General features: G+C 68.1%; 39 protein-coding genes. 10 read left to right on the top strand and 29 right to left on the bottom strand.

Translation table 11 applies throughout. The annotated features are described in order from the left end of the window. Both VI480_RS05235 and VI480_RS05230 read left to right on the top strand, forming a co-directional pair. A partial coding sequence (locus tag VI480_RS05235) for a histidine kinase N-terminal domain-containing protein (RefSeq protein ID WP_323671766.1) occupies positions 1 to 988 on the top strand: 988 nt, incomplete at its 5' end. Next, positions 981 to 1163: a hypothetical protein gene (locus tag VI480_RS05230; protein ID WP_323671765.1), complete on the top strand. Its 183-nt coding sequence runs from the start codon at positions 981 to 983 to the stop codon at positions 1161 to 1163. The genes VI480_RS05235 and VI480_RS05230, both read left to right, overlap by 8 nt. Positions 1164 to 1202: 39 nt before the next feature. Here the strand turns inward: VI480_RS05230 and VI480_RS05225 are convergent, their stop codons facing one another. The 11 genes from VI480_RS05225 to VI480_RS05175 form a co-directional block, all read right to left on the bottom strand. Next, complete coding sequence (locus VI480_RS05225; protein WP_323671764.1) at positions 1203 to 2837, bottom strand: protein adenylyltransferase SelO; 1635 nt, start codon at positions 2835 to 2837, stop codon at positions 1203 to 1205. Continuing rightward, entirely contained in the window at positions 2834 to 4018 is a 1185-nt protein-coding gene (locus VI480_RS05220; protein WP_323671763.1) for a P-loop NTPase, read from the bottom strand. Before VI480_RS05220 ends, VI480_RS05225 begins: the two co-directional genes overlap by 4 nt. Positions 4019 to 4177: 159 nt before the next feature. Further along, positions 4178 to 5398: a cytochrome c-type biogenesis protein CcmH gene (locus tag VI480_RS05215; protein ID WP_323671762.1), complete on the bottom strand. Its 1221-nt coding sequence runs from the start codon at positions 5396 to 5398 to the stop codon at positions 4178 to 4180. 7 nt (positions 5399 to 5405) lie between these two features. Beyond that, complete coding sequence (locus VI480_RS05210; protein ID WP_323671761.1) at positions 5406 to 6080, bottom strand: TlpA disulfide reductase family protein; 675 nt, start codon at positions 6078 to 6080, stop codon at positions 5406 to 5408. Further along, positions 6077 to 8017: a heme lyase CcmF/NrfE family subunit gene (locus tag VI480_RS05205; protein WP_323671760.1), complete on the bottom strand. Its 1941-nt coding sequence runs from the start codon at positions 8015 to 8017 to the stop codon at positions 6077 to 6079. Before VI480_RS05205 ends, VI480_RS05210 begins: the two co-directional genes overlap by 4 nt. Then, the gene (locus VI480_RS05200; protein WP_323671759.1) at positions 8014 to 8577 is read right to left on the bottom strand and encodes a cytochrome c maturation protein CcmE; all 564 of its coding nucleotides are present in this window, start codon (positions 8575 to 8577) and stop codon (positions 8014 to 8016) included. The genes VI480_RS05205 and VI480_RS05200 overlap by 4 nt, the downstream gene beginning before the upstream one ends. After that, positions 8570 to 8737, bottom strand: a complete 168-nt coding sequence (locus VI480_RS05195) for a hypothetical protein (protein WP_323671758.1) — start codon at positions 8735 to 8737, stop codon at positions 8570 to 8572. The genes VI480_RS05200 and VI480_RS05195 overlap by 8 nt, the downstream gene beginning before the upstream one ends. Further along, the gene (ccsA, locus tag VI480_RS05190; protein WP_323671757.1) at positions 8734 to 9561 is read right to left on the bottom strand and encodes a cytochrome c biogenesis protein CcsA; all 828 of its coding nucleotides are present in this window, start codon (positions 9559 to 9561) and stop codon (positions 8734 to 8736) included. The genes VI480_RS05195 and ccsA overlap by 4 nt, the downstream gene beginning before the upstream one ends. Before the next feature lie 8 nt (positions 9562 to 9569). Next, positions 9570 to 10238 (bottom strand): heme exporter protein CcmB, encoded by a 669-nt coding sequence (locus tag VI480_RS05185; RefSeq protein ID WP_323671756.1) that lies wholly within the window; start codon positions 10236 to 10238, stop codon positions 9570 to 9572. Continuing rightward, positions 10228 to 10908: an ABC transporter ATP-binding protein gene (locus VI480_RS05180; RefSeq protein WP_323671755.1), complete on the bottom strand. Its 681-nt coding sequence runs from the start codon at positions 10906 to 10908 to the stop codon at positions 10228 to 10230. The genes VI480_RS05185 and VI480_RS05180 overlap by 11 nt, the downstream gene beginning before the upstream one ends. Positions 10909 to 10938: 30 nt before the next feature. Further along, the gene (locus VI480_RS05175) at positions 10939 to 11157 is read right to left on the bottom strand and encodes a biotin/lipoyl-binding carrier protein (protein WP_323671754.1); all 219 of its coding nucleotides are present in this window, start codon (positions 11155 to 11157) and stop codon (positions 10939 to 10941) included. A 175-nt stretch (positions 11158 to 11332) separates the two neighbouring features. On the opposite strand from VI480_RS05175, the gene VI480_RS05170 reads away from it, so the two are divergent. From VI480_RS05170 to VI480_RS05160, 3 genes are read left to right on the top strand one after another with little or no spacing between them, the layout of a single operon-like run. Beyond that, positions 11333 to 12244 carry a DUF5317 family protein gene (locus tag VI480_RS05170; RefSeq protein WP_323671753.1) on the top strand — a complete coding sequence of 304 codons (912 nt, stop codon included), beginning with the start codon at positions 11333 to 11335 and terminating at the stop codon, positions 12242 to 12244. Between the two features lie 29 nt (positions 12245 to 12273). Then, positions 12274 to 12537 (top strand): hypothetical protein, encoded by a 264-nt coding sequence (locus tag VI480_RS05165; protein WP_323671752.1) that lies wholly within the window; start codon positions 12274 to 12276, stop codon positions 12535 to 12537. Between the two features lie 12 nt (positions 12538 to 12549). Beyond that, positions 12550 to 13788 (top strand): CoA transferase, encoded by a 1239-nt coding sequence (locus VI480_RS05160; RefSeq protein WP_323671751.1) that lies wholly within the window; start codon positions 12550 to 12552, stop codon positions 13786 to 13788. Here the strand turns inward: VI480_RS05160 and VI480_RS05155 are convergent, their stop codons facing one another. Next, on the bottom strand, positions 13789 to 14136 hold the full coding sequence (locus tag VI480_RS05155) for a hypothetical protein (RefSeq protein WP_323671750.1): 348 nt from the start codon (positions 14134 to 14136) through the stop codon (positions 13789 to 13791). It abuts the gene before it with no gap. 201 nt (positions 14137 to 14337) lie between these two features. On the opposite strand from VI480_RS05155, the gene valS reads away from it, so the two are divergent. Then, positions 14338 to 16980 (top strand): valine--tRNA ligase, encoded by a 2643-nt coding sequence (gene valS, locus VI480_RS05150; protein ID WP_323671749.1) that lies wholly within the window; start codon positions 14338 to 14340, stop codon positions 16978 to 16980. 13 nt (positions 16981 to 16993) lie between these two features. On the opposite strand, the gene VI480_RS05145 is transcribed toward valS, so the two are convergent. Beyond that, positions 16994 to 18160 (bottom strand): mechanosensitive ion channel family protein, encoded by a 1167-nt coding sequence (locus tag VI480_RS05145; RefSeq protein ID WP_323671748.1) that lies wholly within the window; start codon positions 18158 to 18160, stop codon positions 16994 to 16996. Between the two features lie 134 nt (positions 18161 to 18294). Here VI480_RS05145 and VI480_RS05140 point away from each other — a divergent pair, with 134 nt between their 5' ends. Beyond that, positions 18295 to 19122 (top strand): enoyl-CoA hydratase/isomerase family protein, encoded by an 828-nt coding sequence (locus tag VI480_RS05140; RefSeq protein WP_323671747.1) that lies wholly within the window; start codon positions 18295 to 18297, stop codon positions 19120 to 19122. After that, positions 19061 to 19888 carry an enoyl-CoA hydratase gene (locus tag VI480_RS05135; protein WP_323671767.1) on the top strand — a complete coding sequence of 276 codons (828 nt, stop codon included), beginning with the start codon at positions 19061 to 19063 and terminating at the stop codon, positions 19886 to 19888. Before VI480_RS05140 ends, VI480_RS05135 begins: the two co-directional genes overlap by 62 nt. Before the next feature lie 33 nt (positions 19889 to 19921). Here VI480_RS05135 and rsgA read toward each other — a convergent pair whose 3' ends face one another. Continuing rightward, on the bottom strand, positions 19922 to 21052 hold the full coding sequence (gene rsgA, locus VI480_RS05130; RefSeq protein WP_323671746.1) for a ribosome small subunit-dependent GTPase A: 1131 nt from the start codon (positions 21050 to 21052) through the stop codon (positions 19922 to 19924). Next, the gene (locus VI480_RS05125; RefSeq protein WP_323671745.1) at positions 21045 to 22772 is read right to left on the bottom strand and encodes an ABC transporter substrate-binding protein; all 1728 of its coding nucleotides are present in this window, start codon (positions 22770 to 22772) and stop codon (positions 21045 to 21047) included. Before VI480_RS05125 ends, rsgA begins: the two co-directional genes overlap by 8 nt. Before the next feature lie 189 nt (positions 22773 to 22961). On the opposite strand from VI480_RS05125, the gene rmuC reads away from it, so the two are divergent. Further along, the gene (gene rmuC / locus VI480_RS05120) at positions 22962 to 24248 is read left to right on the top strand and encodes a DNA recombination protein RmuC (protein WP_323671744.1); all 1287 of its coding nucleotides are present in this window, start codon (positions 22962 to 22964) and stop codon (positions 24246 to 24248) included. Positions 24249 to 24277: 29 nt separating this feature from the next. On the opposite strand, the gene VI480_RS05115 is transcribed toward rmuC, so the two are convergent. The 14 genes from VI480_RS05115 to VI480_RS05050 all read right to left on the bottom strand — a co-directional run bounded on the left by VI480_RS05115 (position 24278) and on the right by VI480_RS05050 (position 39586). Beyond that, positions 24278 to 26614 (bottom strand): xanthine dehydrogenase family protein molybdopterin-binding subunit, encoded by a 2337-nt coding sequence (locus VI480_RS05115; protein ID WP_323671743.1) that lies wholly within the window; start codon positions 26612 to 26614, stop codon positions 24278 to 24280. Between the two features lie 122 nt (positions 26615 to 26736). Beyond that, positions 26737 to 27510 (bottom strand): 1,2-phenylacetyl-CoA epoxidase subunit PaaC, encoded by a 774-nt coding sequence (paaC, locus tag VI480_RS05110; RefSeq protein ID WP_323671742.1) that lies wholly within the window; start codon positions 27508 to 27510, stop codon positions 26737 to 26739. Further along, entirely contained in the window at positions 27507 to 27779 is a 273-nt protein-coding gene (gene paaB / locus VI480_RS05105) for a hypothetical protein (RefSeq protein WP_323671741.1), read from the bottom strand. Before paaB ends, paaC begins: the two co-directional genes overlap by 4 nt. Then, on the bottom strand, positions 27776 to 28312 hold the full coding sequence (locus tag VI480_RS05100; protein ID WP_323671740.1) for an iron-sulfur cluster assembly protein: 537 nt from the start codon (positions 28310 to 28312) through the stop codon (positions 27776 to 27778). The genes paaB and VI480_RS05100 overlap by 4 nt, the downstream gene beginning before the upstream one ends. Next, positions 28309 to 29229, bottom strand: a complete 921-nt coding sequence (gene paaA, locus VI480_RS05095) for a 1,2-phenylacetyl-CoA epoxidase subunit PaaA (RefSeq protein ID WP_323671739.1) — start codon at positions 29227 to 29229, stop codon at positions 28309 to 28311. The genes VI480_RS05100 and paaA overlap by 4 nt, the downstream gene beginning before the upstream one ends. A 78-nt stretch (positions 29230 to 29307) precedes the next feature. Continuing rightward, positions 29308 to 30672 (bottom strand): amidase, encoded by a 1365-nt coding sequence (locus VI480_RS05090; RefSeq protein ID WP_323671738.1) that lies wholly within the window; start codon positions 30670 to 30672, stop codon positions 29308 to 29310. Between the two features lie 74 nt (positions 30673 to 30746). Next, positions 30747 to 31433, bottom strand: coding sequence for an ATP-binding cassette domain-containing protein (locus VI480_RS05085; protein WP_323671737.1), 687 nt, complete (start codon positions 31431 to 31433; stop codon positions 30747 to 30749). After that, on the bottom strand, positions 31433 to 33202 hold the full coding sequence (locus VI480_RS05080) for a branched-chain amino acid ABC transporter ATP-binding protein/permease (RefSeq protein ID WP_323671736.1): 1770 nt from the start codon (positions 33200 to 33202) through the stop codon (positions 31433 to 31435). The genes VI480_RS05085 and VI480_RS05080 overlap by 1 nt, the downstream gene beginning before the upstream one ends. Beyond that, positions 33199 to 34053, bottom strand: coding sequence for a branched-chain amino acid ABC transporter permease (locus VI480_RS05075; protein ID WP_323671735.1), 855 nt, complete (start codon positions 34051 to 34053; stop codon positions 33199 to 33201). The genes VI480_RS05080 and VI480_RS05075 overlap by 4 nt, the downstream gene beginning before the upstream one ends. A 25-nt stretch (positions 34054 to 34078) precedes the next feature. Beyond that, complete coding sequence (locus VI480_RS05070; protein ID WP_323671734.1) at positions 34079 to 35365, bottom strand: substrate-binding protein; 1287 nt, start codon at positions 35363 to 35365, stop codon at positions 34079 to 34081. A 184-nt stretch (positions 35366 to 35549) separates the two neighbouring features. Further along, complete coding sequence (locus tag VI480_RS05065) at positions 35550 to 36986, bottom strand: substrate-binding protein (RefSeq protein ID WP_323671733.1); 1437 nt, start codon at positions 36984 to 36986, stop codon at positions 35550 to 35552. A gap of 9 nt (positions 36987 to 36995) precedes the next feature. Beyond that, entirely contained in the window at positions 36996 to 37364 is a 369-nt protein-coding gene (locus tag VI480_RS05060; protein ID WP_323671732.1) for a metalloregulator ArsR/SmtB family transcription factor, read from the bottom strand. Positions 37365 to 37445: 81 nt separating this feature from the next. Continuing rightward, entirely contained in the window at positions 37446 to 38243 is a 798-nt protein-coding gene (locus tag VI480_RS05055) for an S-methyl-5'-thioinosine phosphorylase (protein WP_323671731.1), read from the bottom strand. Then, complete coding sequence (locus VI480_RS05050; RefSeq protein WP_323671730.1) at positions 38240 to 39586, bottom strand: amidohydrolase; 1347 nt, start codon at positions 39584 to 39586, stop codon at positions 38240 to 38242. The genes VI480_RS05055 and VI480_RS05050 overlap by 4 nt, the downstream gene beginning before the upstream one ends. 103 nt (positions 39587 to 39689) lie before the next feature. Here VI480_RS05050 and VI480_RS05045 point away from each other — a divergent pair. Then, a partial coding sequence (locus VI480_RS05045) for an ATP-binding protein (RefSeq protein ID WP_323671729.1) occupies positions 39690 to 40444 on the top strand: 755 nt, incomplete at its 3' end.

Genomic DNA, 40444 nt, shown 5'->3' with positions numbered 1-40444 from the left:
GCCCCGGCCCTGGCGCCGGCTCGGTCCCGAGACCCCGCTCACCGTGATCGGCCAGATCCGGCCGACGACCGGCCGCACGCTGTACCGCGACGACCACATCGGGCTGTGCGTTGCCGCCGGTGAACGGCCATTGGTGTCAGAGGCCTTCGCCCGCGGCGTCATCGTCACCGGCGAGGGCCTGCGCGTGCCAGGCGACCGGCGTGCGCGCATCACCGCCGTGCCGGTGACGTTCGACGGCGTGACGATCGCGGTGATGAGCAGCGAAGTAACGCCGCGCTTCACCGACATCCGCGATCCCGGCGAGCTCGAACGGACCTATATCGCGACATTCGGACGCCTCGCCCGCATGGTCGCGGCCGGTCTGTTCCCGTACCGCAGCGCCGAGGTCGCCGACGAGGAGGCCCCACGGGTGGGCGACGGGCTGTTCCTCACCGACGAGACGACGCGCATCGGCTTTGCGTCGCCAAATGCCGTCAGCGCACTGCACCGCATCGGCGTCGGCGGCAACGTGCAGGGGCGCCGGGTGCGAGATCTCGACCTGGGACCCGACGTGGTGGGGCGTGCCATCAGCGGCGGCATTCCTGTGGTGGGCGAGGTCGAGCACCAGTCGGTGACGGTGCAACTGCAGGCGCTGCCGCTCACCGACACCCCTGTGCGCAACGCCCTGGTGATGCTGCGCGACGTGACCGAGCTGCGTCGCCGCGACCGGCTGCTCATCTCGAAGGACGCCACCATCCGAGAGATTCACCACCGGGTCACCAACAACCTGCAGACGGTCTCGTCGCTGCTGCGCATCCAGGCCCGTCGCTTGGAGTCGCGCGAGGCGAACCGGGCGCTCGACGAGGCAGTGCGACGCATCCGCGCCATCGCGCTGGTGCACCAGACGCTGTCGACCGAGACCACCGACGATGTCGACTTCTGCGATGTGGCCGAGACGCTCACCGAGACGATGCGCCAGAGCATCACTGCTGTCGATGGTCGTGCGTGATGACGGTGTGGGCATCCCGGCCGACTACGACTCGCAGCGATCAGGCGGGCTTGGCACCTCGATCGTCCGAGCGCTGTGCGGGTCAGATCTCGGCGGCACCTTCGAGGTTCGGCGCAGGACGCCCCCTCCGGGCTCCGAAGCCGTGGTGCAGATCCCCCTGCGCACCATCGCCTGACGGCTGCGCTGGGCGTCGGGTCTGCTTGGCAGTGACCCGCTAGGAGCTGCAGGAGAGCTGGCTGCAGCCGACTCGGGTGCGGGCCCAGTCGGGGCGGAGAACTGCGTAGGACTCGCGGTCGGGTTGCTCGTCGTAGGGGCGCCGCATCACTTCGAGCAGCTCGCCGATGGCCTCGGGGCGGCCGGCGGCGGCGGCGTCGATGGCCAGTTGGGCCAGGTAGTTCCGCAGCACGAACTTGGGATTCGTCCGGTTCATCGCCTCGACCCGCGCGGCGTCCGCGATGCCGAGTGCTCGCAGCCGCGCCGCATAGCGCTCGACGAACTCGCTCGTGGCTGAGCGGTGCTCGTCGGCGACCTCCGAGGGCTGGTAGTACGCGTCCGCCAGCGGGGCAATGCGCTCGGCAGGATCGATGCCTTCGGCGGTGTCCACCGTGGCAAGCCGGCGCCAGAAGACCGTCATGTCTGTCTCAACCAGCCGGAGCACTTCCAGCACGCCGTTCGCCAGCTCGCGGTCGGCTTCGGTTTCCAGCGCCGGCAGTCCGAGCTTGGCGGCCATCATCACCGACCATTGCTCCTCGAAGTAAGGCACGTAGCCGTCGAGGGCTGCCTGCAGCGGCTCGGCTTCGCCCACCAGCGGGTACAGCGCATTGGCGAGCTGCATGAGATTCCACTGCGCGACCGCCGGCTGCGTGCCGAAGCGGTAGCGCCGGTGGGCGGCGTCGGTGGTGTTCGGGGTCCAGTCGGGGTCGTAGTTGTCGAGCCAGCCGTAGGGGCCGTAGTCGATCGTGAGGCCCAGGATCGACATGTTGTCGGTGTTCATCACCCCGTGGACGAAGCCGACCCGCAGCCACTCGCACACCATGTCCGCCGTGCGCCGCACCACCTCGTCGAAGAACTTCGCATATCGCTCCGCCGGCGGGTTGCCCGACGCAGCACCGGCGATCAGGTCAGGGAAGTCGGTGTCGATGACGAAGTCAGTCAGGGTGCGCAGCGTGTCGATGTCGCCGCGGGAAGCGAAGATCTCGAAGTTCCCGAACCGCACGAACGACGGCGCCACCCGGCAGACCACCGCCCCGGGCTCTAGCTCGGGATGGCCGTCGTAGAGCATGTCGCGCATCACCATGCCGCCCGTCGCCACCAGGCTGAGCGCCCGGGTGGTCGGCACGCCGAGGTGCGCCATGGCCTCGCTGCACAGGAACTCGCGCACCGAGCTGCGCAGCACAGCCAAGCCGTCGGCGGTGCGGGAATACGGCGTGGGGCCGGCGCCCTTGAGCTGCAGGGTTTGGTGCTGGCCGTTGCGGTCAACCACTTCGCCGAGCGCGATCGCACGGCCGTCGCCGAGCTGACCGGCCCAGTTGCCGAACTGGTGGCCGCCGTAGCAGTGGGCATGCGGATCCATGCCGTCGAGCAGCGTGCTGCCGCCGAACACCGCGGCGAACTCCGGATCGCTCGCCAGTTCGGCGTCGAAGCCGAGCAGGTCGAACATCTCCGCGCTGTGCGCCAGCAAGTGCGGTGCGGGCACCGGTGTCGGCTCGACCCTCGAGTAGCACGCGCCCACCACCTGCCGACGGGTGTTGCCGAAGTCGGGGTCGGCGGGGAGCGCGGCAGTGAAGCGGTTGTCGAAGCTGAGCTCGTCGAGCGAGCCGATCGGCGTCGGTGCTGTCGTGATGCTCACAGCAGCTTCAGCCCCTCGTTGTAGCGACGGGTCGGCAGATGCTCCTCGCAGAGCAAGCGCGCCATGTCTTGAAACACACCGGCCGTCTCGCTGTCGGGGTCTGCCGCGGCGATCGGCATGCCCTCATCGCCGCCCGCGCGCAACTGCGGCACCAGGGGCACCTGGCCCAGCAACGGCACCTCCAACTCGTCAGCGAGTGCTTGGCCGCCTCCGGAGCCGAAGAGTTCGTAGCGCTTGCCGTCGTCGCCCGTGAACCAGCTCATGTTCTCGATCACGGCCCGCACCTGCAGGTTGACACGCCCTGCCATCTGGGCAGCGCGCTGGGCAACCTTCTGCGCTGCTGGCTGCGGCGTGGTCACCACCAGCATCTCCGAGCGGGGCAGGAACTGTGCCAGCGAGAGCGAAATGTCGCCGGTGCCGGGCGGCAGATCGATGAGCAGATGGTCTGGTTCGTCCCAGAAGACATCGGTGAGGAATTGCTCGAGCGCCTTGTGCAGCATCGGGCCGCGCCAGATCACCGGCTGGTCTTCGCGGGCGAAGAAGCCCATCGACATGCAGCGCACACCGTGCGCTTCGGTGGGCACGACCATCTGGTCGATCACGGTGGGAGGGCGAGCAACGCCGAGCATCCGGGGAATGGAGAAGCCCCACACATCGGCGTCGATGACGGCGGTGCGGGTGCCGCGCTGGGCCAGCGCTATCGCAAGGTTGACGGTCACGCTGGATTTGCCGACGCCGCCCTTGCCGCTGGCCACCAGCAGCACGCGTGTCTTGTTGCCAGCTTGGGCGAATGGCACTTCACGGCCCTCGGCGTGTCCATGGCCGGCCTGGGTGCCCGCGGTGGCTGCCGGGTCGCCGATGAGCTGGGCCCGCAACGTCGACTGCTCGGCCTCGTCCATCACCGTGAATTCCACGACGACATCGTCGATGCCGTCGAGGGCGCGTCCCGCCTCGCTCACGGCGTGCGAAACGTGGCCCGCGGCCGGCCAGTCGTTCGACGGCAAGGCCACTAGCACCTGTGCAGCGCGCCCGGCGACTGCAGCGGCTCGCAGCATGCCCATCTGGCCGATGGGCCGGCGCAACTCTGGATCGATCACGTCAGCCACGGCAGCGGCCAGCTGCTGATCAGTGACGCTGGCTGGTCCGCCGTTGGCGGCTGACCCTCGACGCTTGCCCTTCACTGGGTGCCCCTGACCGGTTGCGATCGCTTGCCGCGTGGTGCCTGCACCGGCGTTGCAGCCGCACCTGCCGTTCGCCAAGCACGCTACTGCCGCAACCATCGCCGCCCGCAGCGCATCGAACTGGCTCCGCCCAGCGCCCCGCGGGCGTTCTGCGGTCGGCTATTCGAGTTCGGCTTGCATCTCGGCGATTGCGGCTTCGAGGGCGGCGGCCATTGCGGGAGGCGGGTTGCGTTGCAGCGCTGCGCCGTAGTAGCCGATGGCAGCTTCGAGGTCGCGCTCGATGAAGCGGGCGGTGTAGCCGCGGAAGACCCACGGATCGAACTCGCTGGGGTCGAGCGCGACGGCGGCGTCGAGCGACGCTATTCCGGCGACGATGAGCTCGCGGTCGGGGATGCGCACCAGCAGCCAGCCGCGCAACGCCAGTGCCTCGGTGTCGCTGGGGTCGTCAGCTAGGACTCGGTCCAGATCCACGAGGGCCGACTGCAGATCGCAGCCGGCCGCGGGAGCATCGGTTGCTTCGCCTGCGCCGGACGGGTCCTGCGATGACGCGGATTCGCAGTGACGCAGGTGCAGGCGGGCTGACAGTACGAGCGCGCCGCGCAGATCAGGGTCGAGCCGGAAGATCTCCCCCAGCGTGGCGCGGGATTCATCGAGCTGGTTCGCAGCGAACTGGCGCTGTGCATCGACGAGCAACGAGCGGGCCGAGCGGTCGATGTCGCCCGTCAGGGTCTCGCCCGACAGGCGTAGCCCTGCCGAGCGAGCCACCAGTACTCCAGCCACCGCGCCCACGAGCACCAGTCCGCTGACCGTGACGACAGTCGCGCTGCGCCAGCCGCCTCGGCGCACTCGGATGTCCGCGGGATCCAAATCGGCGGCTGCGTCTGCGCCGGCGTCATCCGTGGTCTCATCGGCTGCGCCGGCCCGAGCCTTCCAGCGACGGGTCGCAGCCCACAGCCCTGCTGCGGCCGCGGCGAAGGCGGCCACTGGCAACGCCCACACCAGCGTGCCCACCCCCTCCCCCGGCGGCAGCGCATTCACGTCGTCGCCGTAGGCGGCAGCAAGGTCGGCCCTGACTTCGGCATCGCTGCGGCCGGCATCCACCCACGCATCGATCTGCCGGCGCATGGCTGCCGCCGCTGGTGCATTCGACTCGAGGACGCTCTGGCCGTCGCAGACCGGGCAGAGCGTCGCTTCCTTCAGCTCATACGCACGCTCGGCCTCTGTCGCTGGCGGCCGGGACGATGTCGCGGCCAGGACCGCGGCGATGATGGCCACAGCGGCCACGGCAAGCCAGCCGATGCGCCGCATCCCAGCACCACCGCGGATCGACGGAGTCGGCGGAGTCGGATCAGCAGGCTGGGTCGCCTCCGAGACGCTCATGGTCGGCTCATGAGTCGGGCTGCGCCTCGGCGTCGCTGCCAGCGGTGCCCAGCAGCAACGCGATCACCTCGTCAGGATCGTCTGCGCTGATCTGTCCCTGCCACCGAGCTGCCACGATGCCGTCGGGTGTGATCAGGAACGATTCGGGCGGCCGCAGTACGCCGAACTCGACCGCCCAGCGGGAATCGGGATCGTCGACGACCGACCAGTCGCCGCCGAGACGTTCGTAGAACGCAATCGCGTCGGACGTCCGATCGCCGAATGGCACAGCCACGAGGACACCGTCGCGGGAATGACGAGCCGCCCACGTCGCGAGCGCGGGATGTTCACGCTCACAGGGCACACACCACGACGCGAAGAAATTGACGAGCACCCACCGCGGATTTGATGACAGCGGGCCAACCGCGTCGATGTCGAAGCGCGCTACATCATCGGGACCGATCCGCGCCCCCGGCAGGGCTTGTGCGCCACCGGCGTCGAGGAACGAATCGGGCGGCCAGATGAGCTCGCCACGCAATGGCGGGACCAACTCGCCGATGAGCGGGCTCGCGGCACGGATGCCGCCGCCGTCGGAGTCCCGAGTCGCCAGCAGCGCGATCAGTCCGGCGGCCACCAGACCCACGAGCACTGCCGCAACCCGCACCCACGAACGGCCACGGAGCGCGGCCGGGTTGCTGCTCATGCGGATACTCCACTGCGGCGCGGGACGCGGTCGCGTGCGCCGATGCGGGTCGGCACCAGGGCGGCGGCAATGCCCAGCACGAGCACGGCACCGCCCAGCCACATCCATGCCACGAGCGGTTTGATGAGCACACGCAGCGCTACGTCACTGTCTCCTTCTTCGGGGATGGTGGCCAGCGACAGATACACATCGTCGATCAGGCTCGTGGCCACTGACGGCGTCGAGATCGGCTGGCCGAATTCGGCGAAACGTGTCACCGCCGGCTCGAAGATGCCCCGATCTTCGACGTCCACTCGCACCCGCACGACCCGGTTGCCGTTCTCTATTTCATCGGTGAGCCCCAAGTAGGTGACCTGGTGGCCCGCGACCACGCCGGACTCCCCCGGCGACAGCGTGAACTCGCCTTCGGATCCGTATGCGCTCGACGCGATGAACCCGAAGGCGATCACGGCGACCCCGATATGGGCGATCATGCCGCCGCCGGTGCGTCCCAGCAGTCCGCGCCAGCCATTGCGCCGCACGCCCAGCCACAGCAGCCGCGCAGCGCTGCCGATGACGAAACCGCCCAAGCCCAGCGCCAGCACCTGCCACAGTCCATGTGCTCCGGCCCACACCGACAGCACCATGGTCAGCGCCCCTGCCGCGGCAGGCCACACGAGCCGCTTCGAGCGAAGCTCAGCCGGGGTGTCGCGCCAATTGAGCGCCGGCGACAGCGCCATGAGGCCGAGCAACGCAATGCCGACCGGTGCGAGCATCCGGTCGAAATAGGGCCGCCCCACCGCCAGACGCTCGGACGCGACCGCCTCGGCCAAGAGCGGGAACACCGTGCCGAGCATCACCACGAATGCTGCGACGGCGAAGAGCAGGTTGTTGCCGAGGAACGACCCTTCCCGGGACCAGATCGAACCCAGGCTGGCCGGCTTTCGCAGCGCCTCGCCGCGCCAGGCCACCAGCACCACGCCGCTCACCACGATCACCGCGAAGAACGCCAGCAAGATCGGTCCCAGCGATGACTCGCTGAACTCGTGCACCGACTCGAGCACGCCCGAGCGCGTGAGGAACGTGCCGAAGATCGTCAACGCGAACGTCACGATGAGCAGCGAGAGATTCCACACCCGCAGCATCTGGCGTCGTTGCTGGGTGATGAGCGAATGCACGAATGCGGTGGCGGTCAGCCACGGCAGCAGCGAGGCGTTCTCGACGGGATCCCATGCCCAGTAGCCGCCCCAGCCCAAGACCTCGTAGGACCACCAGGCGCCCAGCATGATCCCTGCGCCCAGGCTTCCCCAGGCCATCAGCGTCCAGCGGCGGGTATCGGCCAGCCAGCGGCTGTCGAACTGGCCGGTGATGAGCGCAGCGACCGCGAACCCGAACGGCACGGTGAACCCGACGTACCCCAGGTACAGCATGACGGGGTGAATCGCCATCAGCGGGTGGTTGCGCAGCAGCGGATTCAAGCCGCCGCCGTCCGCTGGCGGATCGGCGAGCGTGCCGAACGGGTTCGCCGGACCGGCAAGGAGTGCGAAGAAGAAGATGCACACACCCAGCATCACCGCAAGCGCCCAGGCAACCGTTGGTTCCGATGTCCGGGCACGGAAGCGCCATGCCGCGGCGCCCACATAGCCGCACAGCACCAGCGCCCACAGCAGGATGGATCCTTCGAGCGCGCCCCAGAGCGTGGCGATCTTGTAGATGAGCGGTGTGGCGATGGTGGAGTTGCGCGCCACGTACGCGAGCGAGAAGTCGTCGCTGAGCAGGGCGAACTCCATCGCTCCCACAGCCAGCACGCAGCCGCCGGCCATGGCCGCGATCCATGCCAGCGCCTGGCGGCACCGCTCGGGCTCGCCGAGCGCTCTGGCTGCAACCAGCGTTGCGGCACCGCCGAGCGCGCTGACGAGGCCGACGGCCACGCCGAGCGTGCCCAGCACGGCGATCACAGCCGGGGCACCTCGAATGGGCAGTCGTCGAGGAAGCCCTCGGGCGGCTCGTCGGGATCACCGATGCGATCCGCGTTGGCTGCTGCGTACTCGTTGGTGTGCTTCACGAGCATGTTGTCGCTTGAGAAGAAGTGCGTATCGCGCCCAGCGACCGTCGCGACCTCTCCGGGCACCCAGCGCCCTTCCAGCACCACCGGTATCCACGGCGACTCGAACAGGTCCGGAGGATCGACCGAGTGGCGCACCGCGACCGAGGCGCAGTTGTGAATCACTTCGAACGTGGTCACACCGCCGTCGACGGCCACCGACGCGGGTACCACCCGTCCCTGCAGGCGAAAGCGCCGATCGCCCAGCTCGACCCGCTCCGCGATCGCCTCGTCGGCATTGCGGAAGAACAGTGTGGCGTTGCGCAGGCCGGCGATTGTCGCCGCCCCGCCAGCGATGAGCAGCAACAGCACGAAGGCGCCGATCACGGCCTTGCGGCGACGACCCATCTGCCGGCGCACCGCCGCGCGGTCACCTGACGCCTCCAGTGGGTGCCGGGGGCTGAGGTCAGTCACGGGGACGGGACTCGTCGGCGACGTCGGAAACGGGGCCTCGCGCGCCGATCCCCAGGTGCCGACCGAGCGTGCGTCCACGGTGAATCACCCACACGACATAGGCGGCCGTCGCGACGGCTGCCAGCACGTAGCCCGAGAACACGTTTGCCGCGTGCGTCATCGGCCCGCCGCCTGCTCGTCACGACGCTGGGCGAGGAGTTCTTCCAGCGATGCCTCTTCGGCAAGTTCCTCGAGGCGCAGCACCCGGTAGCGGTGAATGCCGATCCACAGCGCCACCACAGTGAAAGTGGCCCACGAATACAGCAGCGTCCAGTACATCTCACCGGTGATGTTGCGGTCGCCCCCCGGTTCGAGGTTCAGGCTGGCCTCTTGATGCAGCGTGCGCCACCAGTCCACCGAGTAGTGGACGATGGGCAGGTTGACGACCGCGATGAGCGCCATCACCGCCGACCTGCGGGCCCGCGCACGCGACTCGGCCGGGAGCCGGCGCAGCGCCAAGTACCCCAAATAGGTCACGAACAGCAGCACGGTCGTGGTGAGCCTGGCGTCCCACTGCCAGTAGGTGCCCCAGGTCACCTTTCCCCAGAGCGAACCGGTTACCAGCGTGAGAGCCGTGAACAGCACACCGAGCTCGGCCGCCGCACCGGCGACGCGGTCCCACCGCCGGGCCTGCCGATCAGCGATGACGCCGTAGGTGCCGCCGGCGCCGCTGCGAGTGCGCCACAGCACCCTGGCACTGGCGAATGCGGTGAGCACGAAACCTCCATAGGCGACCCAGATGGAAGGCACGTGGACGTACATGAGGCGCACCGCATCGCCTTGGACCGCATCGGCGGGCGAGATCCACAGCGCCAGCAGCGCCATCACACCCACAGCGGCGATCGCGACCACGCCGAGCAGCCGGGTGGCGACGCTGCCGGTCATCGACAGGGAACCGGCTCGCTGCGCCTGCTCGCGAAGGTCGGGCTCAGGTGTCTCGATCATCGGGCGACTCAGGCGTCCTCCAGCAGCGGGCCGGCTGCGGCCCAGCCCACTGCGACATAAGTGACGAGCACCACTGCGAGCAGTGCTGTCCAGCTCCAGCCTTGGTCGGCGCTGGTCCCGAGCGCCACGTCGAACGCCCGGGTTCCGGCCAAGAGCACCGGTGCTGCCACCGGGATCAGCAGCAGCGGGAGCAGGGTATCTGCGGACCGCAGACCTACCGTCATCGCCCCGTACAGCGTCCCGCAGATGGCGAACGCAGCCATACCGCACAGTCCTGCAACCACGATCAAGAACCAGTCGTGGACGGTCACTGAGTAGAGCACCAGCAGGCCCGCCGCGGCGAAAACGCCGACGAGCACGAGCTGCAGGGCCAGCGCCGCCGCCTTGCCCCAGAGGATGGCCGCAGGCACGAGCCCTCCGAGACGTAGAGCATCGAGGTTCCCGCCTTCGGCTTCGATGTCGAAGCTGCGCTTCGCCCCGAGCACTGTCCCGAAGAGCACAGCCACCCAGAACAGGCCGCCCGCTCCCGCACCCAGCAGCGACGGGTTTGCGTCAAGAGCGAATGCGAAGACGACCAGCACCAGCAGCACGGTCGGGACGATCTGGACGAGGGTGACGCGAGCCCGCCACTCGATGATCATGTCCTTGCGGCAGACAAGCCAGATCTCACGCCACATCGGTCGGGCCATTGGTCTGTGACATGGGTGCAGACGGCTCGACGCGGCCGCCGGCCAGCATCACTTGGCGAGCGGCCGCAACGCGGGAGCGGCCCGTCTCGTGCGTTGCGAACATCACGGTGGCGCCTGCCTCCACGGCATCGGCCAGCAGCTCGTCGAGCGCGTCCCGGCTCACGGTGTCAAGCCCGGCATGGGGCTCATCCAGCAGCCACAGCCGCGGCCGCGCGATGGTCAGGCACGCCAGCGCCACCCGCCGTTGCTGGCCTTCCGAGAGCCGTCGAATGGCAACCTCGCCGAGACGGCCGCCGAGTGCAAAGCGCTCGATCGCGGCTGAGACTTCAGGTACTCCGGCGCGGTGCACGTCAGCGCAGTGGCGCAACTGGTCGTCGATCCGCAGATCGCCGTACAGGGGTGACCGATGCCCCAGCAATCCCACGTGAGGCCGGACCGAGCGACGCTGCGCTTTCAGGTCAAAGCCGAGCACCTCGGCGCGCTCGCCCCGCACGGGCACGAACCCCGCACAGGCCCGCAGCAACGTGCTCTTGCCTGCTCCGTTGGGTCCTCTCAGGCACACCATCTCGCCGGCTTGCACGCTGAGATCCACACCCGCCAATGCGGGAAAGCGGTCCAGCAGGGCAACGACGCCCTCAAAGGCAACGGCAGCGCCCACGGAACGTCAAGGCTACGGCCGCGCCGGAGGTCAGGACGTGGCGACCACCGCAAGCACATCGCCTTCGGCGACGGAGTCGCCTTCGGCCACATGCATCTCCGCGAGCGTGCCGCTCTCGGGTGCAGTGACCGGGATCTCCATCTTCATGGACTCGAGGATGAGCAAATCGTCGCCGGCAGCTACGGCGGTGCCCACCTCGGCGACCACCTTCCACACGGTCGCAGTCAACTCAGCTCGAACGTCCAGCACGTTGTCTCTCCTCGACGGGCCCGGGGCGAAGGGCCGGCGCAAAGCTAACCGAGCGGCAGCCGTGCCGCCCCTGCTGTGCGCATTCGACGATCCACCAGCGCGCTGCGGAGATTGGATGGCCGCCTGCTGCCGCATCCCCGAACGCTCGCGCGCTACTCGGTATCTTCAGAACGCGGTGTCCTTCATCACGCTCCTGGCCCTCATCGGACTCGGCGTCGGCTTTGCTGTCGCTCTGGTCACCGGCGGCACACCCTCCGGAATTCTCAGCGGGATCCGAGGGGTGCGAATCAACCACTGGCCGGTGTTGGTGCTCGGAGCTGTCCTGTCGCTCGCCGTCGGGCTGGACACCAACATGCTCGCCGGCCGGTTCGCCCTCGGCATCTCGCTGGCGCTGCTGCTCGCGGGGTGCCTGCTCAACCGGCACATCGCCGGCGCAACCATCGCCGCAATCGGCATGGCCGCGAATCTCGGTGTGCTCCTGGTGAACGGCTACGTGCCGGTGAGCGAAGGTGCCGTCGTGGCCGCGGGCATCATCGACTACGACGGGATCGACCGGGTGCTGCTGGGTGCGGCACGCCGGTGGTCGGACGACGCAACGATCGCTGCTTGGCTGGGCGGTGCGATCCCGCTCGCGCCGCTGAGAGATGTCATCACGCTCGGCGACCTGGTGACTGCCGCCGGCTTGGCGAATGTCGGATTCCGGCTGATGTGGCCGGGTGCCCGGGAGCTGCAACGACTGGCGGCGGTGTCGCACAGCGACTTCGACGACTACGACGAGGTTTCGGTCGTGCTGAGGCCCGCAGGACAGCGCACGACGCTGGAGCATCCCCCACTGATCGGCTCAACCGCAGCGGCAACTCCCGCAGCGCCCGCACCCGTCGCTGCCCCGTCCGAACCCAGCCCGGTGCCCATACCCAGCGAGCCGGCCTGGGCCTCGAGGGTCGAACCGGCACCGTGGCCGGCCCCCGCTCCGTGGCCTCATGAGCCGCAGGCCGAGGAGCCCATCGGCAATCAGGCGGGGGAATACGACCGCGTCTCGGGCGACGAGCCGACAGGGAGCCACGATCCCCAGCTCTTCGGAGCCTGAACGCCGCAGCGTGCCGAGATAATGGGACCGTGGACGATGTTCTCGCTCGGCGAGCCCGGCTGAAGCGGATCACCAGCCTGGGGCAACGGACCGGATACGGCCTCTATGCCGCTTCGCTCATCTGCGGGGCCGTCGGCATCCGCTGGGGCTACACGCCGCTGCTCAGCACGCTGATCGCCGTGGCGCTCGTGGTGGGCTCGATGCTGCTCGCGCCCACCATCGTCATGAGCCACGGCATCAAGGCCGCCGAGCGCGAGGAGCGTCAAGCCGCTGCAGCCGGATCGACTGAGTAAGCGGAGGCTCCCATGCCAGACACTGCAGGCATCGCCGCCGCGGCCAGCCACGAATCGGCCGGAGCCCTCGATGGAATACGCGTAGTCGATCTCACCACCGTGCTCATGGGGCCCATGGCCTGCCGAATGCTGGGAGATCACGGCGCCGATGTGATCAGGGTGGAATCGCTGGACGGAGACTCAACCCGCAACGGTCTGCCTGCCCGGTCCGCTGGCATGTCAGGCTTCAGCCTCAACATCCAGCGCAACAAGCGCTCGCTGGCGCTGGACCTCAAATCGGATGCCGGGCGTGCAGCCATGCAGCGGCTGCTTGCGAGCTCCGACGTGCTGATCACCAACATGCGGGCCGCAGCACTCGAACGTCTCGGCCTCGACGCCGAGTCCCTGCGAGCACAGCATCCGCAGCTCATCTGCTGCCGTGCGAACGGCTACGGCAGCGGGGGCCCGTACCGCGATAAAGCGGCGTACGACGACGCCATCCAAGCCGCATCCGGCCTGTCGGACCTGATCGGTCGCATCGCAGGCGAGCCCGGCTTCGTCCCCTCGGTGATCGCCGACAAGGTCAGCGGGCTGCATGTGGTGGAGGCTGTGCTCGCGGCCTTGTTCCATCGGGAACGGACCGGCGCAGCACAGGCCATCGAGGTGCCCATGTTCGAGACGATGGTGGCCTTCAACCTGGTGGAGCACTACCGCGGCGCCGTCTTCGAGCCGCCCGAGGGACCATTCGGCTATGACCGGCTGCTCACGCCGCACCGGCGGCCCTATCCCACCTCCGACGGCTGGGTGTGCCTGCTGCCCTACAACGATACGCAGTACCGAGCCTTCTTCGCGTTCGTCGAACGACCTGAGCTGGCCGACGATCCGCGCTTCGCCGACCACAACTCGCGGATCGCGCACATCGACGAGCTGTACGCACTGTTCGGGGAGCTCTCGGTGCGTCGCACCACCGACGAGTGGATCGCCTACTGCGACACCCACTCGATCCCGGCCGCGAGGGTCATGGACTTGGCAGACCTCGACGCAGATCCTCAGCTCGCCGCAGTGGGCCTCGTGAGCATCTCGGAGCACCCCACCGAAGGGGCGTACCGCTATGTAGCCGATCCGGTGATCTACTCAGCGACGCCGACGCGGTTGCGGCGCCACGCCCCGCTGCTGGGCGAGCACGCGGTCGAGATCCTCAGCGAGCTGGGCTACGGCGACGACGAGATTGACGCGCTGCGCGACCAGGGCGTCATCGTGCTGCCGGATTGATCAGTCGCCCCGACCGCCGATGCCCTTCTTCAAGGCGCTGATTGCAGCGTCTCGAACCGGGATGAAGGCAACGAGAACGATGGCTGTCGCTACGTCCATGCCGAAGCGGCCGAGCGACAGCAGTTCCATGTTCGTTCCGAATCCCAGATTGAGCACATCGTTCGCGCCGTTGATCTGAGAAATCAGCACGAACAAGTACGCCCAGATCAGGTTCAGATTGCCTCCGACAATCGGAATCGACTTCAGCGTGTCGTTCACTTTGATCGTGTCAAGGACGCTGTCTACGACCACCATCGCACCCTGGAACACCATGCCCAGGATGATCAGCGTCAGAATTGTCGCCATCATGCCAATCGACCCCCTTTGGTCGGCAATACGGCTGAAGTTGCCGACCGCCCCCGCAGGCGGCAACCAACGCACACATTAGTCAATGTCATTGCACTTCTGTGACAATTTCATGACAGCTTTTGACGTACCCGCGAGACATCGCGCAACTGGCCGGTGCCCAAGAGCGGCCTGCGGTGGGGCACGCCGGTAGCTTTGCGGCGCATGACGCAGGTGCCCGACAGGCCCACCGTCGACGGGCTCGAAGCGAAGTGGTCGCAGCGCTGGGAAGCCGACGGCGTGTACCGCTTCGATCGCAGTGCCACCCGCGAGCAGGTATTCAGCATCGACACCCCGCCGCCGACCGTGAGCGGCTCGCTGCACATGGGGCACGTGTTCAGCTACACCCACACCGACAACATCGCCCGTTACCGGCGCATGGCGGGCTACGAGGTCTTCTACCCGATGGGCTGGGACGACAACGGCCTGCCCACCGAGCGGCGCGTCCAGAACTACTTCGGGGTGCGCTGCGACCCCTCGCTGCCCTACGACGAGAACTTCGAGCCGCCTGCTGACGGCGGCGACGCCAAGGCCGTGGAGGCCCGCGGCGAACTGGCGATCTCGCGCCGGAACTTCATCGAGCTGTGCCACGTGCTCACTGCCGAAGACGAGCACGCCTTCGAGGCCTTGTGGCGCCAGCTCGGGCTGAGCGTGGACTGGTCGATGACCTACGCCACCATCGACGAGCGTTGCCAGCGGATCGCACAGCGTGCATTCCTCGGGAATCTCGAACGCGGCGAGGCGTACCAGATCGAAGCGCCCTCGCTGTGGGACGTCACCTTCGGCACTGCTGTGGCCCAGGCTGAGCTCGAAGACCGCGAGCGGCCCGGCGCCTACCACCGCATTGCGTTCCACCGCACCGGTCCGCCCCGATCGCACAACGGCCCATCAGCAGGCAGCACAGTCGAGATCGAGACCACCCGACCGGAATTGCTGGCTGCATGCGTGGCGCTCGTGGCCCACCCCGACGACGAGCGCTACCAGCCGCTATTCGGTTCGACGGTGCTGACTCCGCTGTTCGGCGTGGAAGTGCCGGTGGTGGCACACAAGCTCGCCGAGCCCGACAAGGGCACCGGCATCGCCATGATCTGCACATTCGGCGACACCGCCGACGTCACGTGGTGGCGCGAGCTGGACCTGCCGGTGCGGGCAATCGTGGACCGCCGGGGCCGCATCACCCCCGACCCGCCGCACGGCATCGAAGGAGCCGCAGGCCGCGAGGCATACGAACGCCTGGCGGGCCGCACGGTGGGCGGCGCCCGCACCGCAACGGTCGAGTTGCTGCGAGACTCCGGCGATCTCATCGGCGAGCCCCGCCCGATCACTCATGCCGTGAAGTTCTTCGAGAAGGGCGACCGGCCGCTGGAGATCGTGTCGAGCCGCCAGTGGTACATCCGCAACGGCGGGCGCGACGCCGAGCTGCGCGACGCGCTGATCGCCCGCGGCTCGGAGATGACCTGGCATCCGCCGTACATGCAGGGCCGGTACACGAATTGGATCGAGGGCCTGAGCGGCGACTGGCTGATCAGCCGCCAGCGCTACTTCGGGGTGCCGATCCCGCTGTGGTACCCGCTCGACGACGCCGGCGAGCCGGTCTGGGAACAGCCGCTGGTGCCGGACGGCAGCGTGCTGCCGGTCGACCCCTCCAGCGACGTGCCGGCTGGCTACGACGAATCACAACGGGGACAGCCGGGCGGTTTCGTCGGCGATCACGACGTGATGGACACGTGGGCCACGTCGTCGCTGACTCCGCAGATCGCATGCGGGTGGAGCGAGGATCCGGACCTGTGGGAACGCACCTACCCAATGGACATGCGCCCCCAGGGCCACGACATCATCCGCACCTGGCTGTTCTCGACGGCGGTGCGGAGCCATCTCGGGCATGACTGTGCCCCCTGGCACCACTGCGCCCTGTCGGGCTGGATCCTCGATCCGGACCGCAAGAAGATGTCCAAGTCCAAGGGCAACGTGGTGACGCCGGTCGACCTGCTCGACACCTACGGGGCCGACGCCGTGCGCTACTGGGCCGCCAACGGCCGTCCTGGCACCGACACGGCCTTCGACGAAGGGCAGATGAAGATCGGGCGCCGGCTGGCGATCAAGCTGCTGAACGCAGCGAAATTCGCTCTGACGCTGACCCGTGGCGCGACTCCCGTGGCGACCACAGGCGCCGGTCCAGACGGTCGTGCCAGCCGGGTGCACAACGCACTGGATGCAGCGCTGCTGGCTGAGCTCGCCGGGCTGGTACGAGCCGCTACTGACGCCTTCGAGGACTTCGACTACGCGCGAGCGCTCGAGCGGTCGGAACAGTTCTTCTGGCGATTCACCGATGACTACGTGGAGCTGGCCAAGGGCCGGGCCTATGGCGGGCAGGGCGACGAGGCAGCGGCTGACGCGCATCTCACCCTCACGACGGCGCTCGACGTGCTGCTGAGACTGTTCGCGCCGTTCCTGCCCTTCGTCACCGAGGAGATCTGGTCGTGGTGGCGAGGCGGTTCAGTGCACCAGTCGACGTGGCCCGATGCAGGAGAGATCGACGCGCTTGTTCCGGACCATCCCTCGGGCGCTTTCGAGCTCACCGCCTCGGTGCTCAGCGAGGTTCGCCGGGCCAAGACAGAGGCCAGGCGCAGCCTTCGCGTGCCCGCAGAGCAGGTGACGGTGGGCGCCGCGGATGCGCACATCGCGACGCTGGAGCAGACGCGGGCCGACTTGATCGATGCCGGACGCATTGAGAGCCTGACGTTCGTGGCAGACGGCTCGCTCGCTCACCCCGAAGTCAGCGTGACGCTCGCGCCAGCCGACGCCTGAATCGCCGCAGCAGCTACAGGTCGCTGTCGGCGCCGTCGGTGTCGGGGTCTTCGGCCTCCATCGGCGACGCCACGGTCTCGAAAGCGCTGACACGCCGCTCGCCGTTCTCGCCGTCGGGCTCGCCGCTGCGCACCCAGACCGTCCGCTGCGGGAACGGGATCTCGATGCCAGCCTCGTCGAATGCGGCCTTGATGCGCCTGCGCATCAGGCGCGCCGTTGCCCACTGCTCAGATGGCTCGGTCTTGAGCATGACCCGGATGGTGACGGCATCGGCACCGAAGGCCTGCACTCCCGACAGGGTGGGTTCTTCGAGCACTGTGGTGCTCTCGCCTTGCTCCTGCCACACCTCGTCCGCGACTCGTTTGATGATCGCCATGGCCTCGTCGAGGTCGGTGTCGTAGGCCACGTCGAGGTCGAGCGGCACCCGGGCCCACAGCTGCGACATGTTGCCCACCCGGGCGATGGCGCCGTTGGGCACATGCCAGACCGTGCCGGCGATGTCGCGCAGGCGTGTGGTGCGCAGCCCGACCGACTCGACCGTTCCGACCGCATCGCCGAGGTCGACCACGTCGCCGACGCCGTACTGATCCTCGATCAGCATGAACACGCCAGTCAGCAAGTCGCGCACAATCGACTGCGCGCCGAAGCCGACGGCGACACCGATGATGCCGGCGCCTGCGATGAGCGGCCCGAGATTCACGTCGAATTCGCCGAGCAGCATCATGAGCGCGACGGCCCAGATGATGGTGGTGGCGATGCTCTTGAACAGCGTGCCCAGCGTCGTGGCCCGCTGGCTGGCGCGCTCGGTGCGCTCGCGCAGCTGCTTCATCTTGTCGGCGAGCCGCTCGGGGTCCCAGGTTCGGCCCTCCTCGGCGGTGCGGGCGGCTTCGTCTTCTTCGGCGTGCTTCTTGTCCGAAGCGATGCGCTCCACCATGTGATCGATGGCCCGTCGCACGACCCGGCGGGCGATGATGGCCAGCAGCAGGATGATCAGCACCGTGAGCGGCTTGTCCACGATCCACACCGAGGCCGACGCGAAGCCCTCGCTGCCCGTCCAGTCGTAGATGCGCTCGCAGACCCAACTGGGTTCGGGGCCGCACACTTCGTTGACGCGACTGACTTCCAGCAACGCGTTGACCGCGTCGGTCGCCGATTCGGCCTGTGCAAGAAGTCCGGTCATCTGAGGGAGCCTAGGAGTCGCTCGCCGGCCGCTCGGGCCACGGCTTCGCCCTGCGGTTCCCGCTCCAGCTCGCTTCGCTCGCGGGCCGCTCGGGGCACGGCTTGGCCTCTGGCCCAGCCTCTAGCATCGCCGCGATGTCAGAGGACCTTGCAGGCGACGGCACCGACAATCGCACGCCGATAGACGACCCCGATGCGGCTGTGCTCTACGAGGTCGCAGGCGGGGTGGCAACGATCACGCTGAATCGGCCCGACTACCGCAACGCGCTCAGCGTCGAGATCGTGAACGGCGTCGGCGATCACTTCGAAGCGGCACTGGCCGATCCTGGGGTGCGAGCGATCCTGTTCACCCACGTGGGCAACACGTTCTGCGCTGGTGCGGACCTGCGCGCCGCCCAGCCCGGTGTGCCCCAGCCGACGCTGCGCCACAACTTTGTGGAGATCCTCGAGAAGATCATGGCCTGCGACAAGCCTGTGGTGGGCCGGCTGGCAGGTCATGTCACCGCCGGCGGCGTGGGTCTGGCTGCGGCGATGGACATCTCGATTGCCGCCGACGACGCCATCATCGGCTTCACCGAGGTCCGCATCGGCGTGGCACCTGCGGTGATCTCGGTGGTGTGCCTGCCGAAGCTGCGCCGTGCCGATGCCAGCGAGCTGTTCCTGGAGGGCGAGCGCGTGCCCGCCCCCCGGGCGGCCGCGGCCGGGCTGATCAATCGAGCGGTGCCGCGGTCCGAGCTGGACGACGAGGTATCGCAGACGCTGCGTCGCCTCGTGCGCGGAGGCCCCAACGCGCTGGCCAACACGAAGCAACTCGTCGCGAGGGTGCCCCAGATGCCCCGCGAGGAGGCGTGGGAATGGACCGCCGAACTCAGTCAGCGGCTGTTCCAGAGCGACGAGGCGGCTGAGGGCATCGCGGCCTTCCGCGAGCGTCGCGACGCGAGCTGGGTCCCGCCTGAGTCCTGAGCACTACCGGCACGGCTGCGGGTCGGGCGGTAGCGTCAGCCGCCGTGAGCGGGCAGGTACCAGCGCGCAGATGTGGAACGGCATCACCGACGCCGCGATCGAGCTGGAGAACGACCGCGAGATCCGGGTGGTGGTGATCCGCGGCGCCGGTGAGCGCGCATTCGCGGCGGGTGCCGACATCAGCCAATTCGGCGAGCAGCGATCAGACGCAAGCGGCAACCGTGACTACGACGACACGACGTCGAGAGCGCATGCCTCGCTGCTGGGACTGTCCAAGCCGCTCATCGCTGCCATCCACGGCTACTGCATCGGCGGCGGTCTCGCGGTGGCCCTGACAGCCGACCTGCGCGTTGCCGCCGAGGATGCGCAGTTCACGATCCCCGCGGCCCGCCTCGGACTCGGCTACGGCGCAGCCGGCATCGGCACGCTGATGCGGCTGGTCGGACCTTCTGCGGCCAAGCGCATCTTCTTCCTGGCCGACCGGTTCGGAGCGCAGGAAGCCCTGCAGATGGGTCTCGTCAACCGGGTAGTGCCCAAGGCGCACCTCGAGGCGTCGGTGGAGGAATGGACTGACCTCATCGGCCAGAACGCCCCGCTGACCATTGCTGCCGCCAAGGCGGCGCTGACCCAATGGCAGAAGCCGGAGTCTCAGCGTGACTTCACTGAGGTGGAGGCAATGATCCGGGCGTGCTTCGACAGCGAGGACTACCAAGAGGGCGTCGACGCGTTCATGAACAAGCGCCGACCCGAGTTCAAGGGCCGTTGAGCCCGGAGCTCGGCGCCGTGTAGGGGTCGCACCTCAGCGCGGGCTGCTCCGATCGCCGAATCGATCCCCCGCCATGTCCGCAACGAGTTCGAGATACGTGCTCAGGCGCTGCGCCGCCAGCTCGCCGGATTGCACCGCAGCAATGACCGCGCAACCTGGTTCGACCGTGTGTGAGCAGTCGGCAAAGCGGCAGTGCTGAGCGAGCGCCGTGACATCGCCAAACGTCTGCGCCAAGCCGTCGAGCACGGCCGCCCCTGCCGGGAGGCCCAGATCACCGCTCCAGGGGATCAGATCCTGCAGGCCCGGGGTGTCCACGAACGTGCCGCCATCGGGCCCGCCGACCGGTACCAACTGACGCCGCACCGTCGTGTGCCGTCCACGACCGTCCGGACTCAGAGGGGCCACAGGCATCACTTCGGCTCCAGCGAGCCGATTGACCAGCGATGACTTGCCGACCCCGGACGGGCCGCTGAGGGCGACCGTCCCGCCGTCGCCGGCCAGGGCGCCGAGGCTGTCGAGCCCGTGCCCGTCGAGAGCGCTCGTAGCCAGGATCGGCACGGCAGCCGCCGCGGAGCCGAGTCGGCGTCGCAGGGCATCGACGGTCGCCTCGTACTCGACATTCGACACCGTGTCGATCTTGTTCACCACGATCACGGGTCGAGCACCACCGCTGAACGCCGCCGTGAGGTACCACTCGATGCGGTGGCCTGCGGGGTGTGATGCCGCCGGGTCCGCAGCAGACCCACTGCCGGCGGGTGCAGGGGTGGTGACGACGGCGAGCGTGTCAGCATTGGCTGCCACCAGTTGAGGTCGTGTCCGCGGTCCGGCCGCGCGACGGCACAGCAATGATGTGCGGTCGAGCACGTCGGTGATCGCCACGCGACGATCGCTTCGCGGTTCGGTGGAGCGGACGACCCAGTCGCCCACGGTCGGATAGTCGAACGGCGAGCGGGCTGCGCGGCGCCCGGCGGCATCGAGCGCTCCGGTGACCTCGCCGGTGCCGTCAACGAGTTCGTAGGCCCCCCGATGCTCGACCGCGACGCGGCTGAGCGCGTATCCGTTCGGCACTTTGGGCACGGGCACAGTTCGGCGCTGCAGGCCGAGCTGCGCGAGCGTCGGCGGGGGCGGTGATTCGCGGGCCTGCGGATCGATGCTGTCACTCACGGCGCAGCCACACCTCGTCGTAGCGACCGACACCGAGTCGTTGCCCCTCGATCACCCTGCCATCGGGAAGCGACATCCGCCCCAGCCCTTCGACAGCCGCCGTTGCCGCCACCACACTCGACGAGTAGGCCAGGAACACGTAGGGGGCTTCGTTGGCGAGTTCGGCCATGAACTGTGCAACGGCATCGCGCCGGTCATCTCCGGCGTCAGTCGACTTGATCAGGCTCACCAAGGCGCTCAAGTGCTCACCGCTCAGATTTGACGCGTTCAGCGGCGTGGTGCGCACCGGTCCGACAGCAGCCGATGCCAGCACCGCCGGGTCGGACTCGCCCCCGACACGCCAGCACGTTGCGCCGAAGTCGCCGGCAAAGGAGGGGCTCTGGACCACCGAGCCCATGACCCGGCTGACGAGTCCTGTGCGGGCCAGCGTCTCGACGTCGACGTCGACGAGACCGGTGCTCTCCCACTGGCGCTCCAGCTCGGCGGTCATCCGGCCGAGGGCGAGGTCGTCGGTGCACAGCACTCTGATCCGCACTGGCTCGCCGGGATCCCGGCCGTCGGATCGTTCGGGGTCCTCCGTGTACTCACGCAGCAGCGCATGGGCGCGCTCGGCGTCATGGCTTGGCCAGGCCGCTGCGACCTCCTCCGAATACCAGATGCTCGCGGGCGACCACCACTGCGTAGCGGCCAGCCAATTGACATCTGGGCCGAGTGCAGAGACGAGTCGGGACTGGTCGGCAGCAGCCACCAACGCTCGCCGCACCCGGATGTCATCGAGCGGTGCGCGCAGCAGGTTGAACAGCACCACTCCGGCGTTGTCGTCATATCGCTGAACGGCGGTGAGCTGGCGGCCCCCGCCGTCGGTCGCCGCGGCCACCGCCGTGGACAGCTCGGCCGATCTCGACATCAGAATGTCGCCGCGGCCGTCGAGCAGGGCTTCGAGACGCTGGCGCTCGTCAGGAATCTGGGTGAAGACGATGTCGTCGGCCCACGGCAGTGCCGAGCCGTCTGCCGCGGTGCGCCAGTAGTCGGGGTTTGCCTCCAAGACCGCCGGCTCCCCCACAGACCAGCGCCGGAAAACGAACGGCCCGGTGCCGACGGGAGCTCTGGCGAAGGTCTCCGGCTCGGCCTCGGCGGCGATGATCGAGAAGACCCGCCCGACGGGGCCGGCCAGTGCAGCGGGAAGACCGGCGTTGGGTTCGCCCACTTCGATGACCAGCGTGAGCTCGTCGACGAGGATGACCGAGGTGATGCGAGCGTCCCGCAGGTGGCTGCTGCTGGCTCGACCTGAGCGCAGGTAGTCATCGATGCCGGTCTTGACCGTGAGCGCATCCAGCGGCTCGCCGTCGGTGAAGGTGATGCCCGGGCGCAGCTTGACCGTCCAGCGCTGCAAGGAGGGGTCCGCGGACACCGACTCCGCCAGCCAGGGTTCCACCGATCCGTCGGGAAGCACGACGGTGAGCGTCTCGAGCACATGGTCGAGCACATTGCGGCATGACCATGCGCAGACGTGATCCCACGGTGTCCAGCCGGTGATGGGCGTGGGATCAGCGGCCAGCAGCACGCGAAGCGTGCCGCCCCGGCGTGGTGACGCGTCGGGGCCTGCCGGGTCCTCCGGTGCGGCTCCGCGGATTGACTGCGTCGTAGACGGCGGAATCTCCCCCGTCGGATCGGGTGCACCGTCGGCCGTCGCGGGAGCGCGGGTGATTTCAGGTGCCACGTCGACTGCCGGATTGCACGCAGTCGCCAGCAGCAGAGCCGTCGCGAAGGCAGCCGCGCCGGATCCCCGGCGTTTCAGGAGCCCGGGCCGTTGCCGCTGGAGGCCCATGAACGCTTCCTGGCGTTTGTGCCGTACACCGTTGCTGACGCTAGTGGCGCGATGATCAAGGCCGATTAAGGAGTGAGCCTTATGTCCACCGGTCTTGCTGTCGTTCTCGGCATCGTGGCGGGCCTCGCTGTCGGCGCGGTCATTGCGTGGGCCGTGCGTTCACGCGGGCTGAAGCAGGTTGAGCTCGAACGCGACAAGGCTCGCGACGAGTCGGACGGGCAGCGCGAGGCTCTCGCTGAGTTGCGGGCCCAGCTCGCCTCGGCGGAAGCCGATCGGGCCGCGCGCGTCGAGGAGATGGCGAAGCAGCAGGCTGAGATCGAGGGTCGCTTCAAGGAGATCGCGGCCCAAGTCAGCGAAACCACGCGGGACGCCTTCATGAAGGAATTCCGCGACCTGAGCGCCGAGCAGACCAAGACGGCGGGCAAGACGGTCTCCGAACTCGTCAAGCCCATGCGGGAACGTCTGCAGGAATTGCAGGAGCATGTCAGCAAGGCCGACAAGGCTCGTGTCGAGGACACTGCCAAGGTGTCGCAGAGCGTCGATCAGCTCGTGTCAGAGACGAGTGGTCTGCGCCAGATCCTGCGCGACTCCAAGATGCGCGGCGCTTGGGGCGAGCAGCACTTGCGCAATGTCATCGAGGCCGCCGGCATGAGCAGGCACATTGACTACATCGAGCAGGCCACAGTCGGCGAACTCGGTGCCGAGGGTCGGCTGCGACCTGACGTGGTGGTGAAGGTGCCGGGCGGAGCGAGCGTCGTGATCGATGCAAAGACACCGTTTTCTGCATATGACCGTGCTGTGCAGACATCGGATGAGGCAGAGCAACAGCAGGCCCTCGTCGAGCATGCCGCCGCGCTGAGCGAGCGGGCCAAGGAACTCGGCGACCGCGACTATGGCCGGTGGGTATCAGGGTCGCCGGACTTCGTATTGATGTACGTTCCCACCGACCCCATGCTCGACGTGGCCATGGACGTCGACAGCGACGTCTGGCAGAACGCGTGGCACCGTCACCGAGTGCTGATCGCAACTCCTGGATTGCTCATTGCATTCCTGCGGACCGTCGCGCTGGCTTGGCAGCGGCAGGACATCGCCCGCAACGCGGAGGCGGTCGCCAAACTCGGCAACGACCTCTATTCCCGGCTCTCTACCTACGTCGAACACGTCGACAAGATGGGTCGCGGCCTGCGCAGCGCGGTCGGCGCCTACAACGACAGCGTGGGCTCGTTGCAAAGCAGAGTGCTTCCGCAGGCGAAGCGCTTTCGTGACCTGGGTTCGGTGACAGGCGGCGACGAACTCGATGAGCCCAATCCCATCGAACTTGACGTCCGTGCGGTGACAGCGGCTGAGTTAGAGCCGGGTCAGGACTAGGCCGACCCAATCTCAGAGTGTTTTGGTGCTTACGAAACTCCAGCAGTGGCGTCGGTGATGGCTTGCCAGACGCGCTGGGGGGTCAGCGGCATGTCGATGTGCCGGATGCCGAGGTGGGCAACGGCATCGACGACGGCGTTCTGGATGGCGGGTGTGGCGCCGACCGTGCCTGACTCGCCGATGCCCTTGGCGCCGAGCGGGTTGATGTGCGTAGGTGTCTCGAGCACCACGCGATCGAAGAAGGGCAGCTCTGCCGCAGAGATGATCGGGTAGTCGGCGAAGTTCCCGGTGAGCGGGTTGCCGTCGGCGTCGTAGATGAACTCCTCGTACAGCGCCTGGGCCGCGCCTTGTGCGAGGCCCCCGTGCACCTGCCCTGCCGCGAGCAGCGGGTTGAGGATGGTGCCGGCATCGTCGCAGGCCACGAGCCGGCGAAGCTCCACTTCGCCGGTGTGGCGGTCCACCTCCACCACGGCGACATGGGTGCCGAAGGGGAACGTGGGTGCTTCGGAGTCGAACACCTCCTCAGCATGCAGCAGGCGCGGCCCCGCAGCGCTGTCGCCGTCTGAGTCGCCGTCGCCCCTTGATGCCTCGGCGGCCGACGCGAGGTGTTCGGCGATCGCCGTCCAGCCCACCGACACCGCCGGCGTGCCCACGACGTGGAATGCTCCGGCCCCGGTGTCCAGCGTGATGTCCGCTGGGTCGGCTTCCAACAGGGTCGCCGCCACCGAGCGGGCCTGATCGACCAGCGTGCCGGAGGCTTCCCAGATGGCCGTACCCGCCAGCTGCACGGAACGCGAGCCGCCGGTCACCTCGCCGCGGGGCACCTCATCGGTGTCGCCGTGAACGATGTCGATGCCCTCCATCGGCACGCCGGTGCGGTCGGAGATGAGCATCGCCCACGAGGTGTGGTGGCCCTGCCCGTACGGTGATGAACCGGTGCGCGCCACGATGCGACCCCCCGCTAGCAGTTCGACTGCCCCGTACTCGGAGCGTCCGATGCCTGCGGTGCGCTCGACGTAGGTCGCCAATCCGATGCCGAGCAGCTTGTCGTCGCCGTCTGCGCGGCGGCGGGCCTGCTCTGCACGCAACTCGCCGTAGCCGGCCGCGTCGAGCGCAGCATCCAGGCTGGCCTCGTACGCACCTGTGTCGTATGGCATGCCGGTGCGGGTCGTAAGCGGGAAGACCTCCGGCTGCAAGAAGTTCTTCCGGCGCACCTCGGCGGGGTCCATGCCGATCTCGGCGGCGAAGACGTCGACGGCGCGCTCGATGGCCGCCGCCGCTTCGGGCCGGCCGGCGCCACGGTAGGGACCGGTCGGGGTGGTGTTGGTGAGCACCGAGACCGAGGTGAAGCCCAGCGTGGCGATGTCGTAGCAGCCTGCGAGCATCGCCCGACCGTTGTTCGGCAATGCCGCGCCCATGTTCCCGTAGGCACCGGCCTGCTGGACAACGTGCACCGCAAATGCCGTGATGCGCCCGTCACGGGTGCCGCCGATGCGGCAGTACTGGATTTGCCCGCGGCCGTGCACGAGACCGACCATGTCGTCTGTGCGTGAGGGCACCCACATGACCGGCCTGCCGGTGCGAGCTGCCAGCCAGCCCAGCAGCGCTTCCTCGGGATGCGGTCGGGCCTTCGCCCCGAAGCTCCCTCCCACGTCGCGCGAGAGCACACGCATCTGCGACCGGTCGAGTTCGAGCATCTTGGCGAGACCGGCACGCACCGGGTGGGGTCCCTGGCCGGCATTGACATGGTGCAGGCGTCCGTCGTCGGCCCAGCGGCTCGCCGCAACGCGCGGTTCCAGCGGGCACGGTGCGATGCGGTTGTTGATCGTGCGGACCTCGGCGACCGCCTCGCATGAGTCGAAATCGGCCTGCTCGTCATCGAGCGACATGCGGATTACCACGTTCGGTTCCGCCATGCCGTCGAACAGCGCCGGGCCTTCCAGTGCTTCTTCGGGATCGACGAGCGCCGGCAGCGGCTCGTAGTCGACGATGACCAGCTCCGCTGCGTCCATTGCAGCAGCCGGACTGTCTGCCACCACGACGGCGACGGGCTCGCCCACGAACCTCACCCGGCCCGCAGCCAGCAGCGGGCGCACGATGGCGGCGTCGAACGCTGGGTTCGGCGACGGGTAGGGCTCCAGATTGACATCGGCTGCCGTGACTACATCGACCACGCCGGGCGCGTCGCGTGCCGCGCCCACATCGATGCCGCTGATCTCGGCGTGGGGAACCGTCGATGTCACGTAGCAGGCGTGCGCCATGGGTTCCCAGTCGGCATCGACTGCGAGGTTGGCGACGAACTGTCCCTGGCCGCGCAACAGCGACTCGTCCTCGCGCCGGACGACAGATGTTCCTCGCAATGACATGAATCAACTCCGTTGCGCGTCCCGGCTTTGAGCCCCGGCGATTGTGGCAGGTCCGCGCTCTGTCGACCTGCGTCCGCAACGCCCTGGGCTCCGCCGGCGTCGCCGAACCGATGGGCGTCGAGCTACCAGACCGCCGTGGGGTCGATGGAGAGCACTTCGACCATCTCGGCGTGCAACGCCGCAAAGTGCGCTGAGCGCTGACCCGCGCGGCCGCTCGCCGATGCAGTGATGGCGTCGTCAGCGGGCCATTGCGGCTGGTACCCGGCTTCGGCAAGGGTCTCATCGACCGCTGACTGCCACTCGGCGCGCTGATCGCTCAGGCTGCGATCCATCACGCCGTCGGCGAGGAGTGCCTCCGGCGAGCAGCCAGGCGGGAGCTCGAAGAGCTCGCACGCCATCGGCGTGAACTGATCGAACAGCGGGAGCAGCTGCGAACGGCCAGCTTCGGTGCGCAGCAGCCGTGACAGCAACCCCGACGCGTGACGCAGGTGCGACCGTTCCTCGGCCAGGGCTCGGCGCGCAACGGCACCGAGGGCCGCCCACGACGAATCCGCGAGGGCTTCCCAGCGGACGGTTTCGGCGGTGTCGTACAGAAAGTGCCGCACCAGCGTCTCGCCCCAGTCGCGGCACGGAAGCTCAGTGAGATGCGCGCTGCGGTACTCGTGTGGCTGGCGTCCGTAGGCCAACGCGTCGACGTCGTCGCCCAGCAGCCCGTACAGCGCCCGAGCATGACCCAGCTCGTCCTGGCTGATCGACGTGAGCGCCAGATCCTCCTCGAGGAACGGGCCGACAGCTATCCACCACGCCAGGTTCTGGCCGATGCACAGCTCGTCATCGGCCAACGCCAGCACCACCTCACGCGCGCCGTCCATGCTTGCCGGAGACGAGTCGGTCATGAGGCTGGTGGGTCTCCGGCCTGCCGCAGATCCCGCAGCAATGCACCGTCGTTGTGGCGGTGAGGGCGATCTGCCATCTCGAGCTCGACGGGGTCGGCGACCAGCAGGTCCTCGCGGGCCACCACCCACATCTGGTCTCCCTCGGAGCGCCGGGTGTAGCAGTCGCGGGCAAAGCTGAGGGCGAGGTCGTCGTCGGGCGCTTCGAGCGCGCCGACATGCGTGAACGGATCCTTGCCGGGACGCTTGAGGAACACCTCGTAGGTCTTCATGCCGAGGCTCGGCTGGCTGGCGCCGCCCCAATGGCGGCCGGAAGGTCAACCCTGCCGACGACCTCGATCGGATTGCGGCAACTCGGGCACCATTCCACGCTGCGGCATGGCGTCGGCCCGAAGTCTGACCGGTGTTCCAGAGCGACATTGCCGCAGATGGGGCAGCTCGCCGCCGCCGACCGGCTTCGCACTGCTACCGAGTACTCCCGAGCCAGGAAGCCCACCGCCGACGGCGCGATCCGATCCGGCGTCCACACGGGGTCATCGACGAAGCTCACTTCGATCGAGACGTCGGCGCCGGCACACGCCGCTCGCGCTGCATCGGTGACATCCCGGGCGATGACATCCAGCGCGGGGCAGCCCAGCATGGTCGGCACGAGCTCGATCCGAACGGTCGAGCCGCCGTCGCTGCTGCTGACTCGTTCGAGAATCCCCAACTCCGCGATGGTCACCTCCGGGTACTCCGGGTCGCACACCTGCGACACGGATCGGCGGACGGCCGCGACGACACCAGCAAGAACCGCGCGGCTCATGCAGGCACCGCCGCGGCCTCGTCCAGCGCGGAGCGCACCCACGCTGCTCCATCCCAAGCGAGGCGTGCATCGTTCAGACGCCGGGCGCTGTCGGGCCCACGTCCCGCAATGGCCGCCTTCAGCGCATCCCAGTCGATCTCCCCGCTGACCCAGCGACCGGTCTCGGGGTCTTGGTGCAAGTCCGGGTCGGGAATGGTGAAGCCCGCTGCGGTCAGCTGCGGCACCATCTTCTGCACGAACCGGTCCCGAAGGTCTTCGTTGCGCTCCGATTTGATGTGCCAGCGCAGCAGCACGTCGTCGGGCCTCGTGTCGGGGCCGAAGAGCTGCACCGACTGCCACCACCACCGGTCGATGCCTTCCTGCATCATCTCGTGCTGCTGGGCGGTGCCCTTGGCCATCTTCAGCAACAGCTCCTCGCCGTTGCGCATGTGGAAGCCCTCCTCGGCGATGATCCGCCGCAGGATGCGCTTGTACGGCCCATAGCTGCAGTTCTTGAAGACGGCCTGCTGGCTGGCGAGCGCCGCCGCATCGACCAGGTACGCAATGGCGATCTGGTCGCCCCACGAGTACGCCCGGTAGTGGAACACGTTGTGAAACGTCGTACGCCCCGCGAGCAGGTCGGTGGTCATCTCGTCGCGGGTCTTGACGCCCATGTCGGCCGCCACCATGTACAGCAGGTGCGCGTGGCCGATCTCGTCCTGAGTCTTGGCCAACGCAGTCAGCTTGTTCGTCAGTCCCGGTGCCTTGGCGATCCAGTCGCGCTCGGTCAGCCCGCCCATGTACTCGCTGTTGGCGTGCAGCTCGATGAACCGGAACACCGCCTCGCGGTACGCGTCGGGCATGTCGTCGTCGGGCTCTACCAATCCGCCGTCATCCAGAAAGGCCTCGAAGTCGTCCATCGAATCCCATCTGCGCATAGTCACCTCCCTGTCACGGGGGACAATGCGAATGCTACGCGTGCGCTGTGCCGGGCTGACCGCGCCATGGACCCTGCGTCACGCCTGCGGCGCGCGGGTGTGATGATCGGTGACTCGCTGGAAGGCCTCGCCCACCGCGGCAAGCGTCCGCTCGGCGTACGGCCTGCCGATGAGCTGGAAGCCGATGGGCAGACCGTCGGGAGCGAAACCACCCGGCAGGGCGATGGCGGGCAGCCCCGCCCCGTTGACCGGGAAGGTGAACTGGGTTGTCGCGGGAATGAGCGGCACCCCGTCGAGTTCGACCGCGCCATGGGGCAGTACCTGATTGGGGTTGACCGGGGCGATGATCAGGTCAACACCCTGATCGTCGAACACATCCACACACGACCGCTCGAACGCCACCCGCTGTGCTTGCGCTGACGCAAGCTCCGTCGCCGAGATCGCGGCACCCATTTCGAGAGTGCCTCGGACCTCATCGCCGAGCAGGTCAGGGTGGTCGCTGCGCAGCTCCTCAAGCAGCGCCGCCGACTCGGCGAACACGATCGTGACGCCCGCCGGGGCGTGCTCGGCGCTGTTGGGCACCTGCACTGGACTTGTGTCGGCCACGATGGTGCGCAGCACATCGACGGCTGCGTCCATGACGGCGCCGACGTGAGGATCAACATCGATCTCGTCGAAGAAGCTGTCGCTCGGCACACCGAGGGTGAGTCCGCCGGGGTCCGCGGCGTCGCTCAGCGGAGCTTTGGACGAGAACGGGTCATCGGGCGAATGGCCTGCGATGACCTCCAGCAGAATCCGGCAATCCTCAGCGGTGCGCGCCATCGGGCCGACCGTGTCGTAGGTCCATGAGAGCAGGTGCACACCGTGTCGGGGCACTGCGCCGCGTGTGGTCTTGATTCCCGTCGTACCGCAGCAATTCGACGGGATGCGAACCGAACCGCCTGTATCGGTGCCGAGCGCACCGAACACCTGCCGGGCGGCCAGGCTCGCCGCACTGCCTCCCGAAGAACCGCCCGTCGAACGCTGCGGATCCCAGGGGTTGCGCGACGCCGGGCAGGAAACACCGAACGCCAACTCGTGCGTATTCGTCTTGCCGACGATCACGGCACCGGCCTGACGCAGGCGGTGCACGACAGTTGCGTCGTAGTCGGGCACGAATCCCCGCAGGGCGTCGCAATTCGCTTCGGTCGGAACGCCTCGAGTGAAGAACAGGTCTTTGAGGGCGATGGGAACGCCGTGCAGCGGTCCGGCTATCCCTCCGCCGTCGAGTTGCCGAGCGGCCGCGCGCGCAGCGTCAGCCCCGATCGAGGCAAATGCGTTGACGGTGGGCTCTGTCCGCTCGATGCTCGCGAGGCAGGCGTCGAGCAGTTCGACGGCGCTCAGATCTCGGGCTCTGATGGCTTGAGCCGCCGAGGCGAGGCTCATCTGCGTCGGTTCTGTCATGGTTGCCGTCCTTTGTACTTGCTCGTCTGTTCTCGCATGACTGGTGTGGCGGGGCTGGTCTGGCTGGGTCGATCTCATAGGGCGAGGCGCGCCGACAGCCGTTCCGCGAGGCCGGCCTCGCCGGCGGTACCCGCATCGACGATCTCGCCCTTCTCGAGCACGATGAACCGGTCGGCCAGCCGCAGCGCGAGCGCCAAGTGCTGTTCCACCAGCAGCACGCCACGGCCTTCCTGCCTGGCCGCTGCGAGGGCGTCGCCGAGCAGCTCGATATTCGAGGGCTGCAAGCCCTCCGTCGGTTCATCCATCAGCAGGATGGGCGCGGTCGATGCAAGCGCCGACGCGGCAGCGAGCATCTTCTGCTCACCGCCCGAAAGCGTGCCCGCTCGCTGAGCTTCGCGCCCCGCCAGCGACTCACCAAACATGGCCAGCACGCGGCCGTGCTCGGCCACCGTGTGCCCGCTCAAGCGCAAGTTGTCGCCCACCGAGAGCTGGCTGAATAGCGAGCGCTCCTGGAAAGCGGCTCGCAGCCCGGCACGAACACGGCGCGACGGCGACATCCGCGTGATATCGCCGCCGTCGAGCCGGAGCTGCCCACCAGTGGCCCTGAGCAAACCGATCATCGTCTTGACCAATGTGGTCTTGCCGGCGCCGTTGCGCCCGACCAATGCCACGATCTCGCCTTCGGAGACGCAGAAGCTGACGCCGTGCAGCACCGGCACGCTGCCGTATCCCGAGCGCAGCCCGTGCGCTTCGAACCGCATCAGCTGTCGACCCCGGCGTAGATCGCCCGCACATCGGGGTCGTTCTCGACCTCCGCGACGGTGCCGTCGGCAATGACCTCACCGCGCGCGAGCACCGTGACGCGGTCGGCCACAGCCCGGATGAACGCCATGTCGTGCTCGACGATCACGATCGGCAGGCGATGGGAACGATGAAGCTCTCGAAGGAGCGCGGCCGCTTCGAGGCTCTCGGCGACCGTCATGCCCGCGGTCGGTTCGTCGAGCAGCAGCAGGCGGCACTCCCCTGCCACCGCCATCGCGATCTCCAGCCACTGCTTGTCTCCGTGGGAGAGGTCGCCCGCCCGCATGTCGAGCCGCTCACCGAGCTGCGTGCGTTCGAGCACTTCCAGCGCCGGCCGCGGCACCGCCGTAGCCCAGGGGCGACGGATGAGTGCCCACGGCGACGAACGAGCTCCCCAAGCTGCGATGGCCACGTTCGTAGCCACAGACAGGTCGTCGATGAGCTGCGGCGACTGGAACTTGCGACTCACCCCGTGTCTTGAGAATTCCCACGCTTGGCGGCCGGTGTGCTCAGTGCCGAGCACCAGCACCCGCCCAGACTGGCAACCCTGCTGGCCCGACAGGATGTCGAGCAGCGTGGACTTGCCTGCGCCGTTCGGCCCAATGAGGCACCGAAGCTCTGCGTCTTCCATGGTGAGTGTGACGCCATCGAGCAATCGAAAGAAGCCGAAGCTCTTGTGCACGTGTCGGACTTCGAAGATCGCGGCTGTGACAGCCGACGGCGCCTCATCGCCTGCGCCCGAGTTCGCGGCAGCGCCGTTGGCAGCGGACCGCAGCACCGGCTGATGGCGGCGGCGGGCCGGCCGACCAGCCAACCGCTGGGCGCTGGGAACCAGCCCATGGGGCATCACCATCACGACGGCCACGAAGATCAGTCCGGTGGCGAGCGTCCAGTACTGCAGCCAGACATCGGCCAGCGTCGCGGAGGCGAAGTTGATCGCTATCGCACCGATAACCGGGCCCACGATGGTGCCTCGCCCGCCGACCAAAGTCCACAGCACCACGCTCGTGGCCAGCGAGAACCCGAAGATCTGCGGCGACACGAAGCTCGTGCGATGCACGTACAGCGCACCGGCAAAGCCAGCGAGTGCGCCGCCCACGGTGAACGCCCAGATCTTGATCTGGACCGTCTTGTAGCCCAGCGCCTCCATGCGCCGTTCGTTGGAGCGGATGCCAATCAGCACCGCACCGATCGGACGCGTGAGCAGCGTGCCGACCAATGTGATCGCAACGATGGCCAGCATGCTGACCGCGACATCCTGCGCGGTATCGGAGAGCTCGCTCCCGAAGGCGCCTAGGCGGGGGACGCCGGTCAGCCCGTTGAAACCTCCCGTGACGTCGCGCCACTGCTCAGCGAGCTGTTCCAGCGTGAGTGACAGCACCAGCGTGAGCAGGCCCACGACGACTGCAGACGGTCGGCGCCGCAGCATCGCCACGCCGAGGGCCGCCGCAACACCAGCGCCCACGCCGGCAGCCACGATGAGCATCGGCACGCTCAGCGACGGCGCCGCGATGGCGACCTTCGCCGACGTGTACGCAGCGATGCCGAAGGGCAGCAGCTGGCCCAGCGAGAGGATGCCGGAGTAGCCCCACACGAAATCGAGGCTGACGGCGAGGGCGGCGAACACCAGGAACAGCGAGAGCTGTCCCGAGCGATAGCCGCCGAACGCGCCGCTGAACACCGCGGCCGCAAATGCGCAGGCCGCACCGGTGGCGAGGGCACGCCTCATGCCGTGGCTCCTTCGACGGGCACCCGGCGAAGCTGCAGCATCAGCACTGCGAGCGCCAGCGAGGCGATCTGCGCCCAGACCGCGTCGTAGAAGTGGATGACGCCGGTTTGCACCGCCGCCACCACCAGCGCTCCGGCGATCACGCCCCACAGCCGGTTGAATCCGCCGACGATCACCACCAGGAATGCTCCGGGCAGGTAGGCGAGCCCGGCTTGGGGTTCGATGGCTCCGAGGGGAGCGACCAGCGCACCCGCGACACCCGCAGTCGCCGCTCCGATGCCGAATGCACAGAGGTTGGCGATGCCGGTCCGCACGCCGCACGCGTCCGCGAGGTCGCGATCGGCGACGATGGCCCGGACGGTCAAGCCGAAGCGTGACCGGGTGAAGGCGAGCAGTGTCACTACCACCACGACGACGGCGATGCCGATAAGCACATAGCGGTAGGTGGGAAACAGCACGCCCAGCGCTCGGGTCGCGCCCGGCACCGGGTTGGGGACGCCGCGAAAGTCCTTGGTGAAGATCAGCTCGACGGCCTGCCGCAGGCAGATCGACAGGCCGAACGTGGCCAGAATCGTCACCTCCGGCCGGCGATGGATGCGTCGGATGAGCCCGACCTCGATGCATGCGCCCAGCACGAACAGCACGACTGCGGCGAGCGGCAACGACAGCCAATGGCTGAGCCCGTTGGCGTGGGCGACGTAGGCGACGTACGCCCCGATCATCACGAACTCGCCGTGCGCGAGGTTGATGATCCCCATCAGACCGAACACGATGCCGAGGCCGAGCGCGACGATCGCAAGCGTCGCGAACAGACTCAGCCCGTTGAGCAACTCGAGTGTCAGCGCATCCAAGGGACTGAGCTACGAAGCCGAGCCGTTAGGGACTGCAAGTCTCGTCAGGCTCCACCGCCGGGAACGACTGGACGATGAGCTGTGAGCCGTCGGACTGGATCTCCGCCACGTAGATCGGCTGCGCCAGGTGACGGCTGCCGGTGACGGTGATGTCGCCGGTCGGCGTCGAGAGCGACAGTCCTTCGAGAGCCGCTGCGACAGCCGCCGTGTCGGTGCTGCCCGCTGCATTCGCCGCAGCCGCGTACAGCAACGCGGCGTCGTAGATGTGCGAGCTGAAGGTCATGTGCGGCGGCGCGTCAGCCCCGAACTGCTCGAAGTAGCGAGCCACGAATGCGTTGTTGGCGGGATTGTCGACTTCCTTGAAGTAGCCCAGCGTGACCCGCATGCCAGCGGTGACAGCGGGTCCCATCACGCCGAGCACGTTCTCCTCGTAGATGTTCGCCAGCCTCGGGATGGCGTCCTGGCCGATGCCGAAGTCGACTGCTTGGGTCTCGAAGGCGATGGCATCGCCGCCGACGAGCGCTGGGAAGATCAGATCCGCACCCGAGCCGGCGATCTGCTGGGCGACCGAGGAGAAGTCCTGGGTGCCGAGCGGGACGTACTCCTCGCCGACCACTTCGCCGCCTGCGGCCTCGATGTACTGCCGGGCGAGCTCGAAGCTCCGCCGTGGCCACACGTAGTCGTTGCCGAGCAGGAACCAGGTGTTGCCGCCGGTCTCGTCCATCATCCACGGAATGACCGGTGCGAGCTGCTGGCTGGGCACCTCGCCCGTGTTGAACATCACCGGCGAGCACTCGCCGCCCTCGTAGAGGGCCGCGTAGATGTACAGCACGCCGGCATCCTCGGCGAGCGGCTTGGCGGCTTCACGAGTTGCGCTGGAGTGGGTGCCGAGCACCACGTCGACCCCGTCCGATTCGATGAGCTGCTCCATGGCCTGGCGCCCGACGGCGGGATCGGTGGCGTCGTCGGCGAGGAACGTCTCAACCGGCCGACCGTTGATGCCGCCCGCGGCATTGATGTCCTCTTCGATGAACTCTGCAATGTTGGCCGTGGGCTGGCCGAAGATTCCTGCGGGGCCGCTGTTGGAGAACAGGATCCCGATGCGCACCGGCTCCCCCGACGGCTCGGCGGGCTCGTCCGCTGCGGTGGTCGCAGGTGCTTCGGTGGGTTCGGGCGCTGCGTCGCCGTCGTCCGACGGCTCGTCGGCAGGGGCGGGCGCCGCCTCGGCCTCGGTCGCCGCTGGTTCTGCGACCGCGGGCTCTTCGTCGCTCGTCGTGCATGCCGCGGCCATCCCGAGCAGCAGCGCCATCATGATTGCTGCGGTTCGATAACGGGACCGCGCCCGTGGTTTCTGTGTGCTCCCCACGGCGTCAACCTCCCCAATATGTGAGTAGATATTGACATATTGTCCCGTCAACCGGGCCGGGTCAAGCGCGGAGATGCGCGAGCAGCGGGCCCTGACACTGACGCTGCAGGTTCAGCCAGTCGCGTGAGGATCAGGCGGGCGCTGCGACGGGAAGCTCGTCGATCACCCGGACCCCGGCCGGTGTCGCCTCCCCCAGCAGCAGCGACTCCAGCGAACCTCCCGTGCCGCAGCGGCGCGGACCGCGATAGGTGCTCGTGCGCAAGCCGCTCAGCAGCGACGAGGGATCGGTGCCCCCGCCCGACCTGCAAGCCGTCGCCCACGTGTGCACCGCTTCGTAGACGCCTTCCGCGGCTGCGGACACGGGAGGGGCGCACTCGCCGAACCGGTCTGAGTAGCGCCGCAGGAACGCCCGGTTCTCTGCTGAGTCCATGCCGACGAAGTAACCGAGCGCGTTCCAGATGCCCGCAGCCGATTCGCCGAGATGCTCCACCACGGCGTCATCCATGAGGGGCGCGAACGTGCGGGTGGTCGAGCGAAGGCCCGAGGACGAGAACTCGCTCTCGAACCGAACGTGATCCTGCCCGACAAAGCTCGACACGACGTGGTCGGTGCCGCGCTCGCCGATGGCCGAGATCACCGGCGTGAAGTCCTCGGTTCCCAGCGGCACGTAGCCCTCGCCGCTGACCGTGCCGCCCATGCGCTCGATGACCTCCCGCGCGGCCATGCCGATTGCCCGGGGCCACGAGTAGTCGTTGCCGGCCAGGAACCAGCGGGAGCCGCCGGTGACCTCCGCCAGGAGCGGGAGGGCTCGGTGCAACTGGTCCAGCGGCCGCTCGCCGAAATGGATCAGCAGCGGATGGGTGGGGACCACCTCGCTGGTCGGCGTGTAGAGGTATGGGATGCCCAGGGCAACAGCGATCGGCGAGGTGGCGGAGTAGGTGGCCGAGGAGTGCATGCCCGCCACTGCGGCGATGCCCGACACCCCGCAGAGACGGCGCATCGCGACGACGCCCGTGCCTGGATCGGTGGCGTCATCGGCAACCATCAGGCGCACGTCGCGACCTGCCACGCCGCCGTCGGCATTGATCTCCTCGACGGCGAGCTGCGCACAGTTGACCGTCGAGCGTCCGAGAATCCCCGCGCTCCCCGACAGCGACGTGAGCAGTCCCAGCGGAACCTCCCAGCCCTCGGCGTCGCCGCCGCAGAGCAGCCCCAGGTCGGCCCCGAGGCGCGTGAACTCGCGATCGTCGATGCTGACCCGGATGCGCAACCGGGTGCCGCCGCTGCGCAGCGGATCGAGGTGGCATGCCACATGCCCGAACCAGGGCGACTCGTGCACCAGGTCGATCCGTCGAACCGGCGTGCAACTCATCACCCGCGCCGTTCCGTGCACCCGTGAGCCCTCACCGATGGGAAGGGCGAGCCGCACCAGCGCACCGGGCGCCAGCGCCTCGGCCTCGGAACCGAACAGCCAGCCCAGCGATGGATCGCCGGATCCGAACAGCGCCAACAACTCGCTCGGGTCTGCCGCTAGCCGCACCTCGCTGCTGAGAACGAGTTCAGCCATCGCCAGCCCCTAGGCGCTCAGCTCGTCGTCTCGCTGGCCAGCGTCGCCGCTGCCGGCGCCGGCGACCGCTTCGTTCATCGCGTCCGCTAGCTGCTCGAGGGAGTTCTGGTACACGGAGGCGAGAAAGGCGACGACCGTGTCTGCGGGCGTCGAGGTCAGCGAGTAGTGCCGGTAGCGGCCGTCGCGACGCTCGGTGATCAGCCCAGCAAGGCGCAGGATGCGCAGATGCGACGACACCGCGGTGCGGCCGACGCCGTCGAACCGAGAGGCGATCTCCCCCACCGTGAGCTCGCCATGCTCGCCGATCAGGCCCAAGATGGCCCGGCGCGTCTGGTCCGCCAAGGCGGAGAACGTGGCATCGCTAATCGGATCGGTCATGCGCGCTCTTGCATCGGCTTGTCAACACTTGTTCACATATTCTGCCATATTGAGGGCACACAGCCGTCTGCGGCCAAGCAGTCAGATCGTCGACACTGTGCGGCCGAGCAGAGTGAACAGCGGTTCCTCGGTGGCCTCGAGCGCCGCCGAGACTTCCTCGTGCGAGATCTCGCCGTCGAACATGCCGGCGGCCATGTTGGCCACTACGGCCACACCGGCGTAGGGAATGCCGGCCTCACGGGCCAGCGCCACTTCCGGATAGCCGGTCATGCCGACGACGCTGCCGCCCATCTGGGCGTACATGCGGATCTCCGCGGGTGTCTCGAAGCGGGGCCCGTTCGTGCAGACGTAGGTCGCCGTCGGCGCCACGTCGATGCCCTCGGCCGCAGCGGCAGCGGCCAGAGCAGCACGCAGCGACGGGTCGTAGGGCATCGTCATGTCGGTGTGGGTGACCTGCCCCGGCTGGTCGAAGAAGGTGGCAGCGCGGCCGGTGGTGAATTCCAAGTAGTCGTCGAGCAGCAGGAATGATCCGGTGCCCCGCTCGGGCACCATCGAACCCACGACGCTCACGGCGAGGATGGCCGTAGCCCCCAGATCCCGGATCGCGGCGATGTTGGCCCGGTAGTTGATGGCGGACGGCGGGATCGAATGGTCGCCTCCGTGGCGCGGCACGAAGACGATCCGCCGCTCGTGCCAGCGGCCGGTCATGGCGTGAGCCTCGCCCCAATCGGTCTGCACCTCATGGTGCGCTGCCTCGCTCAGGCCCGGCAGCTCATAGAAGCCGGTCCCGGCGATGATGCCTACCGGAGGGCGCTCGTGGCTCGCGCCGTCGGTCCGGTCGGTTTCGCCGATCTCGCTCGCCTCGGTCATCTCGCTCATGTCCCCGACTCCTGTGCCAGTCGCTGCGCCCGATGCTGCACTTCATAGCGAGCCCGCGACTCGTCGACCGTCAGGCACACGCCCCCGGCCACGACTCGCTCGCCGCCCACCCAGACATCGGTGACGTGGCGGCTGCCCCCAGCCCAGGCCACATGCGCTACCAGCTCCTGCGGCGAGGTGACCGGAACGAATGCCACATCGTCGAGGTCGAGCCGGATCATGTCGGCCCAGCGACCGGGCTCCAGCACGCCAGTGTGCAGGCCAAGCGCCTCCGCACCGTTGCGGGTCGCCATGGAGATCACCTGCTGCGCGCTCAGCACGGTGGGGTCGAGCGAGGTGACCCGGGCCAGCAAAGAGGCGATCTTGATCTCCTCCCACAAGTCGAGATCGTCATTTGAGGCAGGACCGTCGGTCGCCAGCGAGACCGTGATGCCCCGGTCGATCATCTCGGGCACCCGCGCCACGCCCGAACCCAGCTTCATGTTGCTGACCGGGCAGTGCGCCACCGCCACACCCGTCGACGCGTAGATGTCGAGATCGGCATCGTCGAGCCAAACGCTGTGCGCCGCGAGCACGCGCCCGTCCAGCGCGCCGGCGTCGGCCAGCAGGCGCGGCACGCTGGCACCGCCGTGTTCTTTGGCCAGCGCATCGCCTTCATCGGCGGTCTCCGCCACATGGATGTGCAGCAGAGCGTCTCGCTCGCGCGCCGCGGCGGCGATCTCCGCGCAGGCTCCCACGCCAAGGTCGTACGCCGAGTGCGGAGCGAACCCGATCGTGACGAGGCCCGATGAGTCGTTCACCGCGTCGTGCACGGCAGCGATCTCGCCCACGCGATCGGCGACGCCCCCGGAGTCGTCCAAGTGCGCCACCGACAGCACCCCCGGGCACATGACCTGCCGGATGCCGGCCTCACGGCCCGCATCGATCACCTCGTGCTCAAAGGCGTACATCTCACATGTAGTGGTGACGCCCGAGCGCAGCATCTCCACGCAGCCCAGGGTCATGCCCCACCACACATCCTCCGGATGCAGGCGCCCCTCGCGCGGCCACATCACGTCGGTGAGCCACGCCATCAACGGCAGCCCATCGCCTGCACCGCGCACCAGCGTCATCGGCGTGTGCGCATGAGTGTTCACGAGCCCTGGCATCAGCAGGCCGCCCATGTCGATCACCGGCGCATCGGTGGCGGGCGCATCCGAGGCTGCCCCTACCCACGCGAGCCGCCCGTCGGCCCCCACGTCCACCGCCCCGCGCTCGATCATCGAGAAGTCCTCGTCGCAGGCCAGTACGACATCGGCGAGGTAACGAGCGCCCACAGCGACGCCGGCTGATCCGTTCGGCACGGCCTCATCTTCGCACCGGCGGGCGGCGAGGGGTCAACGCGCCCGCCGCCGCCAGTCAACGCGCCTGCCGATTATGTGACTGCGCGCTGGTACCTTGCGCTGCATGGCGGGAAGGGAGCTGAAACAGATCTTCTCGGCCTATACCTCTCGGGACGACGCCGCATTTCGCCGAGCGGCGCTTACGATCATCCAAGAGGAAGAAGCAAAGCAGCACTTTGCGCTCGCTCGTGATCTCCGAAGCCGAATCGCCGAAGATGACAGCCGGCGCTCTGCCAACGACCTCGTGCCGTTGCCGGCGGCACCTCGCGATCCGGATCACGATGTGCCGCTCGCCGATGTTCTCTGGCCGCGCAAGACGTTCGCTGACCTTGTCCTGGCGCCGCGGACATTGGACCCTCTCCTGGCGGTCGCAATCGAGACGAAGCACCGCAAGCTGCTGACAGAGCACAGGGTGCCGCCACGGCGCAAGCTGATGTTCTGGGGCCCGCCGGGCTGTGGCAAGAGCAGCGCGGCAGAGGCACTTGCCAACGAACTCGGCTGGCCTCTCATGAGCGTGCGCATCGATTCAGTGGTGTCGTCGTTCTTGGGCGAAACGTCGGCGAACCTTCGGCGAATACTTGAGGAGGCCCGAGCGTCTCAATGGGTGGTCGTCTTCGACGAATTCGACGCCCTCGGTCGACAACGCGACGACCCGACAGAGCATGGCGAAATCAAGCGCGTCGTCAGCAGTTTCTTGCACATGCTCGAGCGCTTCGATGGGCCCAGCATCCTCATCGCCGCCACGAACCACGAGAAGCTGCTCGACGATGCATTGTGGCGGCGCTTCGATGACATCGTCGAGTTTCGGCGACCCACTGT

It is taken from the genome of Candidatus Poriferisodalis multihospitum (genome assembly GCF_028283155.1).
In the GTDB taxonomy this organism is placed as follows: Bacteria; Actinomycetota; Acidimicrobiia; order Acidimicrobiales; family Poriferisodalaceae; genus Poriferisodalis; species Poriferisodalis multihospitum.
The sequence above is the reverse complement of the archived record's forward strand: the minus strand, read 5'-3'. Positions and strand labels throughout refer to the sequence as shown.

Excerpts from the sequence above, each read along its gene's own strand:
- VI480_RS05215 (WP_323671762.1), bottom strand. The coding sequence starts at position 5,398 with ATGAGCGTCTCGGAGGCGACCCAGCCTGCTGATCCGACTCCGCCGACT.
- VI480_RS05210 (WP_323671761.1), bottom strand. The coding sequence starts at position 6,080 with ATGAGCAGCAACCCGGCCGCGCTCCGTGGCCGTTCGTGGGTGCGGGTT.
- VI480_RS05195 (WP_323671758.1), bottom strand. The coding sequence starts at position 8,737 with ATGACGCACGCGGCAAACGTGTTCTCGGGCTACGTGCTGGCAGCCGTC.
- ccsA (WP_323671757.1), bottom strand. The coding sequence starts at position 9,561 with ATGATCGAGACACCTGAGCCCGACCTTCGCGAGCAGGCGCAGCGAGCC.
- VI480_RS05185 (WP_323671756.1), bottom strand. The coding sequence starts at position 10,238 with ATGTGGCGTGAGATCTGGCTTGTCTGCCGCAAGGACATGATCATCGAG.
- VI480_RS05160 (WP_323671751.1), top strand. The coding sequence starts at position 12,550 with ATGCCAGACACTGCAGGCATCGCCGCCGCGGCCAGCCACGAATCGGCC.
- VI480_RS05155 (WP_323671750.1), bottom strand. The coding sequence starts at position 14,136 with ATGATGGCGACAATTCTGACGCTGATCATCCTGGGCATGGTGTTCCAG.
- valS (WP_323671749.1), top strand. The coding sequence starts at position 14,338 with ATGACGCAGGTGCCCGACAGGCCCACCGTCGACGGGCTCGAAGCGAAG.
- VI480_RS05145 (WP_323671748.1), bottom strand. The coding sequence starts at position 18,160 with ATGACCGGACTTCTTGCACAGGCCGAATCGGCGACCGACGCGGTCAAC.
- VI480_RS05140 (WP_323671747.1), top strand. The coding sequence starts at position 18,295 with ATGTCAGAGGACCTTGCAGGCGACGGCACCGACAATCGCACGCCGATA.
- rmuC (WP_323671744.1), top strand. The coding sequence starts at position 22,962 with ATGTCCACCGGTCTTGCTGTCGTTCTCGGCATCGTGGCGGGCCTCGCT.
- VI480_RS05115 (WP_323671743.1), bottom strand. The coding sequence starts at position 26,614 with ATGTCATTGCGAGGAACATCTGTCGTCCGGCGCGAGGACGAGTCGCTG.
- paaC (WP_323671742.1), bottom strand. The coding sequence starts at position 27,510 with ATGACCGACTCGTCTCCGGCAAGCATGGACGGCGCGCGTGAGGTGGTG.
- paaB (WP_323671741.1), bottom strand. The coding sequence starts at position 27,779 with ATGAAGACCTACGAGGTGTTCCTCAAGCGTCCCGGCAAGGATCCGTTC.
- VI480_RS05100 (WP_323671740.1), bottom strand. The coding sequence starts at position 28,312 with ATGAGCCGCGCGGTTCTTGCTGGTGTCGTCGCGGCCGTCCGCCGATCC.
- paaA (WP_323671739.1), bottom strand. The coding sequence starts at position 29,229 with ATGCGCAGATGGGATTCGATGGACGACTTCGAGGCCTTTCTGGATGAC.
- VI480_RS05090 (WP_323671738.1), bottom strand. The coding sequence starts at position 30,672 with ATGACAGAACCGACGCAGATGAGCCTCGCCTCGGCGGCTCAAGCCATC.
- VI480_RS05085 (WP_323671737.1), bottom strand. The coding sequence starts at position 31,433 with ATGCGGTTCGAAGCGCACGGGCTGCGCTCGGGATACGGCAGCGTGCCG.
- VI480_RS05080 (WP_323671736.1), bottom strand. The coding sequence starts at position 33,202 with ATGAGGCGTGCCCTCGCCACCGGTGCGGCCTGCGCATTTGCGGCCGCG.
- VI480_RS05070 (WP_323671734.1), bottom strand. The coding sequence starts at position 35,365 with ATGATGGCGCTGCTGCTCGGGATGGCCGCGGCATGCACGACGAGCGAC.
- VI480_RS05065 (WP_323671733.1), bottom strand. The coding sequence starts at position 36,986 with ATGGCTGAACTCGTTCTCAGCAGCGAGGTGCGGCTAGCGGCAGACCCG.
- VI480_RS05060 (WP_323671732.1), bottom strand. The coding sequence starts at position 37,364 with ATGACCGATCCGATTAGCGATGCCACGTTCTCCGCCTTGGCGGACCAG.
- VI480_RS05055 (WP_323671731.1), bottom strand. The coding sequence starts at position 38,243 with ATGAGCGAGATGACCGAGGCGAGCGAGATCGGCGAAACCGACCGGACC.